Consider the following 57,671-nt stretch of genomic DNA (forward strand, 5'->3'; position numbering starts at 1 on the left):
ATTTCCTTCGTGGGTTATCGAACAAAAACCGTAATGGTTGGTAACCAAACCTCGATCAATATTGTCCTTGAAGAGGATTTATCCTCATTGGAAGAAGTGATCGTAGTAGGTTATGGTTCTCAGGAAAAGAGAAATATAACAGGAGCGATCTCCTCTCTGGATGAAAAAGACATTAAAGAAATCCCTGTTGCGAGTGCTGTCCAAGCGATGCAAGGTCAAGTGGCTGGGGTGGATATCGTTTCCTCCGGTGGTAGACCTGGTCAAAACCCACAGGTATTGATACGGGGAAGAAGGTCAATATCTGCTTCCAATGATCCTTTGTACGTAATAGATGGAATACCACAAACCAGTGCTACAAGTGCCATTTTTGACATAAATCCCCAGGACATCACTTCAATGGAAGTATTGAAAGATGCAGCGGCTACTGCCATATACGGTTCCCGGGGTGCCAATGGGGTAATCATTATTACTACCAAAAGAGGTTCAACAGGCGAGACTACCGTTTCCTATGATGGCTATTATGGCTTTTCAAACGTCACCAATATGGTGGATATGATGGATGGGCAACAATATGCTGCCATGAAACGAGAGGCCAGAAGATGGGATCCTGATACAGGTCAGCCTTCCTGGAATGGTGTGGTACCAACAGATGAGCAAGTCTTTTTAGATCCCACGGAGTTTGAATCGGTAAACATGGGTAGGTCTACTGATTGGCTGGATTTAATAATTGGTCAAGGGCATCAGACAAACCATCAAGTTAGTGTCAATGGGGGAAGTGATAAAACCCAATTTAATATTTCATTGGGCTATTTCAATGAGTCAGGAATTGTGGAGAACATGGACTATACCCGTGCCACAGCCAGGATAAATTTAGACCACAATATCAGCAAAGTATTTAAAGTGGGCACTTCTTTCCTGGCTACCTTTGCCATTCAGAACTGGGGGTCAGGCTCAGCTATAGGGGAGGCCGTTTCCAACAACCCTCTGGGTGTTCCTTACAATGAGGACGGAAGTTTGCGTTTTTTGCCTACCAATGATGGCATCCGCACCAATCCTTTGAATGAATTGGTGCCAGGGGCATATGTAGATGAGAGAAGGTCCAACCGCATATTTGCTCCAGTGTATTTGGAAGCGAAAATCATTGAAGGTTTGACTTTTAGGGTCAATGCCGGTCCAGACATACGCTACAATAGGATTGGGAATTTTCGTGCCAGTAAAAGCAATGCCAATCGAGGTGGGCCAGCCAGCGCCTCTTTAGAAAACGAAGTTGATTTTGGGTATACAGTTGAGAATATCCTGAATTATTCGAAAAGTTTTGGCCTTAATCATTCATTTCAGGCCACACTACTCCAAAGTGTCCAAGGACTACGGTCCGAACAGCACAAGAGTGAGGTGTCTAACCTGCCTTATGAATCACAGTTATTTTACGATATAGGAACAGCAGAAGTGAAAGGCAACCTCAGTAGCCGGCTTGAACAATGGAGCCTTGCTTCCTATATGGGTAGAGTGAATTATGATTTTATGGGGAAATACCTTTTCCAGGCTACTTTAAGGGCAGATGGCTCTTCGAGGTTGGCGCCTGGTAGAAAATGGGCCTATTTTCCTGGAGGTTCTATAGGTTGGAGACTGATAGAGGAAGGGTTCTTAAGAAACCAAAGTCTAATAACTGAACTTAAACTTAGGGCTTCTTATGGGCAGGTTGGGAATACTTCAGTAGATCCTTACCAAACCTTAGGTAGGCTTAGAAGGACAGTCTACGCATTGGGGGATACTCCCTATCTGGGTTTTGGCTTAAATGAAATCCCAAATAGTGATCTTGGTTGGGAAATATCTTCTACAACCAATCTAGGTTTGGACTTTGGCTTATTCAATAATAGGCTTTCTGGATCCTTGGAATATTACATTACCCATACTACCGACATTTTATTGGAGAGAAACCTTCCTTATACATCGGGATACCAAAATATCTTGCAAAATATTGGGGCCACTAAAACCAATGGATTGGAGTTTTCTTTAAATGCTACTCCAATGGACAAAAAGAATTTCAGATGGGATATTCAATTTAACATATCAAGTTATAAGGAGCAAATCACAGACCTGGTTTTCAAGGATGAAAATGGTAATTCAATTGATGATACAGGAAACCAATGGTTTATTGGGCAGCCAATAAGGGTATTTTTCGATTACCAAAAAATTGGAATCTGGCAATCTGATGAGGTGGATATGGCCAGACAAATGGAAAATAAGTTTCCCGGAGAAATTAAACTGAAGGACCAGGATGGGGACAATTTGATTACCCCTGATGACAGGTTGGTACTTGGGTCTGATGTGCCAGATTATTTGGGAGGCATCACCAATCGTTTCCAAATTAAAAACTTTGATTTTAGTTTCTTCTTTTTTTATAGGATGGGACACATGATTAGAAGCAGATTCCATGATTCCAACAATAACCTTGAGGCAAGGTATAACAATTTAAATGTTGATTACTGGACAATCGATAACCCCAGTAATGAAAACCCCAGACCTAATGTTTATCAGGAATTCCCCAGAGATAGCTCCACAAGGAGTTATTTTGATGGCAGTTTTGTGAAGTTGAGAAATGTTACACTGGGTTACAATCTACCTGAAGCTTTAGCAGGTAGGTTGGCAATGAGTAGGTTAAGGGTTTATGCATCAGCTCAAAACCCTGTCTTCTGGTCCACTTTTGATACTTGGGACCCGGAATTGGCAGGGGATATTGATGCAGGGTCGATACCCTCAGCAAGGCAATTTTTATTTGGTGTTAATGTAACATTTTAAAGCAAAAAAAATCATGAAAAATAAAATAAGTTTAATTCTCATACTATTTTCTGCGGTCTACTGTCTTTCATGCGAGGAATACCTTGAAGAAGAATTAATATCAGGAGTTTCAGCAGGAACCTATTATACTACAGCCAGTGGATTTGAAGCAGCTTTGGCAGCGACCTATGCTGAACCGAAAAGTTTCTATGGAACAGAACGGGGTTTTACCATGACTGTATTTGGTACAGACCTACATACCAATGGAAGAGGAGGGAGTCATAAAATGATTAACTACTACGATGGTGCCTTTAGTCCTGCGCAGAGTTTTGTACGTGATACCTGGCGGGACTTTTACCGAGGGATCAATCAGGCCAATGCAGTAATTAACAGGTCTGAAAATGTTGAGGGAGTTACCCAGGAAGTGAAGACCACGAGAATAGCAGAAGTCCGATTTCTTAGAGCATTGTTTTACTTTAATTTAGTACAGTTTTTTGGTGATATTCATCTTTCTCTGGATGAAACGGTGGGCGTTGAAATTGATGCCAACAGGACTCCAGCAAGTCAAATCTATACAGATGCTATTATTCCCGATTTGGAATTCGCTATTGATAATTTACCGGATAGCCAAAATGAATACGGCCGAGCCACCAAGCCTGCCGCTGAATTTCTCTTGGCAAAGGTTTACATGACCAGAGCTTATAAGACCTATGGAGCTGGCAATGCTGATGCTGCTGAAGCAGCAAGATTAATGGGAAATGTGATTGACAATTATGATTTCAGTTTACTGCCTGATTTTGCAGACCTATGGGACATCAATAATGAAAGAAATAGTGAGGTGATTTTTGCCATTCAAAACAACAAGAACCAGGTAGATGAAGGTTTGGATACCCAAGGCCATAGTGGCCACCTGTACTTTTTGATGGAATACGATATACTTCCTGGGATGGCTAGAGATACTGAAAATGGGAGGCCTTGGATCAGATTTCGACCCACTGAATTTTTATTGGGTTTATGGGATAGAGAATTCGATGCACGATACGATAAAACCTATAAACATGCCTGGATTTCCAATACCGAAAGTAGTATTCCGGTCTGGACCAGTGAAGATGCAAGCAAAGGCTATGTTTCTTCCGCTTTAGTTGGAACTAGGAAATTCTCAATTGGTGATACAGCCGTATTTATCCCAGGGCCTGGGAAGGATGAAATATGGACTGATGAGAAAAAAGGAAAAACGAGGTACCTGGTTTTTACTAACAATCAATACGATGAAAGATGGTATCCAACGCTAAATAAATGGATTGATCCTACAAGGCCCAACAGACAGCATACACCCGGACAAAGAAATCATCCATTAATGCGTCTTGCGGATGCCTACCTGATAAGAGCTGAAGCCAGAATTATGCAAAACGAACTGAGTGCTGCTGCCGAGGATATCAATACAGTTAGAAGAAGGGGAGCCTGGACAGGGAAGGAAGAAGCCATTGAAATTTCTCCTGAAGAGGCTACACTCGAATTTCTATTGGATGAGAGAGGAAGGGAACTTGTAGGTGAAGGTCACAGATGGTTTGACCTTACCCGTACTGGTAAACTTGTAGAAAGAGTAAGGGCCCATAATCCGGAAGGAAAAAACAACATTCAGGATTATCATATTCTTCGACCTATTCCTTTGGAACAAATTGATAGAACCAGTGGAGGTTACCAACAAAACTGTGGCTATATCGGGGCGGATTGTTAAGACCAATGGAAGTATTGATAAGCATATTATATCAACGCGATACCTGTCCTTTTAATTAATAAATACACTATTTCATCAACTTAATAAACCCAAAATAATCATGAAGAAACCAATTCGCTACCTTTTCCAAAAGGTACCTAAGACCTTGCTTATCGGAGGTTTTTTGCAATGTTTTGTCTCGGCAAACCTTCTGGCAGAAGGAAATCCTGATTTACTAGGGATTGCCTTAACGAACGCTGAATTTATCCACTCAATCGCGGAAAATATAAACCTGAAAAATGTTTCAGGAACAGTGAGTGACAGCGGTGGTGAACCAGTTCCGGGAGCAACTGTAGTCATAGAAGGCTCGACTACTGGTACAGTAACAGATATTGATGGTAAGTTTAGCCTGGAGGTACCTGATAATGCCGTTCTTTTGATCTCTTTTATAGGTTATCAAACTCAAAGAATCAATCCTGGTAATCAAAGTAATCTTGCCATCACTTTGGTAGAAGACGCGACTTCCTTGGATGAAGTGGTGGTAGTGGGCTATGGTGTTCAGCAAAAAGTGAATCTCACTGGTGCTATTTCTACGGTTGACTTTGATGATGAATTGTCCAATCGACCATTGACTAATGCTTCACAAGCCTTAGGAGGTACCGCTTCCGGTGTTTGGGTAAGTCAAAATTCAGGCAAACCAGGCAGTGATGGTGCTCAGATTAGAGTAAGGGGATGGGGAACCCTAAACAATTCCAACCCCTTGATTATTATCGATGGTGTTGAAGGCACCTTTAGCCAGCTGAATCCAAATGATATCGAAAATATCTCTGTATTGAAAGATGCTGCAAGTGCAGCCATTTATGGATCTAAGGCGGCCAATGGAGTGGTTTTAGTGACCACCAGAATGGGGAAAAAGAACGAAGCGATGCAGGTGAATGTCAATTCCTATTTCGGGATTCAGTCCCTTGGTAGACGTTATGATGTAATCAATAACAGTGCTGAACACATGGAACTCACCAACACTGCATTATTGAATGAGGGGTCTACCCCACTTTTTTCAGAAAGTTTAATCTCAGCATTCAGGAATGGAACCGATCCTTATAAATACCCAAATACGGATTGGTTTAAGGTAATATTCAATACTGCCAATATTCAGGAACACAATGTTTCTATTAGAGGTGGTTCGGAACAATCTTCCTCGTTTATATCGTTGAATTACCTCAATCAAGAAGGGATGGTGCCTAACACGAGTTCAGAAAGGTATGGACTAAGGGCAAACATTTCTTCCAATGTCAAAGATTGGTTGACTGTAAGTGGACGGTTTAATTATATCCACAAAGACTCAGATGAACCTTATGCAGATGTCACATATGGCTCTTTAGGTCGGGTATTTGAAATGCTAGGTGGTTCAGCGCCTTATATAGCTCCGTATACAAGAGATGGACGATTTGGGTCTGTTCAGGCGATTAGTGACGATGGTAACTTATTGTTTGACAATAGAAATGCACTTATAGATGCTGCCAATGGGCTGACAAACACTGAGGAGAATATATTGACACTGAATTTAACTGCTGACATTAAATTAACCGATTACCTATCTTTTAAGACCACAGTTTCTTCCAATGGAAATTGGAACTTGATAGACAGGTACAATACCAGCGTTTTTGGGTACACGGATACAGGGATTGAAACCACCACAAGGAATTACAACAGGGAAGGCTTAGAAATCAATAGAACACAGATTTCCAGCATGCAAAACAACCTCTTCTCCACAATTAATTTCAACAAAGAATACAATGATATACATAGTATTTCGGCTATTGGAGGGTTACAATTAGAGACCTTCAAGGTTCAAAACATGTTTTCAAGAAGGTCAGAACCTCCGAAAGAAGGCTTGACTCAGGTGGATGCAGGTACTTCAGGAATCCAGGGGGAAGGAAATATGAATGGTTTCCGCATATTCTCCTATTTTGGAAGAGCAAATTACACCCTGATGAGCAAGTATTTATTTGAAGCGAATGTTAGGGCTGATGCTTCTTCCAGGTTTAACAAAGCCAATCGTTGGGGCGTATTCCCAGGCTTCTCTGCAGGTTGGCGATTGTCTGAAGAAGATTTCATCAAAGATATTTCAGCGATTTCTAATCTGAAAGTCAGGGCTTCTTGGGGTCAGTTAGGAAACCAGAATATTTCAGGGTATTGGCCTTATTTAACAATCATCGGTCAAAATAACAACCTTAGCTATAGCTATAATGGGAGTTTTTCTCCAGGAGCAGCAGTAACCGCTTTGGTAGATCAGAACATTACCTGGGAAACTTCGGCTTCTTTGGATATAGGTTTAGAGGTTGGTGTTTTAGATGACATGATTACACTGGAAGCTGACTATTTTCAGAAAACCACCAAGGATATTTTGGTTCAGCTACCTATTCCATCTGTAATGGGTGGTATTTCCTCACCCTATGAGAATGTTGGTGAAATGTCCAATAATGGAGTTGAATTCATACTCAATTACAACAATTTAAAATTTGATAGAGATCAATTGGGCTTTAATATGGGGCTGAACATGACTTATATCCAAAATGAAGTCACCAAATTCAGGGGAGGAGATTCTCCCGACCAATTGTATTTACTTAGGGAAGGGTATTCCTTTAGAACGCTATATGGCTACAATGCCATAGGCATTTATCAATCTGACGATGAAGCAAAGGAACACATGCATTCCAATCCATTTACACCGACAGCTGGGAATTTAAAATTTGAAGATTTAAATAACGATGGAAGGTTGAATTTTGAGGATAAGATGGGGCTTGGAAATACACTTCCAAAGTATACTTTCGGAATATCGTCGGGTTTAAAATACAAAGGTTTTGACTTAAATCTCTTGTTTCAGGGGATATTGGGTGTGAACATGTACACGCAGAACAATTTCACAGATCTTGATTGGGAAAACAGGATGATATCTACCCGATGGAGAGATGCATGGTCACCTGAGAACCCAGATTCAGAAAATCCAAGTTTGAAATTTAATAATCCATGGGATGGTTCCCAGTCCTCTTATTGGGTAAATGAAGTGGACTTCATAAAATTAAAGAATGTTCAATTGGGTTATTCTTTCCCACCTTCTGTTGCTGAAAAACTGGGAGTACAGAAAATTTATCTGTATGTAAATGGGCAAAATGTTTTCTCTATTGCAAGCAAAGGCTATGAAGGCTACGATCCGGAAAGAAATACTTTCGATGCTGGTTACCAGTTGTATCCTACCCCTAGAATTTTATCAGCAGGTATCAATTTAAATTTCTAAGTACATGAAGACCAATAAATATATTCTATACCTATTATCGATAGTGTTATTATTCCCACTATCCAGCTGTAATGATGATTTCCTGGAGTTTTATCCTGAAGATAAAATTACTTCCGCCAACTTTCCTCAAAATGAAGAAGACATTGAATTGCTACTCAATGGAGTGTATGCATTATTGCGCGAAAATTCAATTTACAACGAAGGTCTTTTTGGGTTTGGTGTTTTGGATGGAGCAACTCCTAATGCCTTCAATTGGGGAAATACCCCTATCGCTAGGGCTGGAAGTGGCCAATTGAACTCTAGTGATGGTAGCATAGTAAATTTTAGATGGACCAGGTCCTATGGGATTATTTTCAGGGCCAATTATCTTTTGCAAGCCTTGGATCAAGTAGATTTGAGTGAGGGAGATAAAAATATTTACCGTGCTGAAGCGAGATTTTTGAGAGGTTTGGCCTATTCTATACTTGCAGAAGGATTTGGCGGAGTCCCTATTATTTTAAATGCAATTTCAACTGAAGAGGCAAGGTCTATTTCCAGAGCAAGTCAGGAAGAAACCTGGGATCAAGTGATGGCAGATTATAATATGGCGATTGATAACCTTGGAGCGGAAGCCCCGGAGCTTGGAAGAGCAACAAAAGGAGCTGCTTTAGCCATGAAAATGAGGGCATTGTTGTACCAGAGTAAATTCGACCAGGTTTTAGAAGTAATTGATGAAATTGAAGCCCTTGGCAAGTATTCCCTTTTCCCGAGTTACGAAGGCCTGTTTAAACTTGAAAATGAAAACAATGCTGAGGTGATTTTTGATATTCAATACATTTCCGGTGAGAATTCCCAAGGCTCTTTACATGATCAATACTGTGGGACTGGTACTGGCAGTTGGACCAGAGGAAGTCGCTATGTGCCCACCGATGATCTAGTCAATGCTTATGAAACTATTGATGGCTCTGCAGTTGATCCAAACAATCCTTATGAAGGCAGAGATCCAAGGCTTGGGTTTACTGTAGTGGTTCCTGGTGCTTATATATTGGGATACAGGTTTCCAAATTATACCTATCCAGGCGGCGCATTTAATCACCCAGGAAATAGGTTAAAGCACTTGAGTGCGAGAAAATACCGCATAGAACCGGAAGCAGATTTACCTCCTTCAGGCCAATCTGGCCTAAACAACATTGTCATTAGGTATGCAGATGTGCTTTTATCAAAAGCGGAGGCGATTATCGAAACCAATGGCGATATAGATGAGGCCATCAACCTTATCAATCGAATTCGTACGGAAAGAGATGATGTGAAGATTACTTCTTTGCCAATGGGACTTTCTCAAGAAGACGCTCGTGCCAAATTACGGCATGAAAGAAGGATAGAATTTGCCTTAGAAGGTTTGTATTGGGCAGATATTAAAAGGTGGGAAATTGGTGATGAACTTTATCCATTGGAGATAAAAGACCACAATGGGGATGTAATTGAAACCAAATTCCCGAATGGATACCTTGATTTTTATCGTTTACTTCCTATCCCGGACAGTGAAATATCCTTAAATGGAAATTTAACACAAAATCCAGGTTGGTAAATAGCTTTTTTATTCCCGGACCATGAAAAAGTATAGCTCATGGTCTGGGTTAAAATCAATAAATACTTGAATTGTAAGTTAACAACAATTAAAATGAATGTATTGAAAAATGCTACTTGGGTATTTTTATTGGCTGGGATTTTAAGCAGTTGCAGTAACTCAGCTACCAAAGAAAAAGTACAGCCTAATTTTGTGATCATCATGGCTGATGACCTGGGCTTTGGAGGTCTTGCTTCCTATGGTGATCCACGTCTTCGTACACCAAATATTGACTACTTGGCAGCAAAAGGCATTCGATTCTCCGATTTTCATTCCAACGCCCCTGTTTGTTCACCAACTCGGGCAGCATTGCTGACGGGAAATTACCAGCAAAGAGCAGGTTTGGAAGGAGTTATTTACGTGAGAGGGGAGACAAGAGAGGTAGGCCTTGACAGTAGTGAGGTGTCAATAGCAAAACTATTGAAAACAGCAGGCTATGCGACTGGAATCATGGGAAAATGGCACTTAGGATATCAAAAAGAGTATAATCCCGTCTATCATGGCTTCGATACTTTTTATGGGTATTTGAGTGGCAATGTAGATTACCATTCGCATTATGACAACGCAGGCATTTATGATTGGTGGCATAACTTAGATTCAATATATGAAGAGGGTTATGCGACTGATTTGATCAGTGCGCATGCGGTAGATTTTATAAATGAAAATAAGGAAAAACCTTTCTTTTTGTATGTTTCCCATGAAGCCCCACATGTGCCTTTTCAAGGTAGAAATAACCCTGCCTATAGATTTCCTGGCAAGAAATTTAGCTACCATGGACCTGTGGAGGATACTGTAAAAGTGTACAATGAAATGGTGGAGGTGATGGATGAAGGTGTTGGGGAAATTTTAAATGCTTTAAGAAAAAATGGTATTGAAGAAAATACTTTAGTATTGTTTATATCGGACAACGGGGCAGAGATCTTTGGAAACAATGGCAAATTGAGCGGGCAAAAAGGAAACCTTCTGGAAGGAGGACACCGTGTTCCGGGTATAGCTTATTGGAAAGGAAAAATCACACCAAGAGAATCCTCTGCCACTGTACTTAGCATGGATGTATTGCCAACGCTGCTTGCGATGAGCCAAGATTCTTATTCCGAAAAGCTACAATTTGATGGGGTCGACCTTTCCAAGCACCTTTTGCACAATAAATCAATTGAGGATAGAGATTTATTCTGGAGATACAGGAATCAAAAAGTTGCTCGACATAAGGAGTGGAAATTACTTCTATCAGACAAAGATACCCTGTTGATAAATCTCAATAAGGATGTATTGGAATTACATAACTTGTCCAAAGAAAGGCCGGAAATTGTAAAAGACCTCCTTAAAAAACTGGAGGATTGGGAAAAAGAGGTAGGTCCAGTTACAGCTATGAAAACCATATAATGAATTGAAAACCATACAAACCCATGCCGATTAAATACATTGTAAATTTGCTCATAGCTTTTTTAGTTTCTGGTGCAGGGCTAATTGCGCAAGGCCAGTCAAGACCGAATATACTGCTACTTTTGGCTGATGATTTGGGGTACAGAGATTTAAGTTGCTATGGAAGTACTCAGGTAATTACTCCAAACCTTGATAAACTGGCTTCAAAAGGAATGCGGTTCACGGATTTTTATGCTGGTTCAGCAGTTTGCTCACCCTCAAGGGCTGCTTTGATGACTGGTCGTTCTTCGGTGAGGGCAGGCATTTACAGTTGGATTCATACTTCGCATAAAATGCATTTGGCCAAGACAGAATTTACCACGGCTGAATTATTAAAACAAGCAGGTTATGCTACCGCGCATATTGGCAAATGGCATTTAGGCTATGACCTGGAAGAGGGTGCCGGACCAGGACCAAATCCAGGAGACCAGGGTTTTGACCATTGGATAGCAACAGGGAATAACGCGATCCCTTCTCACCACAATCCTGACAACTTTGTTCGCAATGGCCTTGCCTTGGGAGAGGTGAAAGGCTACTCCTCCCATTTATTGGCTGATGAGGCCATAGACTGGCTTGAAAGAAGACCAAAGGACCAGCCTTTCTTCATTAACATGTGGTTTCATGAGCCCCACCAAAAAGTGGCGGCACCGGATGTATATTTGGAAAAGCACCAAGACACCGATTTACCGGCCTATTATGGCAGTATTGAAAACATGGATGCCGCAATTGGTCGGGTTTTGATGGAGCTGGAAAAACTGGGACTTATTGAGCAGACACTTATTGTTTTTATGTCAGACAATGGAAGCTATAGAGGCAGAAGTGGTAGTAACGGTGAATTAGCCAATGGCAAAACAACCCTTTGGGAAGGAGGAATACGGGTGCCTGGAATATTTAGCTGGCCAGGTGTAATAGCCGAAGGTACCATTGAAAACCGACCTGCAGGAGTTGTTGATATTTTCCCAACAATTAAAGAAATTATTGGAGGTGAAATAGACCCTAAAATCACAATTGATGGATCAAGCCTATTGCCCATTTTTGAACAGAAGAGTTTTGAACGACAAAAACCACTTTATTGGTTTTACCCTCCCTCTCGACCAATAGCTGTGATCAGGGAAGGACCTTGGAACCTAATTGCCGATCCCGAATTGGACATTCCTAGGGGGAATATGTTTCAGGAAGCGTATATTGGAATGATTAAGGAGACTAAATTGCAGAATTTTAGGCTTTATAATTTAAGGAATGACCCAAAACAAACTAAGGATGTTTCGGCCGAAAATCCAGAGGTATTTGAGAAAATGATAAAGGAAATGATCAAATTGAACCAGGAAATTGTAGAAGAAGCGATGGATTGGAGAGATTTTTCATGGACAAATAATTAAAAAATGAATTCAATTAGACTGAAAATGAGATTATTTAAATGGAAGAAGTTATGCTTAAGTTTCCTGTTACTAGGAAGTGCAGTAGTGCAGGCACAAACCAATAAGAAATCTGATAAGCCCAATATACTGCTCATCTTTACGGATGATCAAGGGTACCATGACGTATCCTATTATGGAACTCAGGACATTCAAACACCGCATATAGATGCCATTAGAAATGATGGTATGCAGATGGATTTTTTCTATGCCAATTCACCTGTTTGTGCTCCTACCAGGGCATCACTGATGTCTGGCCGATACCCTGATCATGTTGGTGTGCCTGGTTTGGTAAGGTCCAAACAAGCTAACAATTGGGGCTATTTAAATCCTGAAACAATTCTTTTGCCTGCAATGCTGAAAAAAGGTGGATACCATACAGCACATATAGGAAAATGGAACCTTGGATTGGAACACCCCAACCTACCCAATGACCATGGCTTCGATTACTTTCATGGTTGGTTGGAAGACATGATGGATGATTACTTGACCAAACGGAGACATGGGAAAAATTACATGCGATTGAATGAGGAAATCATCGATCCCGAGGGCCATGCCACAGATCTTTTTACCGAATGGTCAGTGAAATACATTAAAGATAGGAGTGAAGAGGAAAACCCATTTTTCCTTTATTTAGCCTACAATGCGCCTCATTTTCCAGTGCAACCGCCAAAGGCATGGGTGGAAAAAGTGAAGAAAAGAGAACCTGGTTTACCAGAGAAGCGGACCAATTTAATAGCCTTTATTGAGCATTTGGATGATGGCATCGGGCAGGTGATAAATGCCCTCAAGGAATCCGGACAATATGAAAATACACTAATTATCTTTACAAGTGATAACGGAGGCCATCTACCTGATTTGGCCAATAATGGCCCATTGCGCGATGGGAAACAAAGCATGTATGAAGGTGGGTTGAGAGTGCCTACAGCGATTTCATGGCCTACCAGAATTAAAGCAGGAAGCAACTCAGATCAAGTAAACCTATCCATGGATATTTTCCCAACCCTGATAGAAATTGCAGGTGTCTCCATGGACCATGCAATCAATGGGAGGAGTTTTTTACCGACTCTCCTTGGGGAAACCATGTCTGAAGAAGCAAGACCTTTGTATTTTGTCCGCCGAGAAGGGGGTGCGAGGTATGGAGGAAAGGCCTATCATGCCCTTAGGCTAGGGGACTGGAAATTGCTGCAAAATAGCCCTTTTCAACCAATGGAACTGTATAATCTAAAAGAAGACCCATCCGAAAAAGACAATTTAATTGCAGAAAATACGGAAGTTTTTAAAAAATTAAATGCTTATTTAATGTCTCATATTCAAGAGGGAGGCAAAGTACCTTGGCAACAGCCTGAATAACGTAAAAAATTTAAATACATCTCAGAAACGAAAAACATGAAACTTATAAATCCCAAAATAGTCTTAGGTTTAATCTTTAGTTGCTTAGTGAGCTTTATTTCACTGTCTGAGGCCAGACAAAAAGACGATCCTCCAAACATTATTGTGATATTTGCAGATGACCTGGGCTATGGCGACTTAGGGGTTTTTGGCCACCCTTCCATCAAAACACCCAATTTGGATAGAATGGCCTTTGAAGGGCAAAAGTGGACCAATTTTTATGTAGCGGCACCGGTTTGTACTCCTAGTAGAGCAGGAATTTTAACGGGAAGGTTGCCAATCCGTTCTGGAATGAGCAGTGACAAAAGAAGGGTACTTTTCCCTGACTCCAATGGTGGACTTCCTCAATCTGAGATTACCATTGCAAAGGCATTAAAAGGTAATGGTTACCAAACGGCTGCCATAGGAAAGTGGCACCTTGGGCACAAGTCTCCTTTTTTACCTACTGATCATGGTTTTGACAGTTATTTTGGCATACCATATTCAAATGACATGGATAAGGTTGACAAAACAGATCATTTTACACTTACTGAGAATGAAAAGTATGAAGGGTACAATGTTCCCCTAATGAGAGATAAGGAGATAGTGGAGCGCCCAACTGATCAGCGAACCCTTACCAAAAGATATACAGAGGAAACAGTGTCTAAAATCAAGGATTTTAAAAATGGTCCATTTTTCATTTATTTGGCACACAATCTCCCCCATATCCCATTATTTAGGTCTGCAGCATTTAAAGACCAATCTCTAGGAGGTATCTATGGGGATGTTATTGAGGAAATAGATTGGTCTGTAGGTCAGGTCCTATCTGCTCTAAAAGAAGAAGGTATCGCCGACAATACCTTAGTGGTCTTTACTTCTGACAATGGACCTTGGCACACTTTCAGAACCCATGGTGGAACGTCTGGCTTACTAAGAGGAGCTAAGGGAGGAACTTTCGAAGGGGGTATGAGAGAGCCAACTGTTTTCTGGTGGCCAGCACAAATCAAACCTGGTGTAGTTAGAGACATGGCCACTACCATGGATTTATTGCCCACCTTTTGCGCCATATCAGGGACTGAATTGCCTGATGACCGTGTTTATGATGGTTATGATATTTCTGGGCTAATCAAAGGTACCGGGAAAAGTGAGCGAGAAACTGTATTTTATTACCGAGGTCAAAGAGTATTTGCTGTAAGAAAAGGAGATTATAAAGCCCATTTCATTACTCAACTTGAATATGGAAACCCAACCGCACATCCGGTGACCTTTCCAGCGGTGGCTGTAGAGAACAAAGCCACGGTTTTAGAAACCCCATTATTGTACAATGTGAATGTAGATCCAGGGGAGCGATTTAATATTGCTGAAGACCATCCTGAGATTATCGCTGATATAAGAAAGGCATTGACCGAGCACCAGGCTGGAATTGTGCCTGTGGAAAATCAGCTAGAAAAGTATTGATAAACGAATCTTGTCATTGATAAACCCTATAAATAAATGAGAATTTTCAATACCTTTTGTTTTCTCTTCATTGTACTCATCAGTACTTCGGTGCATGCAAGTCTGGAGCAAACGAAAAAAGATCCACCCAATGTAATTTTAATAATTACAGATGACCAAGGCTATGGTGACTTTGGATTTACAGGGAACCCTCATGTAAAGACACCTGTGATCGATCAATTGGCAAAAGAAAGTGTTAGGCTAAATAATTTTTATGTTTCCCCAGTTTGCGCACCTACCAGGTCAAGTCTAATGACAGGCAGGTATTCCTTGCGTACAGGGGTCAGGGATACCTATAATGGTGGAGCAACCATGGCTACCGAAGAAATCACTCTGGCTGAAATGCTTAAAGATGCAGGCTATGAAACTGGAGCATTTGGAAAATGGCATTTGGGAGACAATTATCCTTTCCGTCCAGGTGATCAGGGTTTTGATGAATCGTTGATTCACCTTGCCGGAGGTATGGGGCAACCTGGAGATTTCACGACTTATTTTCAGAAAGACCGCAGTTATTTTGACCCTACGCTCTGGTCCAATGGCAAGCAGAAGTCATTTCAGGGTTATTGTTCAGATATATTTACCGATGAAGCGATTCGTTTTGTAGAAAATCATAGTCCGGAAAAACCATTTTTCTTGTATTTGGCTTTTAATGCGCCACACACTCCTTTGCAGGTGCCCGATGAATATTACCAAAAATACAAGGACATTGATCCGGCATCAGGCTTCGGGGGTAATGGAATGCCAATGCCTAAAATGAGTGAAAAAGACAAAGAAGATGCTAGAAAAGTCTATGCAATGGTTTCCAATATTGATGACAATATAGGGAAGCTAGTTCAGAAGTTGGAGGATATGGGCATCTCAGAGAATACCATCCTTATTTTTATGACAGACAATGGGCCGCAGCAGTTCAGGTATGTTGCTGGCATGAGAGGGAAGAAGGGGAACGTTTACCGTGGAGGAGTGCGGGTTCCGTTTCTTATCAAATTTCCCGATGGATTAAAACCAAACAAAGAGGTAAATGCTACCCTGGCGCATATTGATGTATTGCCTACTTTGGCTGAGTTATGTCAGGCAAAAGTACCTAATGACAGGGAAATAGATGGGCTTAGTTTTGTGGAATTATTAGAAGGGAAAAATAAAAATAAAGCGGCCTTTGAGGAGAGACCTTTGTTTTTTTACTGGACACGAAAGCTACCCGAATTGTATGAGAACATAGCCATTCAAAAAGGCCCATATAAATTGGTGGGGAATATTAGCTATGATGCTGCGCCAAAAGACTTCGAGTTGTTCCATTTGGAAAATGATCCCTACGAATTGGATAACATGGTAGCTAGCCATCCTGAGAAGGCAAAAGAACTAAAAAGAGCTATGGATCAAATGGTTGATGAGTTGACTAATTCACCAAACTTGATGAAGGACCATATGCCAATAATTGGAACAAAATATGAGAATCCACTAATATTGAATCGCAATGACGCTTCCGGACAAAGAGGCATCTGGACACAAGAAGATATTTATGGTTATTGGAATGTTGAAATTCTTGAGGGGAATTACAATATCCGGTATAAGTTTATTGAACCGCTGAAAAATGCAGGTAAAGTAATGCTGGAAACCAAAACACAAATCATCCAATCGCAAATGAATCAAATGCCTACCGATGTGATTGAATTGAAGAATGTTCATTTGAAGAATTACAAAGGCAGTGTTACGCCTCATTTTATGAATGGAGGAAAAAGTATTTTCCCTTTGTGGGTGGAATTTGAACGGATTGATTAAAAAGTATCAGGTTTGTTTGAAGCCCGAAATATTCAGGAGACACTCTATTACCTATTCCATCTAACTCATATAAATAATGGTTTTAATTAACCCCTTAATATGATTTTAAGGCACTAAATTCCTTCATAAAATCAAAAAAGGTCAGCATTTTAATGCTGACCTTTTTTGTACTATGTTTTATGCATTTCTAAGCATTGGCGCTTTGAGGTGCCCAATGGGAGCAGAGCATTCCAGGAGCCGCTTTCTGAGGATTGGCACAATCATCTGTTTCATACCTTAAGCAGGAATCACAGTTTCTATTGTCCTTTAATGCGGCCTTCATTTCGAAAGTATCACAGGTATAGCTATTATTGACTTTTACGCCATGAACTTTGCATACACCACTGGCATCTAAATTTTCACAGTTATTGCAGTTACTCGCTAATCTAATAGACATAATTTTCTGGTTTAAGTTTCAATATAAAAATACATTAATAGGTAGATAGAATCAATTTAAATAGCTGTAAACCAACTCTTTGTATTTAGACTTCTTAAGGATAAGTGGGAGAAAGACAATTGTTAGAGTGATATTTTTTAATGTAAGTCTTTGAATATTATCTGCATTACGATTTTTTGTGAATATTAAACGAGCAATTGGTCTTTTGATTTTTTAGAGTTAAATGAAATATTTCAATGGAGACATTCCCTCATTTCAATAGGATTGTAACTATCCATATTTTATGAAAATTCGAGGTTTAAAGATTAATCTTAGTAAGCGAGAACCTATCTGGATTAGCCAAACTAAATTCTATTGTTTAATTTTTCAAATGTGGATTTATGATTTAATAATATTTTAATAATATTATTTTAACGAATTAATTTGATGATTTGATAATTTTTCACAAAATTTATTATCCAATTTTTAATCGGTTTTAAATTTGATAGAAACTTAAGAAATTGGTTGGGTGGGATTGAGGCAAAGCCATTATAAAAAATGGATTTTCTTTTATCGACTCTTAAATAAATACATCGATTTTTTTTACATAATCCAGGAATTAGCAACAGGAGCCAATTGATAAAAAGAACTAGACTGTCTTATAAGCAGTTCAAATGATTGAGACTATAAATCCAAATAAAACTAACGTCTAATATACACCCTATGAAAAAAACTATTCCTAAAATGAGCATACATTCTATTATTTGGGTGTTTGCCCCACTTCTTTTTTTAGTAATTCTTGTTCGGCCTATTTCGGCCGCAGCAGTGGCACTAGAAAATATTGTTATGGCAGACCTTAAAGGTACTGTTGTGGATGAAACAGGAGCACCATTGCCAGGAGCTACCATTACCCTACAAGGAACTACCAAAGGTACAGTGTCAGATATTGATGGTAATTTCTCCATTGATGTACCGGAAAATGGCACCTTGGTGATATCCTTTATAGGGTATAAAACACAAGTTATCACAATTGGAAATGAAAGCATACTGAATGTGCAAATGGTTCAGGATGAATCCTCTCTCAATGAGGTATTGGTGGTAGGGTATGGTACACAGGAAAAACGAGATGTAACAGGTGCTGTATCTTCTATAAAAGGGGATAACCTGGAGAATTTACCAGTATCAGGTGCTGCACAGGCATTGCAAGGAAGGGCAGCGGGAGTCAATGTGGTAAGAAATGGTGGCGCACCTGGAAATCAGGGTTCTATTAGAATTAGAGGGACGGGAACGCTTAACAATGCAGACCCTTTAATTATCATAGATGGTGTTCCTGGCGGTAACCTTAATGACGTAAACCCAAATAATATAGCATCCATTGAGGTATTAAAAGATGCGTCTGCTTCCGCAATTTATGGAACAAGAGCGGCCAATGGCGTTGTGATTGTCACCACTAAACGTGGTGACTTCAACCAACCATTGAAAGTTGAGTTAAATGGTTACACCGGCATTTCCAATGCGATCAAGACCATCGATGTGTTGGATGCCCCGACATTGGCCAGCCTCAAAAGAGAGCGGTATACCAACGATGGATTAGCGATCAACCCCATTTGGGAAAATTCAGCTTACCAAACGCAAAAGACCAACTGGCAAGAGGAACTTCTTGGCCAAGGCACAACACAAAATGTGGATCTTACCCTTAGGGGAGGGAACAATAATTCTTCTTTTATGTTGGCGGGTGGATATTTTAAAGAAGAAGGGATGATCTCTAATTCTGACTTTAGACGTCTAAGCTTTAGAATAAATTCTGACCACAAGATCAGCGATAAGTTTAAGATAGGTCAGAACCTGCAGCTTGTTTCCGTCAATCAAAGGAGTCCTAATACCCTTTCGGCCCAAACGGGTGTCTTATGGAGCGCAATACGTTTCCATCCTGGCTTGCCTGTAATGAATCCAGATGGTTCTTATAGCTCCTCTCAAATATCTGGAGAATTTGGAGACATTAACAATCCTATTTTTACCCAAAATACCCAAGACAATAACAATACAAGCCACAAAATATTAGGCAATCTAAATGCCGAATATGAGCTAATGGAAGGGTTGAAATTTAGAGTTAATTTTGGTCTGGATGGCTTCATTAGTGATGGTTATAATTTCAATATTATTGTCAATGACCAGATAAGGGCCAGTTCTATAAATTCCCTTTCAAGAAGTTATAATGAATACTATTCAGTTTTGGCAGAATACTTTGTTTCTTATGATAAAGAATTCAATGATTTGCACAAATTTAATTTCGTAGGCGGCTATACTACTCAGACCTTTAATTCAGATGGATTCAGTGCCAGCAAAAGAGATTTTCTGGATGAATCATTTGACCAAAGGTTTTTAAGTGTGGGACAAACTTTGAATGGAATAGATGGAGGGAAATCGTATGATGCGCTTGCTTCCTATTTTGGTAGGGCTACTTACAATTATGATGAACGCTATTTGGTGACAGCCACTTTTAGAAGTGATGGGTCTTCAAAATTTGCACCAGGAAATCGCTGGGGGTATTTTCCTGCGTTTTCACTTGGTTGGAGAATCTCGGAAGAGGATTTCTTTCAAAATGTTGGCTTTATTTCCAATATGAAACTGACCGGTGGTTGGGGTAGCTTGGGCAATCAAAATGTTCCTGGTTTACAATATTTGGCCCTAATAAGTTCTGGAAGAAGGTATTCTTTTGGGGGCAATCAAACCGTAGGAGCCGCACAAACTAGAGTGCCAAACCTTGGGATTACCTGGGAAACAGCCCAAATGACAAATATTGGCTTGGATTTAGGGTTTTTAGACAATCGATTGCTAGCCAATTTCAATTACTTTATAAAAGACACCAAGGACATGCTTATAGCTCCTCCTACCATTGGATCCATAGGTACGGCACAGATACCCAACCAAAATCTTGGTGAGTTGAGAAATAAGGGACTCGAAGTGGAAGTTTTATTTAGAGAAACCCAAGGGAAACTTACCTATACCTTGAGTGGAAATGCTTCCTTTATTCAAAATGAAGTCACCAAATTGGTAGATGGTAATTTTATAGGTTCTAGATTATACGGCAGGTCTAGTCAGGAATTGTCAAGAACTTATGAGGGGTCACCAATAGCAAGTTTTTATGGGTGGAGAGCAGATGGATTATACCAAAGTTCCGAGGAAATTCAGAATGACCCTAACATTGCCAATGATCCACGAAAAACTGGCGGATTGATACAACCCGGGGATGTGAAGTTTCTGGATTTAAACAGTGACGGAATCATTGATGAGTCAGACAGGGAAATCATTGGAAATCCCCATCCTAAAGTGGTATATGGTTTAAATGCCCAGTTAGGATATGGCAATTTTGACCTAAGTTTATTTTTCCTTGGCAATGCTGGATTCGATATTTACAATGCTGACAGGATGCAAGGCATCGATCCAACTTACCCTTTCAATATGTATTCAGAGACCATCAATCGATGGAATGGTCAAGGAACAAGCAATGAAATACCTAGAATGACGACTAAAAGAGATAACCTAAACCATAGGACTTCTGACTTGTTTTTGGAAGATGGAGATTTTCTTAGGTTAAAAAATGTGGTGCTTGGTTATACTTTACCCACACCAATCACCGACAGAATTGGGATTTCAAAGGCCAGGTTTTATGTCACGGGACAAAATGTATTTGTCCTTACAGGCTACTCGGGAATGGATCCTGAGTTAGGGTATACAGATGGTAACCTGCAATTGAATGCAGATTATGCACAATATCCACAAGCCAGAAGCTGGACCATTGGTACAACGATAACTTTCTAATGTAAGAATATGAAAAATTCAATTCAACTTCTTTTTTTGCTGGTATTAATTACTACAGCTTGTGAAGACAATATACTCGATACTACGCCCTATGGACAATCTACTTCTTCACAGTTTTGGAGAAATGGAGAAGATGCAGTAGCGGCAGCGAATGCCATGTATGAGCCACTAGTGGTGGAAGACTTTTACGGACATGCTGAACACACCTTTGACATTCCTTCTGACGATCAGTTCAGGGCGGGAGATCATGGCGAGGACCAGGCAATAGAGTCTTTTACTTTTGATGCAGGTAATCCTCAATTGTATTATAGCTGGAGACACAAATATGAGGTAATCTCTAGGGCCAATGCCGTTTTAATAAATGTTCCAGATATCAACATGGATCAAACACTTAAAGACAGGACCTTAGGTGAAGCTTATTTTCTGAGAGGTTTTATGTATTGGAGGTTTGCTGTTATCTATGGCGGTGTACCTATAATTCTTGAGGAGGATGTCATCGCAAACAATTACAACAAACCCAGGTCATCATTGGAGGAAACCCATGCACAGATAGAGGCTGATTTATTAAAGGCTGCCGATCTTTTGCCCATTTCTCATGATGCGGATGATTTAGGTAGACCCAATAAAGGATCGGCCAATGGTTTGTTGGCCAAGTTGTACCTGTACCAGAAAGCCTTTGACAAAACCATTTCCTTCGGTCAGAAGGTTTTAGATGGTCCTTACCCATTAGCGGATAATTATCAGGACAATTTCCGTGTGGAAACGCAAAATAATCCTGAGGTATTGTTTTCTATACAAAGTTTGCAAGGATGGCAGGACAATACCCATATTATTTACACTACACCAAGACCTTGGGGTGGTTGGGATTTTCATGAACCTGTGCAGGATTTGATTGAAGAGTTTGAGGATGGAGATCCCAGACTGGATTATACAGTTTATAAACCTGGAGACATGGTAGATTTGGGTGGAGACAAGGGAGTGACAGAATACACCGCAGACCTTTCTTCTACAGGCTATCATTTTAGAAAATACTCTTCTTGGAATCCTCAGGGAGGGCTAAATATGAGCCACAATAATCCGATTTTAAGAACAGCAGATGTCTTGCTTATGGTGGCAGAAGCCAAAATAAGATCAGGTCAAAATGGAGATGCTGAAATCAATGCGGTCAGAGAAAGAGCAGACAGAACTGAACTTTCAAATGCCACTATGGAAGACCTGATCCATGAACGAAGAGTAGAATTAGCTGGGGAAAATCAGCGTCACCAAGATCTTATCCGTTGGGATAAAGACAATTTGGTGGATATTGTGGCCTTGTATAAAAAAGATCTGGGGCCATTAAAGCCACCGAGAAATTTTGAAAGGCCTAAACATTATCTTTTTGCCATTCCTCAAAGAGAAATTGATTTGAGTAACGGTGTGTTGAGCCAAAATCCCGGATATTAATGCTGAAAACAGGATTAATCTTTTGCTTAATTTTTGGTTTTACCCTTTCATGTGAGACCAGTTACGAACAAAAGATAATAGGTGAATGGAGATTGGATTCTGCTTATTATCACTATAACCAATTCAATTTCTCTAGCCATGGTTGGCACCAAGAGGAAACCTATAAATATTTACCCACTGGTGAGGCAATCACCAGTGCGGTAAATTCTTCTGTAAGTAACAAGTTTTCCATTGAGGACAAGCGTCTTAAGTATTTTGATAGTAATGGAAAGCTGGTAAATATCTATGATATATTATCCATTGATGGGAAAAATATGGTGCTAAGAACGGACAAAAAGCCAATTTTTAAAGGTAAAAACCAAAACAGATTTGAGGTGCGATACTTTTCCAAGATGAATTAGTGAATAATATTAACCAGGAATATTATAGGGTATTTAATCTATGCTAATCCTGTTAATAGGTTGATTTTTAGTAACTAAGGGGGTAAAAACTAAATTAAAGATGGTGCTCTTTTATTAGGGTACCATCTTTATCATAATAGATAACCTTTATAAGGTTTGGTTCAGGGTAAATATGGTTTGTATTTTGGCTTAAATATGCCGACCCTAAATAAAATTCCTTTGCCCTTAATCGACCATTTTTAAAGTAAAGCATGGCTTTTTTAGCTCCTGGTACCTCGGGCAAGGGAGTCCCCATTACTTTTTTTCCATGTAAATTGACCCATTGAGCAGGTTGGTTGTTTTTGCTGGCAATGTGAAATAGGCTCTTATTAGCATTTAGAAAAACAGATGCTACCGCCCTCACATCTCCACCCAGCCCAATTAATTGCTTTTTTACCCTTATTTTCTCATCCCCTTCAACTTCCATTAATAAACCGAAGGAGGCATCATAGGACCCAGTAATCACCTCAACTTGATGAAAATTGCCAGCCAAAAATATTTCCATCAATCCATCACCATCAAAATCACCTGTTTCAATGCCAAATACAGGTGAAATTTGGGCTATATTTGGCAATTCGATCCTTTCAAAACCTTTGTTTCCTCTATTTAAAAGGAGGGCTGTAGAAAAGGTATTAACAGTCAATGAGGTTTTAGTTTTTTCCAAGAAATCCTTTCCTAGGAGAGAGGACAGTTCAGCTTTTCCATAATTGTGGAAGTCGGGAAATTTCTTTTTTAATTTGGGGATTTGCTGGAATAGATCTTCTCTTGGGTGGATAGGAAATCTTTTCCCATTTTCAACAAAGGAAATGATTGATTCCAAGTTGCCATTCTTGTCAAAATCACCCCAATGGATCTTAAGAGGGCTTTCTACACTGGTTTTATACCTGCTATTTAAGCCGAGGTTCCCTACAATATAATCGGTCAATCCATCCTGATTTATGTCTGCTGCCGCAATACTGTTCCACCAGCCCGAACTTGCTTCTATTCCTGGTAGCCCTTCTTTCAAAACCAGTTTGCCCAATTGATTTTCAAAAAGAGTGATTTCCATCCATTCACCTACTAAGATCAAATCTGGCCAATTGTCCGCATTGTAATCAGTCCATAGTGCTGCTGTTACCATGCCTATATTCTTCAAACCAGGAGCCAGCTGATCAGCTACCTCTGTAAAATTACCATTTTCGTTTTGGAGCAATTGAGATGTCCCTGGTAATGGGTAGGAATTGGGTGTCAATCTACCACCGACGAAGAGGTCTATATCTCCATCTTTATCAAAATCAGCTCCCGTAACACAGGAGCCACTTGACGAAATATTTGGTAAGGCAGCCTGAGCTTTTTCATAATTACCCTGGCCATCATTAAAATACAATCGATCCTGATAGTGTGTTGATCCAGCTTTAAATTCATTTCCACCAGAAACTACATACAGGTCTAGGTCCCCATCTGAGTCTGCGTCAAAAAACAAAGCGCCCATGTCCTCAAAATTGCTATTGTCATCTGGAAGAGAGATTGTTTTAAATCCAGAATCCTGCAGTTGGGAAAATATCACTCCTGATTGTCCAAAAGCGCCACCGATAAAAAAATCATCCCTCTGATCCGCATTAATGTCCGCAACTGCTATTCCTGGTCCTAGTTGTGAATGTTTGTGAGGCAATAAGGGTTGTAGATTGAAATCAGCATAAAATTTTTCTTGATGATTAAAAGTGGGTAGTGTTTCTGTCAGGTCTTTTACTACTTCTTTTGGACGAAAATTGGAAGGTTTCTTTTCCATTTCCTTTTTTTCGAGAGTGATGACCTGCTTACCAGAAATATTGTACAATTGATTCACTTGTCCATCCGGCCATTGGATCAGTAGTGAATCAATTTGTGGCTTGTCTCCAAGTCCAAAATGTATGGTTTCGGTAACAGAAGAATGGTAGCCCCTTGTTAGATAATGTTCATAATATTGTACCTGGCCATTGGCATAAAGTTTTATTTTTGTTCCTAAGGCTTGTAAGTTCCCTTGGGCTCCTCGCAGTCGGATTTTTAAATACTGGTTTTTGGTGTTGCGTTGACCATTGTTTTTATAAATTAAAGCCTTGCTGTAGGTATTGTTGATGACAAGGTCCAATTGGCCATCATTGTTTAGGTCGGAAAATACCATGCCGCTGGAATACCCAGGTTTGTCGAAGCCCCAATCTATTGATACATCTTTAAATGTAAGGTCTTGGTTATTTTGAAACATGAAATTCCCAAGATAGGCGCCTTCCAATTCTTTTAGCTCTTCAAAAATTTCATTGCTGTTTAGTTGATGAAAATTTGACCTATAATCAACGAAGTCTCTATTGGTGATATCACGTGGGTAGCCATTGGTAATAAATAAATCTTTCCAACCATCATTGTCCCAATCAGCCCATAAGGGTGCCCAGCTCCAGTCTGTAGCATAAACTCCTGCCAAAAAGCTGATTTCAGAAAACTGAGGTAAATCTTCGTCATTAATTCCTCTGTTCAATTGAAGGGTATTGCGCATAAACTGGGGTTCATAGCCACTTTTAACTTCAGAAGTAAACCTGTCATGTCCCGTTTTGCCAAACATCAATTTTTGACGGTAATTTGTAGGAGGGAGCATGTCCACTTCTATAAGGTCTATTTTCCCATCATTGTTAAAATCAGCTACATCATTGCCCATTGCTGAATAACTGGTGTGTTGAAATACCTTTCCTGCCACATTTAAAAAAGTACCGTCTTTTTGGTTCAGGTACAAAATGTCATTGGAGAGGTAATCGTTGCTAACCATTATATCCGGCCAATTGTCTTCATTGAAATCAGCAATAGCCAAACCCAATCCATATCCCTCCAAGGTAATGCCACTTGCTTTTGAGACATCACTGAAAGTTCCGTCTCCATTGTTTTGGTAAAGCTTGTCGGTGTTTAGCATTTCACCGTTAATCCTCTTGGGACGAATAATATTTGGCCCTGTTTCATCAGTCATGTTATTCATCAGGTACATGTCTAGGTCTCCATCCCTGTCATAATCAAAAAAGGCAGCTTGGGTGCTAAACCCATTGTCTGCCAGGCCATAGTCTGCTGCTTTTTCAATAAACTTAAAATCCCCAACATTGATGTACAATGCGTTCTTTCTTTTTATCGCTCCATAGGGTCCTGAAAAACAGATGTAAATGTCCCTTAGGCCATCTTGATTGATATCAACAATGGCTATTCCAGTGGCCCATTTTCCCTCAGTAACTATCCCTGAACCTGGTGTTTTATTTTCAAACACAAATTCACCTTTATTGGCATAAATTTCACAATTCCCCATATTTGAGGTGAATACAAGATCATCTAGGCCATCATTGTCAAAATCTGCAGCAGCCACACCTGCTCCGTTATAAAAATATTCATAGGTAAGTATATTGAAAAATTCGTCCTCTAACAGTGTGTTTTCAAACTCAATGCCGGTATGAGAAATTGGTAAAGCTGTAAAACGGGCACTTTCTTGACATGAAATTAACCCCAATAGAATTACTATTAGGCAAGAGGTTGCAATAAGAGAGGGGCTGTTTTTCATTCACTAAATATTTGCATAAGCCGTTTACAATGAAGTAAAACTTCATTTTTTTAATGCCTAAATTTAATGATTAAGGCATGGTTTAGTTTGCTTTTTGACGGAAATATAAGGTACAATATTTGTAGCAACTGATGTTTAGCGTTATATTTAAATATTAACCACCTTAAAACCATAATTAAACATGAAATATTCAAATTTACTATTGGCTACTTTCCTTAGTAGTTGTCTGCTTTCGGGATGTAGCAGCCCTACAGAAACTGCTTCAGATGATCCTTACTTTATAGGAGATGAAGATAAAGGTGGATTGATTCTGGGTACTGGATTTCAGTCTTATGTTATTGCCGAGGATCTGGGAAGAGCCAGGCATTTGGCAGTTAGGGAAAATGGAGATATCTATGTTAACCTTCGGGAAGCAAATGACCAAGGCGGAATTGCCGCTTTAAGAGATACGGATGGAGATGGTAGGGCGGATGAAATCGAGTATTTCAGTGATTTTGGAGGTACTGGTATGGCCTTCTATGATGGAAACCTTTACGCTTCCAATGACAGCACCGTATTCAGGTATTCATTTATTGGAGACAATTTATTGCCTGAAAATGCAGAGGCTCCAGACACCATAGTTTCTGGTTTACCTGTACAAACATCCCATGCAGCCAAATCCTTCACTTTTGATGACAAAGGTTACCTCTATGTGAATATAGGTGCACCGTCCAATGCCTGTCAAGAACAAGATAGAACAAAAGGCTCACCAGCAATGGATCCATGTCCATTATTAGAAAGACATGGTGGGGTTTGGCGTTTTGATGCGTCAAAAATAGGCCAAACCCAAATGGAAGACGGCTATAGGTATTCTACAGGAATAAGAAACGCTGTTGCATTACAATTCAACCCCCTTGATGGACATGTGTATGCAGTGCAACATGGTCGTGACATGCTGAATGGTTTGTTTCCTGACATGTATACAACTGAAGAAAGCGTTGAACAACCGGCAGAAGAGATGTTCAGGTTAAGTGATGGGGCCGATTTTGGCTGGCCTTATTGTTATTTTGATGGAACGCAAAATAAGCGTTTGACGGCACCAGAATATGGAGGGGACAAGCAAAGTTCGGATAGATGTGAAGGGACTGTAGCCCCTGTTGCAACTTTCGAGGCCCATATGGCACCTAATGATCTATTGTTTTATACCGGAGATCAATTTCCGGAAAGTTATAAAGGAACGGCCCTTATTGCTTTTCATGGCTCGTGGAACAGAGCTCCTCTGGGACAAAAAGGGTACTTCGTGGCCATGCAACCTTTCGAGAATGGTGATCCTTCAGGAGAATATCAAATTCTTGCGGATGGCTTTGCCGGTGTAGATAAAATTGAAGCGCCAAGTGATGCGAAGCACAGGCCTACAGGTCTTGCTCTTGCTCCTGATGGTACGGTGATCATCTCTGATTCTGTGACAGGAAAAATCTGGCGTGTATTTTACAAAGAAGACAAGACCATGGCTTCAAAATAGTTGGAAGATGAATTTAAACCTTATTGCCTATTTCGGTTAAAAAATTAGCCTATATACTGAAGGGGACTGTTCTTAAGCACTCCCCTTTATTATGCACATTTCAATCTCATTAGCAAAAGGAATACATCAATTTTTTATCTACTCCTTAAACCCGAAATATGCAATAGACATTCTATTCCGTGCTGAAATCGCTTTAAAATCAGCCACTTCGTTGCTGTTTTCAATTTCACCATACCGGTGCTATGCTAAAATCTCCAAACAGACTGATTTTCTTGCGATTGGAACACTTCCCGTAAACACGGGACAGGCTATCACCCCTGACCATTGTCAGGGCGGAGAAATTCTATTACATAATCCGGGTTAAATCTATAAATTGGCCTCGGATTAGAAATGGAATTAACACCAATTAAAATGACTATTAAATTTTATGCCCCACTTTGGGGAAATACCCTCTCTTTTGAGTTGTTTTGTGAAAATGTCAAAGAAGCAGGGTACGATGGGGTGGAGATGGATCTTCCCTTGGAGAAAAAGCGAAGGGATAATTTACTGGCGATTCTTAAAGGTCATGAATTGGAGTTAATTGGTCAGTATTTTCAATCTTTTGAGACCAAGCCAAAAGCCCTTTTAGATGCTTATGAAAGGTACCTCAATCATTTAATAGCAGCGGCACCAGTTCTAATCAACTGTCAAACAGGAAAAGATTATTTTGATTTTGAGGACAATTTGCCACTTTTCCAACTGGCTGATAGGCTTTCAAAAGAGTCAGGTATTCCCATTACCCATGAAACACATCGTGGTAAGTGCTTGTATTCAGCACCTGTTGCCAAAAAGTATTTTGAAAACTTGCCTGACTTACGCATTTGCTTGGATATTTCCCATTGGTGCAATGTACATGAGTCCTTACTCGAGGACCAGAAAGAGGCGGTGGACCTGGCCATTTCAAGAACCGACCATATTCACAGCAGGGTAGGGCATGCAGAAGGACCACAGGTGAATGATCCTCGCGCTCCCGAATGGGAAGAGGCCTTGTCCGCTCACCTCAATTGGTGGGATAAGGTTGTGCAATTGCATAAGGCCAATAACAGGGATTTAACCATCAATACAGAGTTTGGCCCTTTTCCCTATATGCCGACACTTCCCTTTTCCGAAATACCCCTTTCCAACCAATGGGATATTAATGTTTATATGATGAATTTACTTAAGGACAGGTACAATAAATAGCCTAGTTTCTCTATTTATCCCAATCACTAAAAAACATCCCTAATATTTCTATGAAATATTATTTTTTGTAATTAAGGGTTTTGGGTGTAATTTCAACGCTGGATATCCAAAAGGTTAGACCGGTTTATATAAATACTGGGAAACTGAAAGATTCGAGTTGCAGGAATTGTACCCATTCCTGGTTTTGAAGTGGCGAAGAATAACTGATTTTAAGTCCTTTCAGTAGTTGTCTTCAGCCCAATAACTTAAATTTAATTTGAAAACCTATTAGTTAAATTGCATAACTTAGAAATGAAACACACTGATACTGTTGCCACGTATTTTTTTAAACGGCCGAAAACAAGGAATTTCTTCGGCACGCTATCCATAATATTATTAATGCTATCTGCCTGTGGTGAAGCTGAAAAGGAAAACTTGATAACTTCAGTAAATTTTGAAGAACAAAGTTTTGCCCCATTTGTGGAGCCTTCTTTTCCTTATATCACCACTTCCTTTGATGGCAGGGAGTTGGGAGCAGGTTTTCCTAAGAACAATATTTCTGGTCGCGTTTTGGCCATTAAATTAGGGAATGATGCTTATGCATGTTTCGATACGGATATGTTGCGTTGGTCGGTGGCTTGGACTGGAGAGTTTATGCCAATGGTAACCATGGCTCAGGTATCCTATGCTGATTTTCATAATAAAGGGAATCAAATCCCAAGAATAGGAGGAGTTCCTAAATTGGCTACTGGAGCTTACCCAGGTTGGTCCATTGGACAGGTGTCGGTAAAAGATCCAAGAAAACCATCACCTCACCCTGATAGTCCTGCTTGGGGTGCTATACCTGCTGAGATAGGGAGATATGGAGGCATTTACCCAGTAGAAGACAAAGTCATCCTTTCTTACACTGTAGGGAATACACTTGTTTATGAATTACCGGGAAGCCTTGTTCATGAGGGACTTCCCGTATTCAGCAGAAGATTTGCCATGGCAGCTTCTGATAAAAAGACATTCCTAATGGCTGCTGAGATCACCGATATCAGCGATGTAGAATTGGTTGACAATCAGATTTTGGTTTATCATGGGGAAAAAGTGACCGCCATGGGGTTAGCCAATGGTAGTGAAGGTGTGACGCTTTCCGTTGAAGACAATAGGTATTTGGTAGTGGAAGTTGCTGAACATGCCACTACGGTTGATTTTGAATTAATGCTTTGGAATGGGGCAGCTTCTGAAAAAGATAAATTTGCAGGAGTATTGGCTAATGAATTGTCTACTCTTCCAGATTTTGAAAACGGAACCACACCTTATTGGGAAGAAGAAGTGCTGACCAAAGGCCAGGTTTCGCCTGATACCGCAGCTTTTGTAACAGACCGATTGACCTTACCGGTTCCAAATCCTTGGAAACGAAATGTTAGAATGGTGGATGTTAGTTTTCTTAGTGATTCCGAGGCTGTCATGGTTACCTTTGAAGGGGATGTATGGAAAATAGCAGGCATAAATGAAGACTTGGATCGTTTGGTATGGACCAGAGTTGCCTCAGGACTCTATGAGCCGCAGAGTATAGAAGTTGTAAATGGTGAAATCTACGTATATGGTAAGGATGGAATCACCCGACTACATGACCTGAATGGTGATGGGGTGGCTGATTTTTATGAAAACTTCTCCAATATCATGGCACAATCCATAGAAACCCGTGAATGGGCCAGCGATATGGTGGCTGATCCAAAAGGAGGGTTTTATGTTGCCAAATTTGGTGCTTTGGATATGGGACCTGAAGCCTCTTCCCCTAAAGCCCTAATGGGTTTTAGATCAGCTTCAAATGATGATGGATCTATACTTAAAGTTTCCGCAGATGGTAGAAGTATTAGTCAGTTTGCTACTGGATTTAGAGGACCTTACCTAGGGATTCATCCTGAAAAAGGTTGGGTTACAGGTTCTGATCAACAAGGGCATTATATGCCTTCTACACCAATTATGTTGATTAGAGAGGGAGACTATTTTGGTGTTCCTGCCACAGCCCATAGAGATCCTATTCCTGAAACTACTCCTCCAATAACCTGGATTCCTCACGGTGCAGACCGTTCTGGAGTAGGTCAAATATGGGTTACGTCTGGTAAGATGGGTCCACTCAACGATCAAATGCTTCATTTGTCTTATGGCAGACCAGGATTGTTTTTGGTGAAAGTGGACAGTAGCTCTTCCATCGTACAAGGAGGAGCATCCGTGATTCCCGGCATTTTTCCGGCACCTACTATGAAGGGTACGGTTAACACTAAAGATGGTCTGGTTTATTTTGCAGGTTTCTCTCTATGGGGACACAATTCTGATGCTTTAAGTGCCTTTTTAAGATTGAGGTATACGGGTGAGGAAAGTTTATTGCCTGTAGATTATAAAGTCCGCGAAGGCGGGATATTATTAAGATTTGGTCAAGAATTAGATCAGGCTGCGGCCACAGATTTGGCAAGCTACCAAGTCAAAAGATGGAACTACTTGCGAACAGAAAAATATGGTTCAGGGCATTATCAATTGAATGGAGAAGTAGGTGAGGAAAATATGCCAGTATTGGCTGCACACCTGTCGGAAGACAAGAAAGCTATTTTTCTTGTAGTTCCAAATATTGACATTGTAATGCAAATGGAGGTAGCCTTTGACCTTAAAACAGAATCCGGAACTTCATGGACTGATAAGGTTTGGATGACTGTAAATGCAGTAAATGAAGCCAGTCTCAAGGCGGAGGGCTTTGGAAGTCTAAATCCTGCAGACCTGATCGAAAACTTTGATCCTACCTTGGTGGCAGGTAAAGAAGAAGGAAAAGCGGATGCGATCAAAGGAAAAGAAATATTCCTGAAGTACGGATGTATTGCCTGTCACGCGATTGACGACAATGTAGCGGGCAAAATAGGTCCAAGTGTAAAAGGACTGTATGGCGCCAAAAGAGAATTTAAAGATGGTACTACTGCCACTGCAGACGATGCCTATATCAAAGAGTCTATCATTGATCCGGGTGCGAAAGTAGTAAAAGGCAGAGAAGGGGAGATGCCTTCTTTCTTGGGATTGCTTTCCGATAAGGACATTGAGTCAGTTATCTTGTATTTTAAAACCTTAAAATAAATTGGTAAAGATTAGCTAAAACAGTTTGCGAAAAGCAAGTCTAGCATTTAGGATTTATCTAATTGGGAAAAACGCACATAATTAACTATGAGCGTTTTTTTTATGATAAATTTAGTAGCTCCATTACTTTTAGTAGTTTGTTGATTATCAATCGGTTCTTTAGAATAAAAAGACCTTAATTCCATAGCATTATAATTTAAAAGATTAAAGTAATAATGTGAATTGGAAGTAAAAATTGATATGAGGCCATTGTTCTACTTAATATTCCTTTGTTTGCCAACTTTAATTTTAAGTTGCCAATCTTAATAAAAATGTGGGGCTGATGCGGGACATGACCGGCACCATTTACAATCCGGAAATGCCTCCTTATGTAGGCCATTTTGAGGGAACTCGTTTGGTAATAGACCATGTAGAAAAATACAAGGCCCCTACAATGGTAAGTTCCGATTTCACTGGTGATACTGCCTTTGCTTTTAATGAGAAATAGTGTTTATAGAGCCAATGATTACTATTGTTCTTAACGCATAATATTGTCTAATGGATATTCCATTTTGGGTTTAAGGAATCAGTTTTTCATCTCCCACCAAATCCCTCCATTCTTGATAATACCCCTTCAATTTCACCAAGATTGATTCATATCCATAATTGTCTATTAGGTTATTCAATTCATAGGGATCATCGGATAAATTGAATAATAATTCATCGTTAATGTCGGTGATAATATATTTCCATTCTGGTGATCTTATCATTCGGTGACCTGTTCCAACCTTACCACCAACGCCTACGCTTTCACTGGCTATAAAATCATTTATGCTGACTGAGGGATCCTTTAGAATAGGCAAAACGGATTTTCCATGTAAATATTCTGGAATAGGTAACCCAGCTATATTTAGAATAGTAGGAAGTAGATCTGTACTAGATACTAATGCTTCAGATTCATGCACATCTATTTTGAGTTGGTCCCAATAGATAAACATGGGTATCCGAACGGACTCTTCATGCATAGTCAATTTATTTCCCAAGCCATGATTTCCTAGTAAATAGCCATTGTCCGAAAGAAAAATGAACACTGTATTATCCATATGTCCACCATCCTTTAACTGATTAATAAAATATCCAATTTGAAAATCAAGATGGGTAATGGTCGCATAATAGGCTTTTGTAAATTCTGAAATAACCTCTGTTGACCGTGGAGGTCCAGCCGGTAAATTTTTATAGTTATTTGTGTAATCTGAATCCCTGTAATAATGCTCACCAGGTAAACCTTGGTTAAATACGCTCTCTTGCTCCGGGGTGGTAAGGAAATTCTTTTCAATTGAGATATTTTCCAATGGATAAAGTTCTAACCATTCCTGCGCCGGTTTCAATGGGACGTGAGGTTGTCTTGGAGCTAACCAGATAAAGAAGGGTTGCTCGCCAAAATCCTCCTTTTCAATAAAGTTTGACACCTCTTTAAAGGCTATTTCATCATCAAAACTGTTGGACTCGTATCCGAATCTAAAGCCATAATCCTGCGGATTTCCTAAATGCGATTTGCCACTAAAATACGTGGTATAGCCTTCATCTTGTAAGAATTCTGCCATAGTGTTGTATTTATTTTCATTCACTATGTTATTAATAAAAGAATTTCTATCCAATGCTACTGTTCCATTGGTCTGTGGGTATAATCCAGTAAAAACGCTAGCCCTACTTGCCGCACAAACAGGTGTCGAAGTAAAGGCTTTATTGAAAATTAATCCTTTCTTTGCTAAGTTATCCAGGTTTGGTGTCAACACTTCCGAATTATTGTATCCTATGGCCCTGTAGGTTTGATCATCGGTGAAAATGACAACAAAATTGGGTTTGCTGTTTTCTTTTTGCCCAAAAACTATGGTTGAACAGCCAAATAAAACAAGTAGGAAGATGGAGAATTTTAACATAATGGAAAAGAAGGTTGCGAATATAAATGAATATCACCCAAATTATAAAACTATTATAATCTGGGTGAATTTACTATTTAGAAGTTTCCACAGATTTACTTTCCTCTGGAGGCTCGCAATAGGCAACAAATTTTTGTTCGATACTCCATGACGCTGGCACATTGCCAGCCAAAGGATGAGTTTTTTCAAAAATTCCGAGTAATTTCACTTGTAATTCTTGCATAATTTCTTGGTAATCGGGGTTATTGGAAAGATTTGTCGTTTCCTTCGGATCTTCCTCTACATTATACAAATGATGGGTAATACCCGCTGGACCAAAACCTGTTGCATATCCCATTCCTAAATCATTTTTACCTGTGGAAAAAATATATTTCCATTTATTAGTCCGAATCATAGCTTTATTATCGGGTAAAAACTCTGAGAATACGTAATCACGGTGTTTGTCCGTTTTTTCGGTTAGAAGGGGTACCAAACTTTTTCCGTGAATATTATTCAGCGGTTTTTCTCCTAATGCCTCAATAATTGTGGGGAATAAGTCAACAAACTCTGTCAGTTCAGATTGAATTTTTCCTTCCCCAAAAGCCTTCCCTCCTTGAATGATCAAAGGGGCTTTGACTGCTTCTTCCCACATCATGTGTTTTTCAAAGCGTTTGTGATCATTTAATAAATAGCCATGATCTCCTACATAGATTACTAATGTACTCTCTTTTAGCCCAGCTTTTTCCAAAGCATTCAAAACGAGCCCTACATTTTTGTCTAGGTATTCAACTGAAGTATAGTAAGAAGAAATGATTCCCTTTTTTTCTTCATCTGTTAATTCTTTAAACACTTCGGGAATCCAACGGTCATCCTCTTGGCTTCCACTTGGAAGGGGCATATTCTCAGGATTGTACTTGTTGGCATATTCAATGGGGAAGTTAAATGGGGAATGGGGTTCTTCAAACCCAAGCCATAAGCAAAAGCGGTCATTTTGATTGCTTTGTATAAATTCAATTGCTTTTTTTGCATAAAAAGTTCCTACATCTTCTTCGTCATAATAAGTAGAGGGTAATGCATCTGCATTTAGCCAAATGTTTGCTGGATCTTTAAATGGTTTCCACTTCGGTCTGGATTTTATTTCATCTGCAGGCTTTCTGGGAGGATTAGTCTTGATAAAATCCAGATAGTCCTTCTTTTGTATTTTATTTTCAAACCCATGATTAGATGAACTATTAAAATGATTTTTTCCAATGATTGCGGTTTTATAACCCAGTGGAGTTAAATAGTCCGCGATAGATATTTGTTCTTCAGGAAATGGAGTTGATAGTAAAGAAACCCCTGATGCATGCGGGTATTTCCCAGTAATCATTGATTGCCTTGAAGGGGAACATACAGGAGAGTTGACGTAAGCGTTACTAAATAAAACCCCATTTTTTGCCATTTCATCTAAGTTTGGTGTTTTTACAATTTTATTACCGTAAGCCCCTAATACTTTGGTACTATGATCATCTCCAATGATGAATACAACATTTCGGAACCTTTCGAAATTGTTTTCAGTATTATTTTCTGCTTTTTGTTGAGGTGAATTACAGGCATTCACCATTATTATTATTAGAATAGGAATATATATTTTCATTCTTTATTAGGTTAAGTCAACTACAATTTATTTTTAAGATATTTCCATGTTAGAATTTTGTTTAATTTCAAATGAAAATTTCTCTTAAGTATTCAATATTCCACACTTCTTTTTCTTATAGGAAAAATTTAATTTATGATAAATTAGTGATATATTTCCTTTAAGCTATCCAAACACTTAGTATGAATTTAGATTCCTATTTTACCATAAACTCCAATTAAAGACTTAAGGAAAACTTTCCTTAAGTCTTTAATTATAGGGTTGAATACCAAGGAATTCAATTTGTGAATAATAGTATTGATTTGAAATTGAATAGGTTAATTCTTTATGATGAAGACTAATAGCCAGGGTTTTGTTCAAGATTACCTATTAGGATTTCTCTTTGTGGAATTGGGAAAAGCAATCGGTTTTGGGTTACATTATAGCTTACATCCCTCAGGATTGGATGTAAAGCTTTCATGTTTTCTCCATGCTGATTCATTACTTCAATGGCACGTCCAGTCCTAACCAAATCTAACCACCTTTTATTTTCAAAAGCAAATTCTATACGTCTTTCATGAAGGATTATATCTTGTAATTCATCCTGATTTACTACACTAGAAGATGGCAAACCAGCTCTTGTCCTAACCCTATTTAAATGAACCAATGCTTCGGCAGCTTTACCTTGTTCATTGAGGGCTTCTGCAAGTAGTAAAAGTGCATCTGAGAATCTGTAAATCGGAAAATTGTCGTCAGTGTTATTTTCAACACTATGAGGATGCAAGTATTTTTTAATAAATGCATAGGAGCGTTTTTCTTCTGGTGTAATGTAATTAAGAGGACTGGTAACTTTTTCTATTACCATTGCACCAACCGGTCCAGTACCTTCAATAATTCCAATTGAAGCTTCTAATCGAGTGTCACCTTCTTCATAACTATCGATCATTTCCTGGGTAGGAGTATTCCAACCTCCAGCATTTCTGTTTTGGGATTGGATTCCTGTAATTAAACTTACATCAGCTGATAAAGGTAGAAATGGATACAAAAAATTACTATTTTGTCCTTGATTTCCTTCTTGGTATTGAATCTCGAAGATTGATTCTTTACTATTTTTGTTACTTAGGTCGAAAACAGACCCGTAGTCTGGTAGTAACTCATAGTCCATTGTCAAAATAGGTTTTAAGGCTAATTCAGCATCTGAAAATTTTTTTTGCGCCATATAAACATCAGCAAGTAAAACTTGACCAGAACCCTTTGTTGCGCGTCCATTTTGAGGGAAAGTCACTTCTGGTAGAAGTTGTATTGCATCTGATAAGTCCGATTCAATTGCAAAGTAAACTTCAGAAGTATTCGACCTTGGTAAATAGGCTTGAGTTGCCCCTTCAACTGCTTCGAGATGCAAGGAAACCCCTCCAAAGAATCTGACCAATTCAAAATACAACAAAGCCCTAATGAATTTAGACTCCCCTATTATTCGATCTTTCACTTGTTGGCTAAAGTCGGCCCCTTCAATTTTATCTAAAATCTGATTCACTCTAGCGATTCCAATATAACATGAGTTGTATTTACTGGAAATATAACTACTGGAATTGTCGTCCAAAAACCCAGCTGTATCTTCCCTTTCCAAATTAGAAACGCCGCGATTTAAATTGTTATATTCATAATGGGTATTGTCGGATCTCATTTCTCCCATTACCCAAGATGCAATGGAACCTTTTGCATCTCTGACAGAAGCATAGGCACCTATTAACGCTTGCTCAAACTGAGATTGTGTTTTGTAAAAATTTGCTGTAGTAACTGAGGCTTGTGGAGCTATTTCAATAAAGTCGTTTGAACATGAATGCAAACCAAAACAAAAGATAATATATATATAAATTAAGTTTTTCATGATTATGTTTTTTTAGGGATCAAAAATTAAGATTTAAACCTAATGCTATGGTTCTAGGTACAGGATAGGCGGTTCCATCAAAACCCAACTCTAGACTGCTTAATCCTCTTAAACTTGCCTCTGGGTTACCATAGGGATAATTAGTAATAACAAGCGCTTGTTGGACACTTACATACACCCTTGCTTTAGTGAAATAATTTTTGATATTTGGTAATGTGTAACCAAAGGTTAAATTCTTGACCGTGAGATAGGAAGCATCATGAATCCATTTACTACTGGTAAATCTCCCAAATGCAGTTGTACCTGAACGAGTGGACGCATGAAACCCTGCACCAGGATTTTCTTCAGAACGCCAACGATCTTTTACTTCTGTAATTACATTGAAATTACCGTCTAATAAGGTGTTCCATCCTCTAAAAGCAAAGATTTCTCCTCCATAAGCCCCTGACATAACAATATTTAAGTCGAAGTTTTTATAATTAAAGCTATTGTTAAATCCGAAAGTGAATTTTGGATTTGGGTTTCCTAGAAAGGTTTTGTCTTCACTATTAATTATGCCATCATCATTTAAATCTTTCATTTTGGTTGTTCCCACAGCTGAAGTTATGTGTTTAGCACTAGAGTCAAACTCCTCCTGAGTCATGTAAATTCCATCAAATACATAACCATAAAATAAAGGCATTTGTCTTCCAACCTCTGTTTTCCAATAAGAAGAAAAACCTTGTTCACCAATTCCGCCAATTGGTGTATTGTTAGTCCCTAATTGAATTACTTTATTTCGGTTAAAGGAAATATTAAAATCCGTATTCCATTTAAAATTTTCAGTTAACAGTTTATGACCTATAGAAAACTCATAGCCCCATATATTTATTTCTCCAATGTTAGATTGTATATTGGGAAAACCAGCTGCATAAGGAATATCAACTTGATATAGCATATTATCAGTGGTTTTGTTGTAATAATCAAATGTTGTATAGATCCTATCTCCTAAAAAACTTATATCAAGACCTATATCCATTCCTCTTGTGGTTTCCCAAGTTAGTAGAGAGTTTCCAATAGATACGGGGCTTCTACCTTGAGCAATACTATTTCCAATGACATAGTTTGTTGAAGATATATTTCCAAACTGTCGGTAATTCCCAATGTTAAAATTACCAGCATAGCCATATTCAGCCCTTAGTTTTAAATAGCTAAATGTAGTCGAGTTACTAAGGAAAGGCTCATCAGAAATGATCCAACCTGCTGAGGCTGCAGGAAAGGATCCCCATTGATTTTCACCACCAAATCTTGACGATCCGTCTCTTCTTATTGAAGCAGATAGTAAATATTTACCTTTGTAATTGTAATTGACTCTGCTGAAAAGAGATAAAAGAGACCATTCACCCACGTTACTACTTCCATTTTTTATTGCTGCAGCGTCTATCCATTGCACATCATCATCAGGGAAGTCAATACCTGTGAGTATTGTGTTTTCTTGAGAGAATTTTTGGGCTGAATACCCCACTAAAGCATCTATGTTGTGGTCTACATCAATAGTCCTATTGTAGTTAAGGGTGTTTTCAGTTAACCAAGAGTAGTAAAATTCGGTAGCATATTCTGCACGAGCTCTATTTGTAGGTGCATTTCCCGAAACACCATAAGTGGAGGGTTGAAACAATCTTCTGTTACTACCAAGAATATCCAATGAAATAGAACTTTTGAAGGTGAAGTTCTCCATGAAATTTAATTCTGCAAAAGCATTGGTTAATAACCTAGTAGATTTAATACGGTTAGTGGATTCCATTAAATTTCTATACCAATTAGGTTGAGTGAAGATACCTGGCCCAGAATAACTATCTACCAAAGTGCCATCTTCATTGGTGTCAAAGGGTGAGAAAATTGGGGGAGTAGATGAAGCTGCCATTACAATTGCACTACCTGAATGTCCATCTGTATTAAAATTTTGACTTCTTTGAAAGGTAGGTGCTAGGTTTACTCCGATTCTGAAATTTTCATTGAATTGATATTCATTATTGGATCGCAAGGAAAACCTTTCAAAATCTGTGTTTAAAACGGCCCCTTCTTCTTTAAAATATCCTGCGGTGGTTGAGGTACTAAAGTTGTCTTTGCCTGAGGCAATGTTTAGGTTATAACTGGCTACGGAACCATCTCTTAAGATGACATCTGACCAATCTGTACTTATCCCGTTATACTGTTCTGGATTCTGATACAGCTCAGGAATGCCTCCGGTATAACCTTCATATTTAATTTTATCCTCATATATTTCCTTCTGAAATTGGAGAAATTCTTTGGCATCCATAAATTCACTTCTTCCTTGTTGAGGAATTTGGTTGATGCCATAACTTGCTGAAAACTGTATTGTAGTTTCTCCTTTTTTCGCTCTTTTAGTAGTGATTAAAACTACTCCATTCGCTGCCCTCGATCCATATAGTGAGGCAGCAGAAGCTCCCTTTAGAACCGAAAATGTTTCGATTTCATTGGGGTTGATATTGTTAATGTCTCCTACAATAGGAAATCCATCGACAACATATAAAGGGTCATTCCCAGCGTTAATTGATGATGCACCTCTTATACGAATGGCCATACCTCCACCTGGAGTTCCAGAAGCCTGATTTATTTGAACTCCTGGAATCCTACCATGTAGTTTTTGTGCAAACTGTCCCACAGGTTGGTCTTCTAGTTGACCCGCTTCCAAAATGGCGATTGATCCTGTAACTTCTCTTTGTTTCTGGGTACCATATCCTATAACCACCACTTCATCTAACGATGACATGTCTTCAGTTAGCGTGATATTGATAATGCTCTGGTCTCCCACAGCCTTACTTTGGGATTCAAAGCCGATAAATGAAAAGACAAGTGTGGTGCCTTCAGGAACCGAAATGGAATATTTACCATCCAGATCTGTTGCTGTACCTATGGAGGTGCCAGGTACCGATACTGTTACCCCTGGAATAGGTTGCCCGTTGCTATCTACCACAGTACCACTTACGGTAACATCCACCATTATCACAGGCGAAGGTTCTTTTGCCTCTGCAAGGCGGACACTTATTTTGTCATCCACTTGTTTGAACCTCAGGCCATGTGCTTTAGCCAGGTCCACTAAAATACTTTCAAGGGATTGGCCATCGGCCTTTATGTTTACTGCTCTGGTTTTATTAAAAACTTTTTTATCATAAATAAATGAAAAATCAGTTTTTGATTTAATTTCAGAGAAAACTTCGGGAAAGGATGCTTCTTTCAGACTGATGCTCAGGTAAACTTCTTTCATGTCTAGAGAACCCTGGGCATTGATCGGAGCAGCATAGAGCAGGTTTATAAACAACAGTTGTAAAGCAATTCCATATAGGTAGTATTTACCAATCATACATAGGGCATGTAGCGTTTTTTTCATAAATTTGGGTGTTTTATTGTTAATTAATTATTGCAGTGAAACGATGGCAAATAGTTAGAGCCTGAGAAACTTTCCTATCTGCCGGAGAAGGCCCATGTATACATTGGCCTTCTCCATTTTTTACAGGTTATGTCATAAATTACTTTTTCATTTGAATGTAATGGTTACTTTTTTCTGTGCTATCTCGAAGTCGAAGCCATAGGCAAAACCTAAGCTTTCTAAAACATTGCTCAAATATTTGTCTTTAAATTCGCCTGAAATGGCTATTGTGGAAGATGGCGTGCCATTGAATCCTATTTCCACTCCATACCATCGCTCGAGTGTAATCTTAAACTCCGAGAATGAAACATCTGTAAACTTTAGGGTGCCATCCTTCCAAAGGAATGCAGTTTGTCTATCGAAGTTCCTTTTTCTCATTGGACCATGCCCCTCCATGATTACCTCTTCCCCAGGCTGGAGTAGCAACGATTCACTTTCCAATTCTTCTTTGAAAACTTTCACTTGACCAGTAGCCAATTGTACATTTACCCTGTCATTGTCATAGGAATTAATATTGAAGGAAGTTCCCAAAGCAGTGGTAACAAGGTTACCGCTAAATACCCTGAAGGGCAATAAACTATCTTTAGCCACCTCAAAAAACGATTCGCCATTTAAAAAAATGTCTCTGTCAGCTTTTCCGAAATCGTTTTTGAAGCGAATTTGACTTTCAGCATTCAAAATTACAGTGGACCCATCAGGTAAATGAATTTTGGATTTTTGACCTTTGGGATTTGATTTAGTGATCCATTTGGCTCCTTCCTGAAGCATGGCTCTGTGGTCTATCTCTTTTTCCGTGGAGTTTTTTAATTGTAAAAACCCTACAACAGACACTATTAACAAAAAAGTAATGACAGCGGCTTTTGCACCATATCGATGAATAGAATAATCATTTGATTTTTTTTGTTTTGGGTGTAGAGGAATGGTTTTTTTATTGATCCTTTGTTGTATTTTTTGGTGCAAAACCCGCTCCTTTTCTGCATTCCAGTCATTTCCTGGGAGATCTAGTTCCAAAAGAACAGCTTTGGCCTCATTGAAGACTTCAAGCTTTTCTGGATTTTCCGTTAGCCACTTGTTCCATGACAAGCCACTTTCTGCATCATTTCTCAACACCCAATTCCGGAAGGAGGTATCATCAATAAAATCATCTATGGCGTTGAAATCGTTCATTTGGGATCTTTAACAACAGAGAGCGATTTATGAGGAAAATCTCATCTCTTGATCCAGAAAATAATTAATAATTACATAAAGTATAATTTATTCAGTATTTATTTCACTTATATTAATTATATGGGGTATTATTGAATAAATAAAAATATCAGTCCGCCAATTTTAATTGATCTTCTTGAAAAAGGCAGGATTTTTTTTAATTTTTTTAAGCCTTTAAATATTAAATTGTATATCGAGGGTACTTGCACATTCATCAATTTTGAAATTTCGTCATAGGAAAGTTCTTGGATATACCTTAAATAAATGGCTTCTTTTTGCCTGAGGGGTATTTGATCAAGGGCCAGGCTGATTTTATTTCTGGATTCCAGAATTATTTGATTCTCATCAAGGATTTCTAAAAAGGACATTTCCCATTTAAATTTAGAATGTACCTCTTCTAAGGATTCTTTTTTATTAGATATCTTTACTTTCTTGATAAGCTCTCTACGAAAACAAGCAAATAAGTAAAATTTGATAGAATTTTTAATGCTTATATTCTCCTTCAAATCCCAAATATGAACAAACAAGTCTTGGATGACATCTTCTATTAAGCTTGTATCTTGAGTAAATTTGTGACCATATTTATAGAGATCTTTGGAAAAGGTCTTATAAATATAGGAAAATGCCTGTTGGTTACCGGATTTGATCAGGTACCATATTTCAACTTCCGGGAGCGAAGAAAAATCCATTTTACAGAGTATTATTTTGGGTTAAAGACTAATCGAATGAATGATTACCAAACTATATACTTAAAATTAATTAATGAGCAAAGATATTTTATATAATTGGTTTAGTTCCTTTGAATAATTAGAGTAATACTTTAAAAGATCAAAATTTTAGCAAAGGAAATTTGAATCATTACAGGTGGATGTGAAAGTAGTAAAAGGTAAAAATTCCATAGCATTTTATTTTAAAAGGTTAAAGTAATAACGTAAATTGGAAGTAAAAATTGGTATGAGGCCATTGTTCTACTTAATATTCCTTTGTTTGCCAACTTTAATTTTAAGTTGCCAATCTGCTCAGAAAGAGGAGCAAAATTCCAATGCTGTAAGTGAGGTTAAAACGGTATCAATTAACCTAAGAAAAAAAGTAAAGTCAGAGACCGAAGCTAATAGCTGGGAAACGGTTGAATATACTGAATCTTGGGACCCTAAAAGGTCGGCAATCATTGTGACCGATATGTGGGATAGGCATTGGTGTGAAAGTGCTACACAAAGAGTGGGCGCTTTAGCTCCGGTCATGGATAAAACCTTGCGAAATGCCAGGGAAATGGGAGTGACCATTATCCATGCTCCAAGTGGAACCATGGATTTTTATAAAGATGCACCGCAAAGGAAGGCAGCAATGGAAATTCCAAGTCATAAGGCTCCAGAAGGTTTTCCTATCAATGATTGGTGCTATCTGGATGAAAACAAAGAAGCTGCCCTACCCATCGATGACAGTGATGGTGGTTGCGATATGCCTTGTTCCGATGGGAAGCCTTGCGAAGAGATGACTGCTTGGTCCAGACAAATTGAATCTATTGGTATTGAGGAGAAAGACTATATCACTGACCAGGGACAGGAAGTTTATAATATTTTGGTTGAGAATAAAATCGATAATATAGTGGTGATGGGAGTACATTTAAACATGTGTGTATTGGGAAGGCCTTTTGCCATACGTCAATTGGCTAATCTAAAGAAAAATGTGGTTTTGATGAGAGACATGACAGACACCATGTACAATCCGGAAATGCCTCCTTATGTAAGTCATTTCGAAGGTACGGATTTGGTGATCGACCATGTAGAAAAATTCTGGGCACCCACCTTGGTAAGTTCGGATTTTACCGATGAGCCAGCCTTTGCCATTAATGAAAATTAGATAAAATATATGCTGTAAATATTCAGTTTATGAAAGCAATTTCCATATCAAATCAATAGCATTGACTTCACAAGGCAATTTAAAACAAAATGGAATTTACCCCAATTTCAATAAAAGAATATGTTAAAAAGCACTTGAAAAACAACCCAAGTGAAAATGAGAAAGATTTAAGGAAGCGCCTTGAAGCGGCGTTAGCAGATTATAAAGAAGGCGTTAAATGTTCCTGTGGAAATGACATTTGGGTTATAGGTGCCGCCACTGTCGGAAATAGTTGCTTTACCTGTATCACTGGAGAAAGCGACCCAAACAATGATTATGAAATTGAATCCGCAATAAAAAAGAATAAATCCGCTGGTCGAAGGCACATAGACGAAATCCCTCCTTCCGAAATAAATGGATTCTTTGATGATGATGGATATGAGATTAGTACTGATTTGATACAAAAACCATCTTTGTGCATTACCTGTGTCCATAATGACAATCCCCAAGAGGAAATACTTTGCAATTTGACACGAATTGACCAAAAAGATGCAAAGGAGTTTATTTGCTTTGGGTATAATAAAAGTAAATAAATTTTGAGAGGTTTTTTATCCAATGCTAAATTCAATCAGGGCATAGATATTCACTAGTATGTTAACAATTGACATCCTATTATGGATTGATTAAATCTATAAAAAAACGACAAAGAATATGCCTATCACTACAAGCTCTTTTCCTCCACTAAGCCTTCATAAAGTATACTTCAACTGTATTTATCGTTGGTTTTGGCTATTAGGAGGCTTGATTTTACTTTTAACTAGCAGCTGCAAACAAAAAAATCATGTTGAAAAACAGGAGGGAGGTTTGGCCATGGTTTCGGTAGACCTTTCTCAATCTCGAACCGGTAAACTGTCTGAATTTTTTGAGCCGGAAATCTCCTATATTTGGTTGGCAGATGATTCGGAGGAAGCACAACTTAATGCGGGCTTAAATCAAATAAAATTTCATGAAAATAAAATTTACATTCTTGATATTTACAATTGCAAGTGCATTTCAATTTTCAATAAGGCAGGAAAGTATATAGGAAAGATAGATGCTTATGGAGAGGGGCCCGGTGAATACCTGGACTTTGATGCTTTGACATTTGTAAATGAGGAACTGGTTTTGTTAGGGGTTTACCCTAGAAAGATAATGTGGTTTAACCTAGAAGGGGATTTTCTACGTGAATTGATCTTGAAAGATCGCTTTGGGCCGGGTGTGTTCTCTGTATTTGACAATCGCTATTATTTGTACAGCTCTGCAAGAAATTTAGGAGCGTTTTTTATCCAAACCTTGAATGAAGATTTGCAGGATACCATTAATTTCTTGCCATTCTACTCCGATAGACTTGAAAGTGAGATGTCTGGGAGAAACTATTTTCAAAAAAGCAAGCAACACCTTTATTTTGGAATGACTTTTTTAGATACAATTTTTCAATTTGAAAATCAACAAATGATTCCCATGTTTATTTTTGACTATGGAAATTATGGTCAAGACTTGGAAGAATTAAAGGGCTTGGAAATAAGAGACAGACTTAAGCTTATTAATAGCCGAGCAAAATTATACTTCCGAGGGCGATACTATGTTTCCGAAAAACAGCTTTACACCATCTTCAGTTACGAAAAGAAAGTTTACAACCTATTTTATGACCGGGAGAAATCACAAACTCATGTTATTGAAGACAAACTAATAAACGATATCGATGAAGGGCATGATCCAAAGATAATAGAATATGGTTTTGAAGCCGGGAAGGTGGGGGTAAGAATAGCTGGTAAGGACCTTTACCAAGCATTGGTAGAAAAGAATAAGCTAATGGGGCAGGTAGATTTTGAGAATTGGGCGAAAAACAAAGGTAGAAACTTTGCAAAAACAGCTTTGGCGGCAAAAGACTCTGAAAATCCGGTGCTTATTGTTTATACACTAAAGTGACCTTTTTTTCCTCTGGAGAAGTGCTACTATTGATAAAGTAAGTCGGTAAGTGGGATCAAAATAGGAAAACTGCATGGGTTAAACTATTGAATCAACAAGTATCAGACTGTGAAGTAATGTTTTGATAATCAAACGACCTTGGCGGTATTGTTGTTTTATTACAACAATACCGCCAAAATCTTTACCAGCTCCCACCGGCGCCACCACCACCGAAACTACCTCCACCAAAACCGCCGAAGCCACCGCCTCCGCCACCAAAGCTGCCTCCTCCGGAAGAAAAATCCCCGAATTTACCTCGACTCCCTCCGAGCATATTGGCAAGCAAAAGGGTGGTGAAGAAATCTACTCCGCCTCTTTTTCCTCCCATATGGTTGTTGTTGTCATTTCGGTTTCTGATCAGGGTAAGGATTACAAAGCCTACAATCAATATTAAAAAGAGGGGTAAGCCGCCGCCGGGATTGTCTGAAGAACCTAGGTCCTCTGCCTTATATTCTCCGGATGCAAGTTTAAAGATCATGTCAGTCGCCTGATCCAAACCGGTAAAATAGTTTTCTGTTCGGAAGTTGGGGATAATCATTTGATCTACAATTCTTTTTGCCAAGGCATCCGGAATTGCGCCCTCCATCCCATATCCTGTGGCTATAAATACCTTTCTATCTTTCATTGCCGCCAGAATAAGTACACCATTGTCTTTGTCTGCTCTACCGATTCCCCATTGATCGCCCAACTGAAAAGCGTAATCACTAATGTCGTATGGTCCAACAGAATTGATCAAAACGATACTTACCTCAGAAGAGGTACTGTCATTATACGCTACTAGTTTGCTTTCCAGCTGTTGAACTTCCTTGGCTGAAAGGGTTTTTGAAAAATCATTTACCAGGCGAGGAGGGTTTGGCTTTTCAGGAAAATCCCCTTGAGCCCAGCTGGCCAATGAAAGTACCAATAATAAAAAGGAAAGGAAAAGCTGTTTTTTAATCATGATGTCTTATTCAAAGGATATTTCGTCAGGGAGTTCATTGATGTCTCCTTCATGGTCATAGGGGAAATGCTGCTGTAGTTGCTTGCCTGACATTTCTATGCCTATTCTAAGCCCTTCAGTATAGGCTTTTGTCTTAAAATGAACAAGCATTTTTTCTTTGATATTTTCCCAAAAGTCTTTGGGAACTACCTGGTTAATTCCTGCATCTCCGAGAATGGCAAACTTATGGTCCACCACAGCAAGATAAAACAGCACAGCATTGCGTTGGGCTGTTTTATGCATTTTGAGTTTTTCAAACACTTCAGCAGCCCTGTCAAGCACATCACCTTTGCAGTTGTTTTCGATATGCACTTGAATTTCCCCAGAGGTTTCCTTTTCGGCATTCTTGATTGCTCCAATGATACTTTCTCGGTCTGCCTTACTAAATAATTTTTCGGCCATAAACGTCCTATTTAAAATTCTACCGTTGGGGCATTTTCTGAACCTGCTGAAGCTTCGAAATAGCCTTTGGTTTCAAATCCGTACCATCCAGCAAACATGTTGTTTGGGAAAGTCCTCAGGTTGGAGTTGTAGCTTTGCACAGATTGATTGAAATTTCTTCTTGCTACCGCAATTCTGTTTTCCGTTCCTTCCAGTTGCGCCTGCAGTTCAAGGAAGTTTTGATTGGCTTTCAAGTCAGGATACCTTTCTACAGCTACAAGAAGCCTGCTAAGTGACCCGCTCAATTGATCCTGTGCACCTTGGAATTTCGCGATGTTTTCAGGAGTAAGGTCCTCTGCCTGCAAATTAATTGAAGTCGCTTTAGCACGTGCTTCGATAACGCCGGTAAGGGTTTCTTGTTCAAAGTCTGCATAACCTTTCACAGTATTGACCAAATTTGGAATCAGGTCAGCCCTTCGTTGGTATTGGGTTTCTACTTCAGCCCATTGACCGTTGATGGTTTCTTCGGTTTGTACGAAAGTGTTGTACACGCCTACCGCTTTGGAGTAAACAATGAACCCGATCACAGCGATGATGGCTATAGGAATTAATATTTTTTTCATGGTAAGAATATTTATAAAAACAATGAAGTTATATGACGTAAATTTTGACTTGAGGTTTCCCTGAATGGGTGATTTTTCAAGAAAGTCAGTACAAAAGAAGCAGATTTCGCCAATTATGACAAGCTTTTGCTTAGAGAAAGCAAGAGCAATTCCAAGTCAAGCAGCTCACTACACTTTGGACAAGTCCAGATTATCGCTGTATCCCATAAAAACGAGCTGCGATGCGCTTTTCCCCTGCATTCCTTGTTGTGAATATCAAAGTTACCACATTAAATTTAGAAAACAGCCTAAGCCAAAATAAGGCTTTTTTTAGGATAGAAGTGGATTATAGGAAAAGGCTATGTATTAAGTGGTTAGGGGATACTTTGCCACTGGAGTATGAGCTTGTCGAAGACAGCGGAACCGAAATATTAATAACCCCACACATAGGTTGCTGAGCGGAGCCTAAGCAAGGGAAGACGATGACAATTATTACAAATGGCCACTAAAAGAATCCTTTTCTAAATTCAATTAAAATTAGAGCTTTAGAGAGATAAAGTGCTTAAGTGAAGCATTTAATATATAAATTCTTTGTGCGGCGAATATTATTATGATAGGGATCAATGGCAGAAAAAATCTTCCATCCCAATCGACGGTTGTTATTCCTACTATTAGGATATGAAGTACTAAGTAAATTAAAATGAAAAATTTTACAAAGTTATTTGTGATGACTATCTGCCAAAGAGCTAAAATATTAATTGGCAAAAGTATAATTATATTATACAGATTGTGTTTTAAAGACCAATAGGGCCGTATATGCATTAAAAAAAAGTATATTTTTTTTAAAAATAAAATGCACCAAAATTCGAAATTGAAGAATATAAAATGAATTAATCTTATTAGTGGAGGGAATTGAGGGGGCAACAGATTTAATTCTGGAACAGTATGGGTTAGACTATTGTATTCTGCCTTTTGAGGTAGGCTTAAAATATTATAGATTATTTCCCCAAACTGATAGTTTTCAATGATTTGAAAAGTTTCAATCATCATGTTGATTAGATCCCCTATCATGAAATAAACCAGGAAAAAAGTGATTATTTTGATCCTCAGATGCCATTTTGAATGTAACCAAAAATACAAATAGGCTGTGCTAGCTATAGATAGTATAATTACTATGCCTGTGGGTTTAGAAAATGTGGTTAAAATTGTAAAAAACACACTAAGCGCTATGTTCGTAACGGTGAATTTTTTTTGAATAAATGTTTTAGCCAAAAAATAAAAAGTAAATACGATATTGTTGAAATAAAAAGATTCGCATAAAATATATGAGTTCCAAATACTGATTTCAATAAATACTAAAAAAAGAACGCCTCCAATTAATGGAGCAGGAGTGGTTCCATGAAAAATTTTAATTGTTTTATATAGAAACACTAACCCAAATAGGGAATATAAGTATTGAAATAAGATTATTGAATAAGGCGCTTTTTAAATGGTATAAATAGGGCTATATTGCTAGTAAACGATGAATTAATGGAGAAGAGGTATAAGAGTCTATCAATATTCGAATTTCAGAACAGGTTCCCCGATGATAAGTCATGTTATGAATATTTGGCTAACATGAAATGGGATGATGGATATGTTTGTAAAAAGTGTAGCCATACTCACTATTGTAAAGGGATTAATGAATTTGACAGACAGTGCACCAAATGTGGTCGGCTAGAGTCCCCAAAGTCTGGCACCCTTTTTCACAATTGTAAATTCTCTCTTCTTAAAGCATTTTATATCGTTTATTATGTTTCTACGGATAAGAATGGTGTCAGTAGCGGCGAATTGAGCCGGAGACTCGAACTCAGACAAAAAACCTGCTGGCTTTTTAAGCAGAAAGTGATGAAGGCGATGGAAAGTAGCCAGAACTTCCCAATGATGGGAAAAGTAGAAGTGGACGAATCCTATGTTGGTGGTCAGGACGACAAAGCATTAGGGAGAAACGAGGGAAAAAAGAAAATCATGGTGGTGGGCATAGAAAAGGGATTAGGTGGTGTTTCCCGCTGGTACGGAAGAGTTATAGAAACCGCCTCAAAGGTGAATCTTGGAGGGTTTATGAAAGATCACATTGATAAAGATGCAGAGGTAAAAACTGATTGCTGGGCTGGCTATAAAGGTATGGAAGCCCATTTCCCAAAATTAGTCCGTGAAAAATCAGGAAAGAAGGGACAGAACTTCAAGCAGATGCATCGGGTGATTATGATGTTCAAAGCCTGGCTGAGGGGTACCCACCATTCTGTTAGGAACCTTCAACCTTACATCAACGAATATACCTACAGGTACAATCGCCATAAAATGAAAGAAGGAATTTTTGAAAATCTAATGCAAAGGATGGTGGCTTTGCCACCATATCCGTACAAAGCCTTTATTTGATATGTGCCTTATTCAATAAGATTAAATTTAGTTCATTGTATGAACCGGTAAGTGCATGTACGATAAATATTAAAATCACATATCCTATATACCAAAAATTGTGTTTTTCAATATAAAATCCATCTTCTAAATTACGAGCATAATCTAAGTACCTTGCGGAATCAGTTACGTTTTTTACTCCCAAATGATTAAAAATAAAAAATGAGACGATAAGGAATAGCACCAAAAGAATTAATAAATCACTTGCTTCCTTTTTAATTATACCCATTGCTAAAATTCCCTTAACGACCAACTTACAGTTTTTAGTTGGATTTCTATTTGTGTTTGATTGTATATTTTAACGATAGATTTTTTAAATAGCTTTGCAGTGCACTAAACTAATTTTTCATGCCTTGAGTTAGCATATTATCCCTAAAATACCAAATAATTTGGCAGTAAATATCTGTTTTTTAGCAATGATTCATGGGGAAACATTTCTTTCTAGGAATAGATACTAGGGGTTTACATGCCGGACTTTAGTATTATGTGGTGAAGTTTTGGTTTTCAATGAAATGCCAGTTTTAAGAATTCACTTTTATATCAACTCCGGTTTAAGTCTACAAATCCACTTTATCTATTTATTAATAAAAAAAATGAATTTCAAAAGCAATTTACTTTCTCGATTGACGGATTGCACATTCATTTAAAAATTATATACAGTGCTTATATTTTCTGGGGCACTACACATGCAGAGTGATTCTTGGCAGGCTCCACAGTAAGATGAATCAATAATGTCATTATTGGATTAATTGTAAAATTCAAGGGTGTTTTTGCGTGAGATTACCTCATTCATTTTAACCTGTTTTTTTTCTTTTACAACATTTGAAAAACTATAGTAAATTGATTCTATTTTTGGGGAGTATTCATAAATATCTAAGTGATCATTGACAACCATAAGTCTGCAGTTATTTATTTAGTCATATTTACATTATTATTTTTTTTTGAAATTCGTTAATTATTCCCAAGTACGAACTATATAATCACCTAAATCCCCTTAAACCTTATAATACTCCACCAATTTCCCGTCAAAACCGGATACACGGCTTATCAATTCCTGTCGTTTTTTCTCGTCAAATGCTTTAAACTTTTTGGCAAAATTTATTTTTTCGGTAAGCATATCGGCATGGTCTGCTCCGGTTACCAATACACTTATTGGAAGGGACCAGGAGAAATATATGGCTTCTTCTACTGTCAATACATTCGGTACAATGCGTGGCTTGTCACCACTGTTGAAATGGGTAGTACCCCCAAAAAAGCCACCATTGGCCAGGGTTTTCATGGCACAGGGAGCCATTCCTTTTTCCATTAGTTTTGGCATCACATTGGTAATAAAGCTCTTGTAATTCGGGTCAAAGGCATTGATGGGCATTTGGCAGGCTTCCAATTCATCCGTGCTTTCCAACATGCGCAGGTGGGCATTGTAATCCGAATGCCCTGAGAATCCGATGTGCTTTACTTTTCCGCTTTCTTTTGCCTCCAAGACATAATCCAGGACTCCATTTTTTAATCTGCTGTCCACATCCCCAGGGCTGGTCACCGCATGAATCAGCCAAAGGTCGATATAGTCTGTTTTCATCCGACTAAGGGTACCTTCCAAATGTTCTTGGGCTGTTTTACCATCTCTAGCAGTGGACTTGCTTTGAATAAAAGCTAGGTCTCTGTATTTAGGCGTAAGAAATTGACCATACCTTCTTTCCCCGGTACCAGAACCGTAGGATTCGGCATTGTCAAAAAATCGAATACCACCTTCCAGTGCGCGTTCTATGGTTTTTTCCGCTTCACTTTCCTTCATGCGAGCAATATGCGCACCACCCAATCCAAGCATGGTTACTGATAAGTCAGATTTACCAAATTTACGCTTGGGAAGCACGTCACCCAGCCTGTCCCGCATATAGGGAGTTGGAATGGCTTTTCCTTCTGCATTGATACGAGTAAGGGGCAGCATCATCCCAGCAGTCAATCCGGCCAATGATTTCAAGAAGGCTCTTCTTTGGTTATTTTGGTTATTGTTTTCCATGGTTGATTCAGTTAAAATTTTAGTTGTATCCCACTAATTATATTTATACCCGGCATCGGAAAGCCATTTTCAAGTTGATAGGCATTGTCGAGGAGATTTTTACCTGTGATGGAGGCGCTTATTTTCGGGCTTATCTGATACATGGCCCTAAGATTTATTAAAGTGTAATTTTCACTCCCCACGCTCTCTTGTAGGCTGTTGCGGAGCCCTCCGATGAGTTGCATAGAGGGGATAATGGTGAATTTTTTCACCGTAAAATCTGCCCTAAAGTTCAGGTTATGCCTGGGAGCAAATAGTATGTTTTCACTGACATGCATATAGGCATAATTGAGTACGAAACTCCCTGTGTTAGCGGCTTTATACTGTAGCTGACTTTCAAAGCCCTTGTTGGAAAAGCTACCGGTATTTCGTCCAATAGGAGGAGTGTCCATTGGGTTGATCTGTATCAAATTGTCTCCTTTGGCCATAAATGCCATAAGTTCGACTGCTAGTGTTTTATTAAGAAATAGGGCCTGAAAACCCGCTTCATTGTTCCACAATTCTTCCGGCTGCAACATTTCATTGGAAGTAGGAAAGAGAAAAAGGTCCACAACAGAAGGGCTTCGGAAGGCCTTGGAGGAGGATGCTTTCAAAGTGAGGTTTTTCCCAGCTTGGATGGCTGCTCCAAATCCGGGTAGTAACTTCCCGCCATACTGGGAGTTTTGTACCTGACGAATTCCGGCATTCAAACTCACTTTCTTTCCTAAATCTTGTTGTACATGCAGGTAAAGGTCTGTTTCGTTGACCAAATGCAGCTCTCCCAAGCCGATACGGGCAGGGGGAGGGAGGTTTTCATTGTAGGCCTTTCCTCCAAATCGCTTGTAATCTAAACCTACGGTAATGACTTGTTTTGGAACCAGACTGATGTTTTGAAAGAAGGTGACGCCTTGGTTTTGGTCTTTGGATGAAAAACCGGTTTGAAATTCATGGTCTCCAAAATTATGGAAAAACAACAAGGCTCCTGAAACATTTCCCCAGTCGTTGTTCAGGGACAGGGCAGCTCTTCCCCGCAAGAATTCTCTTCGGTCATCCTCAAGTGGGGCATTTGTAGGTCCTGGCTGGTAATAGGTAGCATCAGCCAATTGGATGTCTCCGGAAAGAGAAAGGCTGGGGGAGAGGGCATAGCTCAATTTAAGGTAGCCCGTGGTGTTTTCAAAACTGTCTCTGGCATCTGCTCTAAATCCCGCAGTACTATTGCGATTCAGAGATACCATGGAATGAAATTTACCTTGTTTGTACGAGGCATTAATGCTTCCTAGGAAGGTTCCATAGGAGCCATAGGCGGCATTGGCTGTCCCATGCCAACCTTCTTTGTGGGCTTTCCGGGTAATCAGGTTAATGGCCCCACCCATGGCATTTGAACCATAAAGCACTGATGCTGCACCGCGCTGGACTTCTACCCGCTCTATATCGGAAGCACTGTAGGCATCGGCAATTGGGTGCGCAAAAATTCCCATGTATTGAGGTTGTCCATCAATCAATACCAATACTCTGTTGTTGGGAGATCCGCTAATGCCGCGAATGCTGATATTTCCTCCTGATCCGGGACCTACACCATAGCCAGTGACACTTCTATCGTTCAATAAAAAACCAGGTACTTGGTAAGCAATAAGTGGTAATATATTATTCTCTCCTGAACGATCAATGGTTTCTCGGGAAATAGTAGATATGGAAGCAGCCACTTTCTTCTTTTGTCGCTCCACTCTGGTGCCAGTGACTACTGCTTCATCAAGCTCTAAAATCAGGCTGTCCCTTTCCTGCGCCAGCAACGATTCGCTGCAGCAAATGAGTAATGCGCAAAAGAGAATCCTAACTTTCATAAATCAATGGTTTAGCGGCAGCATGCCATGGCCAGTGAACGCAGGTTTTAATGTCTGGAAAAAGGACATGATCTGCCTTTCCTTTCAGTACAAAAGTTTTGACCGGGTAGTCCATCAATGTTTTTTTCAACAGCTCCAATGTCATTCCGCTGACCGCTACATCATCTACCAGTAGTATTCGAGATCCTTCTGGAAAGGTAGCCGGAAATAAAGCTAAAAATTCCGGAGATTCCCTATTTGGTTGATTGCAGTCATCCCTATAATTTATGGAGGCAATAAACAGTGGAAGGTCGAGTTGATGGGCCACGAGGCTTGCAGGTACAATTCCTCCTCTACCTATGCCTACGACGATATCGGTGGGGGGGAAAGGGAACCTGGATAGGGCTTTACTTATCTTAACAAAAGAAACGGGCACTTTTGTATCCATACTTGTTTGATTTTAAAGGCAGGTTTTACTTCAGGCCCTTGGGTAAAATGAATGTTTTTTAATTAGCGCCTTTTTGACTAGGGAGGTATTTCAAGCTTAAAATATTGATTACCAATAAAATCAAAATGCCTGAGGTGGCATTTCTTAGAGAAGTGATGAAAAATTGAAATGGTGCAACCTCAATCAGTGGAATTAAAATTAATAAAGCAGATGAGATTGTTTTGGCACCCAAATAGGCCAAGGGAGCAGCAATCCACTTTATCTTTCCCTGGAGCATAAGAACATAAGCCAGAATGGTGAAAAGAACCAGTTCTATTGTGAGAATACCCATTAAGCCCCATTGGGGATTGCCGGTTAAAAGGAAGTTTAAAGGTGGTGCCAAAAGGGCTACAATAAGTGCTACGGGAAGTCTGTAAGCCACTAAAGCAATAAATGGAATATAGAACATGGGTAACAAATAGGCGCCAACTGGAACACCATTAATAGAAGGGGCCAGGTGCACAAGGATTGGGAATACAATGGCTATAGGCAACAACCAGCCAGCTGTTTTCAAAGTAGACCTGTTGTCAGTTTTCAGGATTATTTGCATGATTTCTTAGGGGTTTATTACGGATCATAAATGAAGCAACCATTGAATTTGTAAAAATCAAAAGTGCCCATATTTAATCTGTTGATTTGTAGCATTAATTTAATGAATTCTTTTTGGTTCTCCAATACTGAAGAATTAATTACTGTATAATGATACCTACTTAAGCTAAGGTAGTAATGAGGGGGCATAGAATAGGTGGCAAAGTCATTGTTATGGGTAAAGTCAGGTTTGAAGTTATCTAAAAGAAACCTTAGGAAGCTAACTTTTTTACTTTAAGATTTTGACAACCGTTAAAAGGGTTGAGGTTTTGGTTCCTCTACAACCGGTTCTCGCTGCGGTTACAATACCTCCAATCATTTGGGATTTTTATTTTTATGATGTAAACAAGGTATCCGAAACGAATAGGATGTTTTTTTACTAGAGGCCTATAATACTTGGCTCCCCTCTCAAGCCTTGAACAAATGAGTACTTTCTGAATGCCCAAATTTTCCTATTTTTTGATATTGGCTATCGGACGCTTAATTCATAAAACTTCTTTAATTATTACTTTATTACGCTTGTAAACTCAAATCAAAATAAAATAATTATAATTGCAACATTGTTGCAATTATAATTATTTTATTTACTTTTGCCAAAAGTGTAAAGAAAAAACTGTGAAGGTGGAAATATTAAAATCCGTTCAATTGGCTAATTATGCCTAGGCTTTTATATTTCACTTTCCTTTTTTCAAAAAATCAATCGAATGGCACAACAAACAAAAGATTTTGAAGTAATAATTATAGGCGGGGGTTATGCAGGACTTTCTGCAGCGATGGCACTAGGACGATCTCTTAGAAAAACTTTAATAATAGATGCGGGAAAACCATGTAATCGTCAAACGCCGCATTCCCATAACTTTTTAACCCAAGACGGGAGTACGCCTCAAGAAATATTAGCAATATCTAAGAGTCAGGTTGCTAAATACAATACCGTAACTTTTTATGAGGGCTTGGTAATTACAGCGATCAGACTTTTTGAAGGGTTTGAAGTCATTACAGGCAATGGGGATGTCTTTTATGCAAAAAAGTTAGTGATTGCAACAGGAATAAAAGACATAATGCCTGGAATAGAAGGTTTTGCCCATTGCTGGGGCATATCAGTTGTGCATTGCCCATATTGTCACGGCTATGAAATAAGAAATAAAAAAACTGCCATAATGGCCAATGGGGACATTGTTATTCATCTCGCTTCATTGGTCAACAACCTAAGCAAAGACATAACGATACTTACTTCAGGTGATAAAACATTTGATGATCAACAGAGGCATAAATTAAGTATGCATGGCATTAAAATACTAGAAAAAGAGATTTCAGCAATTGAGCATGAAGCTGGATATATGAAAAACATTCAGTTTAAGGATGGAAGTAAGGAGGCATTTGATGCCGCTTATGCCGCCATTCCATTTAAACAAAATGCTATACCTGTTGATTTGGGTTGCAAACTTACAGAACACGGGCACATAGAAGTGGATCCAATGGGAAAGACTTCCGTGGATGGGGTGGTAGCCTGTGGGGATAACAGTTCTATGATCCGTTCCGTGGCCATGGCCGTATATAGTGGAAACATGGTAGGTGCTGTTATCAATCACGAGCTAACCCAGGAAGGTTTTTAATAGGATTGGAGCATTTATTGGCAATTTAAATGCTGAATTTGTTTTTTTTGGAACCTGCATGGCACTAATTTTTTTCAATTGAAATCCATGACTGACTAAAATGAATGTTTTAAAGTTTGCTTTGTTTGTTCAAGACCTTCGCCTATTTATGGGGTATTTCGGGGTCTCCTAAATAAATCGCTTTTTTGATTTTATTGTAAAGTTCTTCTTTATTAATCGGTTTGGTCATGTAATCATCCATGCCAACTTCCAAAACCCTGAACCTTGCTTTTTGTGTCACATCAGCGGTAACTGCAATAATCGGCACTTTGCTCATGGATGTACCAGCTGCTCCGACACGAATGGCCGTTGTGGCCTCGTACCCATCCATTACAGGCATTTGTAAATCCATCAAAACCACATCAAAAGGTTTGACCTTTAGCAAATCGATTGCCTCTTGCCCATTGTTTGCGATCTCAAAACTTGAGTTT

The 57,671-nt window shown here is 39.0% G+C and carries 37 protein-coding genes (2 of these 37 cut by a window edge); 21 read left to right on the top strand and 16 right to left on the bottom strand.

Translation table 11 applies throughout. The features are described from left to right. From AC13EX_RS24710 to AC13EX_RS24750, 9 genes are all read left to right on the top strand, one after another. On the top strand, positions 1 to 2,799 hold the 3' portion of the coding sequence (locus AC13EX_RS24710; RefSeq protein WP_482894713.1) for a SusC/RagA family TonB-linked outer membrane protein. The gene continues 291 nt to the left of window position 1, outside the view; the window shows 2,799 of its 3,090 coding nt (coding positions 292-3,090); the start codon falls outside the window, past its left edge; it ends in the stop codon at positions 2,797 to 2,799. Between the two features lie 13 nt (positions 2,800 to 2,812). Then, positions 2,813 to 4,516 carry a RagB/SusD family nutrient uptake outer membrane protein gene (locus tag AC13EX_RS24715; protein ID WP_482894714.1) on the top strand — a complete coding sequence of 568 codons (1,704 nt, stop codon included), beginning with the start codon at positions 2,813 to 2,815 and terminating at the stop codon, positions 4,514 to 4,516. A gap of 100 nt (positions 4,517 to 4,616) precedes the next feature. Further along, complete coding sequence (locus tag AC13EX_RS24720; RefSeq protein ID WP_482894715.1) at positions 4,617 to 7,793, top strand: SusC/RagA family TonB-linked outer membrane protein; 3,177 nt, start codon at positions 4,617 to 4,619, stop codon at positions 7,791 to 7,793. Positions 7,794 to 7,797: 4 nt separating this feature from the next. After that, positions 7,798 to 9,360, top strand: a complete 1,563-nt coding sequence (locus AC13EX_RS24725) for a RagB/SusD family nutrient uptake outer membrane protein (RefSeq protein ID WP_482894716.1) — start codon at positions 7,798 to 7,800, stop codon at positions 9,358 to 9,360. A 93-nt stretch (positions 9,361 to 9,453) separates the two neighbouring features. Beyond that, positions 9,454 to 10,782 carry a sulfatase-like hydrolase/transferase gene (locus AC13EX_RS24730; RefSeq protein WP_482894717.1) on the top strand — a complete coding sequence of 443 codons (1,329 nt, stop codon included), beginning with the start codon at positions 9,454 to 9,456 and terminating at the stop codon, positions 10,780 to 10,782. A 23-nt stretch (positions 10,783 to 10,805) separates the two neighbouring features. After that, complete coding sequence (locus AC13EX_RS24735; protein WP_482894718.1) at positions 10,806 to 12,200, top strand: sulfatase; 1,395 nt, start codon at positions 10,806 to 10,808, stop codon at positions 12,198 to 12,200. 24 nt (positions 12,201 to 12,224) lie between these two features. Then, positions 12,225 to 13,589: a sulfatase family protein gene (locus AC13EX_RS24740; protein WP_482894719.1), complete on the top strand. Its 1,365-nt coding sequence runs from the start codon at positions 12,225 to 12,227 to the stop codon at positions 13,587 to 13,589. A gap of 36 nt (positions 13,590 to 13,625) precedes the next feature. Next, complete coding sequence (locus tag AC13EX_RS24745) at positions 13,626 to 15,065, top strand: sulfatase family protein (protein WP_482894720.1); 1,440 nt, start codon at positions 13,626 to 13,628, stop codon at positions 15,063 to 15,065. 36 nt (positions 15,066 to 15,101) lie between these two features. Beyond that, entirely contained in the window at positions 15,102 to 16,880 is a 1,779-nt protein-coding gene (locus AC13EX_RS24750) for an arylsulfatase (protein ID WP_482894721.1), read from the top strand. A gap of 187 nt (positions 16,881 to 17,067) precedes the next feature. On the opposite strand, the gene AC13EX_RS24755 is transcribed toward AC13EX_RS24750, so the two are convergent. Continuing rightward, on the bottom strand, positions 17,068 to 17,316 hold the full coding sequence (locus AC13EX_RS24755) for a hypothetical protein (RefSeq protein ID WP_048643124.1): 249 nt from the start codon (positions 17,314 to 17,316) through the stop codon (positions 17,068 to 17,070). A 702-nt stretch (positions 17,317 to 18,018) separates the two neighbouring features. On the opposite strand from AC13EX_RS24755, the gene AC13EX_RS24760 reads away from it, so the two are divergent. The 3 genes from AC13EX_RS24760 to AC13EX_RS24770 are packed head-to-tail and all read left to right on the top strand — an operon-like array spanning position 18,019 to position 22,961. Continuing rightward, positions 18,019 to 21,117, top strand: coding sequence for a SusC/RagA family TonB-linked outer membrane protein (locus AC13EX_RS24760; RefSeq protein WP_482894722.1), 3,099 nt, complete (start codon positions 18,019 to 18,021; stop codon positions 21,115 to 21,117). Positions 21,118 to 21,126: 9 nt separating this feature from the next. Further along, positions 21,127 to 22,560: a RagB/SusD family nutrient uptake outer membrane protein gene (locus tag AC13EX_RS24765; protein ID WP_482894723.1), complete on the top strand. Its 1,434-nt coding sequence runs from the start codon at positions 21,127 to 21,129 to the stop codon at positions 22,558 to 22,560. Continuing rightward, positions 22,560 to 22,961, top strand: coding sequence for a hypothetical protein (locus AC13EX_RS24770; protein ID WP_482894724.1), 402 nt, complete (start codon positions 22,560 to 22,562; stop codon positions 22,959 to 22,961). Before AC13EX_RS24765 ends, AC13EX_RS24770 begins: the two co-directional genes overlap by 1 nt. A gap of 94 nt (positions 22,962 to 23,055) precedes the next feature. Here AC13EX_RS24770 and AC13EX_RS24775 read toward each other — a convergent pair whose 3' ends face one another. Beyond that, positions 23,056 to 26,544: a VCBS repeat-containing protein gene (locus AC13EX_RS24775; RefSeq protein WP_482894725.1), complete on the bottom strand. Its 3,489-nt coding sequence runs from the start codon at positions 26,542 to 26,544 to the stop codon at positions 23,056 to 23,058. Positions 26,545 to 26,725: 181 nt separating this feature from the next. Here AC13EX_RS24775 and AC13EX_RS24780 point away from each other — a divergent pair, with 181 nt between their 5' ends. The 4 genes from AC13EX_RS24780 (at position 26,726) to AC13EX_RS24795 (ending at position 32,843) form a co-directional block, all read left to right on the top strand. Further along, entirely contained in the window at positions 26,726 to 28,045 is a 1,320-nt protein-coding gene (locus tag AC13EX_RS24780; RefSeq protein ID WP_482894726.1) for a PQQ-dependent sugar dehydrogenase, read from the top strand. Positions 28,046 to 28,456: 411 nt separating this feature from the next. Continuing rightward, positions 28,457 to 29,266, top strand: a complete 810-nt coding sequence (locus AC13EX_RS24785) for a sugar phosphate isomerase/epimerase family protein (RefSeq protein WP_482894727.1) — start codon at positions 28,457 to 28,459, stop codon at positions 29,264 to 29,266. Between the two features lie 291 nt (positions 29,267 to 29,557). Beyond that, positions 29,558 to 32,356, top strand: a complete 2,799-nt coding sequence (locus AC13EX_RS24790) for a DUF6797 domain-containing protein (protein WP_482894728.1) — start codon at positions 29,558 to 29,560, stop codon at positions 32,354 to 32,356. Positions 32,357 to 32,678: 322 nt separating this feature from the next. Further along, the gene (locus AC13EX_RS24795; RefSeq protein ID WP_482894729.1) at positions 32,679 to 32,843 is read left to right on the top strand and encodes a hypothetical protein; all 165 of its coding nucleotides are present in this window, start codon (positions 32,679 to 32,681) and stop codon (positions 32,841 to 32,843) included. A 70-nt stretch (positions 32,844 to 32,913) separates the two neighbouring features. Here AC13EX_RS24795 and AC13EX_RS24800 read toward each other — a convergent pair whose 3' ends face one another. The 6 genes from AC13EX_RS24800 to AC13EX_RS24825 all read right to left on the bottom strand — a co-directional run bounded on the left by AC13EX_RS24800 (position 32,914) and on the right by AC13EX_RS24825 (position 43,082). Next, the gene (locus tag AC13EX_RS24800; RefSeq protein ID WP_482894730.1) at positions 32,914 to 34,275 is read right to left on the bottom strand and encodes a sulfatase family protein; all 1,362 of its coding nucleotides are present in this window, start codon (positions 34,273 to 34,275) and stop codon (positions 32,914 to 32,916) included. A gap of 73 nt (positions 34,276 to 34,348) precedes the next feature. Further along, a complete protein-coding gene (locus tag AC13EX_RS24805) occupies positions 34,349 to 35,890 on the bottom strand; it encodes a sulfatase family protein (RefSeq protein ID WP_482894731.1) in 1,542 nt (513 codons plus the stop codon). Between the two features lie 337 nt (positions 35,891 to 36,227). Beyond that, positions 36,228 to 37,757, bottom strand: a complete 1,530-nt coding sequence (locus tag AC13EX_RS24810; RefSeq protein WP_482894732.1) for a RagB/SusD family nutrient uptake outer membrane protein — start codon at positions 37,755 to 37,757, stop codon at positions 36,228 to 36,230. Positions 37,758 to 37,776: 19 nt separating this feature from the next. Next, complete coding sequence (locus AC13EX_RS24815; protein WP_482894733.1) at positions 37,777 to 41,148, bottom strand: SusC/RagA family TonB-linked outer membrane protein; 3,372 nt, start codon at positions 41,146 to 41,148, stop codon at positions 37,777 to 37,779. Positions 41,149 to 41,295: 147 nt separating this feature from the next. Further along, positions 41,296 to 42,354, bottom strand: a complete 1,059-nt coding sequence (locus AC13EX_RS24820) for a FecR family protein (protein ID WP_482894734.1) — start codon at positions 42,352 to 42,354, stop codon at positions 41,296 to 41,298. Between the two features lie 128 nt (positions 42,355 to 42,482). Continuing rightward, positions 42,483 to 43,082, bottom strand: coding sequence for an RNA polymerase sigma factor (locus AC13EX_RS24825; RefSeq protein WP_482894735.1), 600 nt, complete (start codon positions 43,080 to 43,082; stop codon positions 42,483 to 42,485). Between the two features lie 298 nt (positions 43,083 to 43,380). Here AC13EX_RS24825 and AC13EX_RS24830 point away from each other — a divergent pair, with 298 nt between their 5' ends. The 3 genes from AC13EX_RS24830 (at position 43,381) to AC13EX_RS24840 (ending at position 46,200) form a co-directional block, all read left to right on the top strand. Further along, positions 43,381 to 44,253, top strand: coding sequence for a cysteine hydrolase family protein (locus AC13EX_RS24830; protein WP_482894736.1), 873 nt, complete (start codon positions 43,381 to 43,383; stop codon positions 44,251 to 44,253). 89 nt (positions 44,254 to 44,342) lie between these two features. Beyond that, the gene (locus AC13EX_RS24835) at positions 44,343 to 44,825 is read left to right on the top strand and encodes a hypothetical protein (RefSeq protein ID WP_482894737.1); all 483 of its coding nucleotides are present in this window, start codon (positions 44,343 to 44,345) and stop codon (positions 44,823 to 44,825) included. A gap of 118 nt (positions 44,826 to 44,943) precedes the next feature. Next, positions 44,944 to 46,200: a 6-bladed beta-propeller gene (locus AC13EX_RS24840; protein ID WP_482894738.1), complete on the top strand. Its 1,257-nt coding sequence runs from the start codon at positions 44,944 to 44,946 to the stop codon at positions 46,198 to 46,200. 181 nt (positions 46,201 to 46,381) lie between these two features. Here AC13EX_RS24840 and AC13EX_RS24845 read toward each other — a convergent pair whose 3' ends face one another. From AC13EX_RS24845 to AC13EX_RS24855, 3 genes are read right to left on the bottom strand one after another with little or no spacing between them, the layout of a single operon-like run. Continuing rightward, positions 46,382 to 47,179: a TPM domain-containing protein gene (locus AC13EX_RS24845; RefSeq protein ID WP_482894739.1), complete on the bottom strand. Its 798-nt coding sequence runs from the start codon at positions 47,177 to 47,179 to the stop codon at positions 46,382 to 46,384. 6 nt (positions 47,180 to 47,185) lie between these two features. After that, positions 47,186 to 47,620 (bottom strand): TPM domain-containing protein, encoded by a 435-nt coding sequence (locus tag AC13EX_RS24850; RefSeq protein ID WP_339717031.1) that lies wholly within the window; start codon positions 47,618 to 47,620, stop codon positions 47,186 to 47,188. Positions 47,621 to 47,631: 11 nt separating this feature from the next. After that, positions 47,632 to 48,222 (bottom strand): LemA family protein, encoded by a 591-nt coding sequence (locus AC13EX_RS24855; RefSeq protein WP_482894740.1) that lies wholly within the window; start codon positions 48,220 to 48,222, stop codon positions 47,632 to 47,634. A 1,509-nt stretch (positions 48,223 to 49,731) separates the two neighbouring features. Here AC13EX_RS24855 and AC13EX_RS24860 point away from each other — a divergent pair. Then, positions 49,732 to 50,619 (top strand): IS1595 family transposase, encoded by an 888-nt coding sequence (locus AC13EX_RS24860; RefSeq protein ID WP_482894741.1) that lies wholly within the window; start codon positions 49,732 to 49,734, stop codon positions 50,617 to 50,619. Positions 50,620 to 51,652: 1,033 nt separating this feature from the next. Here AC13EX_RS24860 and AC13EX_RS24865 read toward each other — a convergent pair. The 4 genes from AC13EX_RS24865 to AC13EX_RS24880 are packed head-to-tail and all read right to left on the bottom strand — an operon-like array spanning position 51,653 to position 55,550. Beyond that, complete coding sequence (locus AC13EX_RS24865) at positions 51,653 to 52,675, bottom strand: aldo/keto reductase (protein ID WP_482894742.1); 1,023 nt, start codon at positions 52,673 to 52,675, stop codon at positions 51,653 to 51,655. Between the two features lie 11 nt (positions 52,676 to 52,686). Then, positions 52,687 to 54,534, bottom strand: coding sequence for a TonB-dependent receptor plug domain-containing protein (locus AC13EX_RS24870; RefSeq protein WP_482894743.1), 1,848 nt, complete (start codon positions 54,532 to 54,534; stop codon positions 52,687 to 52,689). Then, on the bottom strand, positions 54,524 to 54,961 hold the full coding sequence (locus AC13EX_RS24875) for a phosphoribosyltransferase (protein WP_482894744.1): 438 nt from the start codon (positions 54,959 to 54,961) through the stop codon (positions 54,524 to 54,526). Before AC13EX_RS24875 ends, AC13EX_RS24870 begins: the two co-directional genes overlap by 11 nt. A 58-nt stretch (positions 54,962 to 55,019) precedes the next feature. Beyond that, positions 55,020 to 55,550 carry a hypothetical protein gene (locus AC13EX_RS24880; RefSeq protein ID WP_482894745.1) on the bottom strand — a complete coding sequence of 177 codons (531 nt, stop codon included), beginning with the start codon at positions 55,548 to 55,550 and terminating at the stop codon, positions 55,020 to 55,022. 742 nt (positions 55,551 to 56,292) lie between these two features. On the opposite strand from AC13EX_RS24880, the gene AC13EX_RS24885 reads away from it, so the two are divergent. Beyond that, positions 56,293 to 57,201 (top strand): NAD(P)/FAD-dependent oxidoreductase, encoded by a 909-nt coding sequence (locus AC13EX_RS24885; protein WP_482894746.1) that lies wholly within the window; start codon positions 56,293 to 56,295, stop codon positions 57,199 to 57,201. Positions 57,202 to 57,343: 142 nt separating this feature from the next. Here AC13EX_RS24885 and AC13EX_RS24890 read toward each other — a convergent pair whose 3' ends face one another. After that, positions 57,344 to 57,671 carry the 3' portion of a hybrid sensor histidine kinase/response regulator gene (locus AC13EX_RS24890; RefSeq protein ID WP_482894747.1) on the bottom strand. Its footprint extends 2,087 nt past the window's final position, so only the last 328 of its 2,415 coding nucleotides appear in the window; the start codon falls outside the window, past its right edge; the stop codon is at positions 57,344 to 57,346.

Source organism: Cyclobacterium sp. L-R (assembly GCF_056859355.1).

Excerpts from the sequence above, each read along its gene's own strand:
- AC13EX_RS24715 (WP_482894714.1), top strand. The coding sequence starts at position 2,813 with ATGAAAAATAAAATAAGTTTAATTCTCATACTATTTTCTGCGGTCTAC.
- AC13EX_RS24720 (WP_482894715.1), top strand. The coding sequence starts at position 4,617 with ATGAAGAAACCAATTCGCTACCTTTTCCAAAAGGTACCTAAGACCTTG.
- AC13EX_RS24725 (WP_482894716.1), top strand. The coding sequence starts at position 7,798 with ATGAAGACCAATAAATATATTCTATACCTATTATCGATAGTGTTATTA.
- AC13EX_RS24730 (WP_482894717.1), top strand. The coding sequence starts at position 9,454 with ATGAATGTATTGAAAAATGCTACTTGGGTATTTTTATTGGCTGGGATT.
- AC13EX_RS24735 (WP_482894718.1), top strand. The coding sequence starts at position 10,806 with ATGCCGATTAAATACATTGTAAATTTGCTCATAGCTTTTTTAGTTTCT.
- AC13EX_RS24740 (WP_482894719.1), top strand. The coding sequence starts at position 12,225 with ATGAGATTATTTAAATGGAAGAAGTTATGCTTAAGTTTCCTGTTACTA.
- AC13EX_RS24745 (WP_482894720.1), top strand. The coding sequence starts at position 13,626 with ATGAAACTTATAAATCCCAAAATAGTCTTAGGTTTAATCTTTAGTTGC.
- AC13EX_RS24750 (WP_482894721.1), top strand. The coding sequence starts at position 15,102 with ATGAGAATTTTCAATACCTTTTGTTTTCTCTTCATTGTACTCATCAGT.
- AC13EX_RS24755 (WP_048643124.1), bottom strand. The coding sequence starts at position 17,316 with ATGTCTATTAGATTAGCGAGTAACTGCAATAACTGTGAAAATTTAGAT.
- AC13EX_RS24760 (WP_482894722.1), top strand. The coding sequence starts at position 18,019 with ATGAAAAAAACTATTCCTAAAATGAGCATACATTCTATTATTTGGGTG.
- AC13EX_RS24765 (WP_482894723.1), top strand. The coding sequence starts at position 21,127 with ATGAAAAATTCAATTCAACTTCTTTTTTTGCTGGTATTAATTACTACA.
- AC13EX_RS24770 (WP_482894724.1), top strand. The coding sequence starts at position 22,560 with ATGCTGAAAACAGGATTAATCTTTTGCTTAATTTTTGGTTTTACCCTT.
- AC13EX_RS24775 (WP_482894725.1), bottom strand. The coding sequence starts at position 26,544 with ATGAAAAACAGCCCCTCTCTTATTGCAACCTCTTGCCTAATAGTAATT.
- AC13EX_RS24780 (WP_482894726.1), top strand. The coding sequence starts at position 26,726 with ATGAAATATTCAAATTTACTATTGGCTACTTTCCTTAGTAGTTGTCTG.
- AC13EX_RS24785 (WP_482894727.1), top strand. The coding sequence starts at position 28,457 with ATGACTATTAAATTTTATGCCCCACTTTGGGGAAATACCCTCTCTTTT.
- AC13EX_RS24790 (WP_482894728.1), top strand. The coding sequence starts at position 29,558 with ATGAAACACACTGATACTGTTGCCACGTATTTTTTTAAACGGCCGAAA.
- AC13EX_RS24795 (WP_482894729.1), top strand. The coding sequence starts at position 32,679 with ATGCGGGACATGACCGGCACCATTTACAATCCGGAAATGCCTCCTTAT.
- AC13EX_RS24800 (WP_482894730.1), bottom strand. The coding sequence starts at position 34,275 with ATGTTAAAATTCTCCATCTTCCTACTTGTTTTATTTGGCTGTTCAACC.
- AC13EX_RS24805 (WP_482894731.1), bottom strand. The coding sequence starts at position 35,890 with ATGAAAATATATATTCCTATTCTAATAATAATAATGGTGAATGCCTGT.
- AC13EX_RS24810 (WP_482894732.1), bottom strand. The coding sequence starts at position 37,757 with ATGAAAAACTTAATTTATATATATATTATCTTTTGTTTTGGTTTGCAT.
- AC13EX_RS24815 (WP_482894733.1), bottom strand. The coding sequence starts at position 41,148 with ATGAAAAAAACGCTACATGCCCTATGTATGATTGGTAAATACTACCTA.
- AC13EX_RS24820 (WP_482894734.1), bottom strand. The coding sequence starts at position 42,354 with ATGAACGATTTCAACGCCATAGATGATTTTATTGATGATACCTCCTTC.
- AC13EX_RS24825 (WP_482894735.1), bottom strand. The coding sequence starts at position 43,082 with ATGGATTTTTCTTCGCTCCCGGAAGTTGAAATATGGTACCTGATCAAA.
- AC13EX_RS24835 (WP_482894737.1), top strand. The coding sequence starts at position 44,343 with ATGGAATTTACCCCAATTTCAATAAAAGAATATGTTAAAAAGCACTTG.
- AC13EX_RS24840 (WP_482894738.1), top strand. The coding sequence starts at position 44,944 with ATGCCTATCACTACAAGCTCTTTTCCTCCACTAAGCCTTCATAAAGTA.
- AC13EX_RS24845 (WP_482894739.1), bottom strand. The coding sequence starts at position 47,179 with ATGATTAAAAAACAGCTTTTCCTTTCCTTTTTATTATTGGTACTTTCA.
- AC13EX_RS24850 (WP_339717031.1), bottom strand. The coding sequence starts at position 47,620 with ATGGCCGAAAAATTATTTAGTAAGGCAGACCGAGAAAGTATCATTGGA.
- AC13EX_RS24855 (WP_482894740.1), bottom strand. The coding sequence starts at position 48,222 with ATGAAAAAAATATTAATTCCTATAGCCATCATCGCTGTGATCGGGTTC.
- AC13EX_RS24860 (WP_482894741.1), top strand. The coding sequence starts at position 49,732 with ATGGAGAAGAGGTATAAGAGTCTATCAATATTCGAATTTCAGAACAGG.
- AC13EX_RS24865 (WP_482894742.1), bottom strand. The coding sequence starts at position 52,675 with ATGGAAAACAATAACCAAAATAACCAAAGAAGAGCCTTCTTGAAATCA.
- AC13EX_RS24870 (WP_482894743.1), bottom strand. The coding sequence starts at position 54,534 with ATGAAAGTTAGGATTCTCTTTTGCGCATTACTCATTTGCTGCAGCGAA.
- AC13EX_RS24875 (WP_482894744.1), bottom strand. The coding sequence starts at position 54,961 with ATGGATACAAAAGTGCCCGTTTCTTTTGTTAAGATAAGTAAAGCCCTA.
- AC13EX_RS24880 (WP_482894745.1), bottom strand. The coding sequence starts at position 55,550 with ATGCAAATAATCCTGAAAACTGACAACAGGTCTACTTTGAAAACAGCT.
- AC13EX_RS24885 (WP_482894746.1), top strand. The coding sequence starts at position 56,293 with ATGGCACAACAAACAAAAGATTTTGAAGTAATAATTATAGGCGGGGGT.